39 protein-coding genes and 1 pseudogene (1 of these 40 cut by a window edge) are annotated in these 53047 nt (G+C 72.4%); 25 read left to right on the top strand and 15 right to left on the bottom strand.

The annotated features are described in order from the left end of the window. A pseudogene (locus LUM46_RS19710) lies at positions 1 to 288 on the top strand (ABC transporter ATP-binding protein); the annotation flags it as partial. A gap of 11 nt (positions 289 to 299) precedes the next feature. Next, positions 300 to 2888: an ABC transporter permease gene (locus tag LUM46_RS19705; RefSeq protein WP_274996268.1), complete on the top strand. Its 2589-nt coding sequence runs from the start codon at positions 300 to 302 to the stop codon at positions 2886 to 2888. Between the two features lie 260 nt (positions 2889 to 3148). Here LUM46_RS19705 and LUM46_RS19700 read toward each other — a convergent pair whose 3' ends face one another. Next, positions 3149 to 3856: a response regulator gene (locus tag LUM46_RS19700; RefSeq protein WP_274996267.1), complete on the bottom strand. Its 708-nt coding sequence runs from the start codon at positions 3854 to 3856 to the stop codon at positions 3149 to 3151. Then, the gene (locus LUM46_RS19695; RefSeq protein WP_274996265.1) at positions 3853 to 5451 is read right to left on the bottom strand and encodes a sensor histidine kinase; all 1599 of its coding nucleotides are present in this window, start codon (positions 5449 to 5451) and stop codon (positions 3853 to 3855) included. The genes LUM46_RS19700 and LUM46_RS19695 overlap by 4 nt, the downstream gene beginning before the upstream one ends. A 152-nt stretch (positions 5452 to 5603) precedes the next feature. On the opposite strand from LUM46_RS19695, the gene LUM46_RS19690 reads away from it, so the two are divergent. From LUM46_RS19690 to purE, 4 genes are all read left to right on the top strand, one after another. Next, positions 5604 to 6287 (top strand): response regulator transcription factor, encoded by a 684-nt coding sequence (locus tag LUM46_RS19690; protein ID WP_026366105.1) that lies wholly within the window; start codon positions 5604 to 5606, stop codon positions 6285 to 6287. 4 nt (positions 6288 to 6291) lie between these two features. Continuing rightward, a complete protein-coding gene (locus LUM46_RS19685) occupies positions 6292 to 7647 on the top strand; it encodes a sensor histidine kinase (RefSeq protein ID WP_274996263.1) in 1356 nt (451 codons plus the stop codon). 137 nt (positions 7648 to 7784) lie between these two features. Next, positions 7785 to 8945, top strand: a complete 1161-nt coding sequence (locus LUM46_RS19680) for a 5-(carboxyamino)imidazole ribonucleotide synthase (RefSeq protein ID WP_274996287.1) — start codon at positions 7785 to 7787, stop codon at positions 8943 to 8945. Continuing rightward, positions 8942 to 9451, top strand: a complete 510-nt coding sequence (purE, locus tag LUM46_RS19675; RefSeq protein ID WP_274996261.1) for a 5-(carboxyamino)imidazole ribonucleotide mutase — start codon at positions 8942 to 8944, stop codon at positions 9449 to 9451. The genes LUM46_RS19680 and purE overlap by 4 nt, the downstream gene beginning before the upstream one ends. 67 nt (positions 9452 to 9518) lie before the next feature. Here purE and LUM46_RS19670 read toward each other — a convergent pair whose 3' ends face one another. From LUM46_RS19670 to LUM46_RS19660, 3 genes are all read right to left on the bottom strand, one after another. Further along, positions 9519 to 10706 carry an LCP family protein gene (locus LUM46_RS19670; RefSeq protein WP_274996259.1) on the bottom strand — a complete coding sequence of 396 codons (1188 nt, stop codon included), beginning with the start codon at positions 10704 to 10706 and terminating at the stop codon, positions 9519 to 9521. A 380-nt stretch (positions 10707 to 11086) separates the two neighbouring features. Continuing rightward, a complete protein-coding gene (locus LUM46_RS19665; RefSeq protein ID WP_274996258.1) occupies positions 11087 to 12403 on the bottom strand; it encodes an LCP family protein in 1317 nt (438 codons plus the stop codon). A gap of 204 nt (positions 12404 to 12607) precedes the next feature. Continuing rightward, positions 12608 to 13354 (bottom strand): TIGR03089 family protein, encoded by a 747-nt coding sequence (locus LUM46_RS19660; protein WP_274996256.1) that lies wholly within the window; start codon positions 13352 to 13354, stop codon positions 12608 to 12610. A gap of 360 nt (positions 13355 to 13714) precedes the next feature. Here LUM46_RS19660 and LUM46_RS19655 point away from each other — a divergent pair, with 360 nt between their 5' ends. From LUM46_RS19655 to LUM46_RS19645, 3 genes are all read left to right on the top strand, one after another. After that, the gene (locus tag LUM46_RS19655) at positions 13715 to 14059 is read left to right on the top strand and encodes a WhiB family transcriptional regulator (protein ID WP_274996285.1); all 345 of its coding nucleotides are present in this window, start codon (positions 13715 to 13717) and stop codon (positions 14057 to 14059) included. A gap of 68 nt (positions 14060 to 14127) precedes the next feature. Further along, complete coding sequence (locus LUM46_RS19650; protein WP_274996254.1) at positions 14128 to 17568, top strand: glycosyltransferase; 3441 nt, start codon at positions 14128 to 14130, stop codon at positions 17566 to 17568. Beyond that, complete coding sequence (locus LUM46_RS19645; protein ID WP_274996252.1) at positions 17565 to 19169, top strand: DUF5719 family protein; 1605 nt, start codon at positions 17565 to 17567, stop codon at positions 19167 to 19169. Before LUM46_RS19650 ends, LUM46_RS19645 begins: the two co-directional genes overlap by 4 nt. Positions 19170 to 19212: 43 nt before the next feature. Here the strand turns inward: LUM46_RS19645 and LUM46_RS26650 are convergent, their stop codons facing one another. Then, positions 19213 to 19842: a metallopeptidase family protein gene (locus LUM46_RS26650; RefSeq protein WP_310243080.1), complete on the bottom strand. Its 630-nt coding sequence runs from the start codon at positions 19840 to 19842 to the stop codon at positions 19213 to 19215. Between the two features lie 122 nt (positions 19843 to 19964). Here LUM46_RS26650 and LUM46_RS19635 point away from each other — a divergent pair, with 122 nt between their 5' ends. Continuing rightward, positions 19965 to 21629 carry a DUF2142 domain-containing protein gene (locus tag LUM46_RS19635; RefSeq protein WP_274996251.1) on the top strand — a complete coding sequence of 555 codons (1665 nt, stop codon included), beginning with the start codon at positions 19965 to 19967 and terminating at the stop codon, positions 21627 to 21629. A gap of 1333 nt (positions 21630 to 22962) precedes the next feature. On the opposite strand, the gene LUM46_RS19630 is transcribed toward LUM46_RS19635, so the two are convergent. After that, positions 22963 to 24594, bottom strand: a complete 1632-nt coding sequence (locus tag LUM46_RS19630) for a glycosyltransferase family 39 protein (RefSeq protein ID WP_274996250.1) — start codon at positions 24592 to 24594, stop codon at positions 22963 to 22965. A gap of 231 nt (positions 24595 to 24825) precedes the next feature. Between LUM46_RS19630 and LUM46_RS19625 the strand changes: the two genes are divergently transcribed. Genes LUM46_RS19625 through LUM46_RS19610 form a run of 4 tightly spaced genes read left to right on the top strand, consistent with a single transcriptional unit; the run spans position 24826 to position 28396 of the window. After that, the gene (locus LUM46_RS19625; RefSeq protein WP_374726966.1) at positions 24826 to 25851 is read left to right on the top strand and encodes a glycosyltransferase family 2 protein; all 1026 of its coding nucleotides are present in this window, start codon (positions 24826 to 24828) and stop codon (positions 25849 to 25851) included. After that, positions 25848 to 26948, top strand: coding sequence for a glycosyltransferase (locus LUM46_RS19620; protein WP_274996248.1), 1101 nt, complete (start codon positions 25848 to 25850; stop codon positions 26946 to 26948). Before LUM46_RS19625 ends, LUM46_RS19620 begins: the two co-directional genes overlap by 4 nt. Continuing rightward, positions 26945 to 27982: a lysylphosphatidylglycerol synthase domain-containing protein gene (locus LUM46_RS19615; protein ID WP_274996247.1), complete on the top strand. Its 1038-nt coding sequence runs from the start codon at positions 26945 to 26947 to the stop codon at positions 27980 to 27982. Before LUM46_RS19620 ends, LUM46_RS19615 begins: the two co-directional genes overlap by 4 nt. Positions 27983 to 28033: 51 nt before the next feature. Further along, positions 28034 to 28396, top strand: a complete 363-nt coding sequence (locus tag LUM46_RS19610) for a DUF3499 domain-containing protein (RefSeq protein WP_274996245.1) — start codon at positions 28034 to 28036, stop codon at positions 28394 to 28396. A gap of 95 nt (positions 28397 to 28491) precedes the next feature. Here LUM46_RS19610 and manA read toward each other — a convergent pair whose 3' ends face one another. Next, positions 28492 to 29730, bottom strand: a complete 1239-nt coding sequence (gene manA, locus LUM46_RS19605) for a mannose-6-phosphate isomerase, class I (protein WP_274996242.1) — start codon at positions 29728 to 29730, stop codon at positions 28492 to 28494. Between the two features lie 109 nt (positions 29731 to 29839). On the opposite strand from manA, the gene LUM46_RS19600 reads away from it, so the two are divergent. Further along, positions 29840 to 31309, top strand: coding sequence for a phosphomannomutase/phosphoglucomutase (locus LUM46_RS19600; protein WP_274996241.1), 1470 nt, complete (start codon positions 29840 to 29842; stop codon positions 31307 to 31309). Further along, on the top strand, positions 31306 to 31521 hold the full coding sequence (locus LUM46_RS19595) for a Trm112 family protein (RefSeq protein WP_274996239.1): 216 nt from the start codon (positions 31306 to 31308) through the stop codon (positions 31519 to 31521). The genes LUM46_RS19600 and LUM46_RS19595 overlap by 4 nt, the downstream gene beginning before the upstream one ends. Before the next feature lie 10 nt (positions 31522 to 31531). Here LUM46_RS19595 and LUM46_RS19590 read toward each other — a convergent pair whose 3' ends face one another. Then, positions 31532 to 32890 (bottom strand): SpoIID/LytB domain-containing protein, encoded by a 1359-nt coding sequence (locus LUM46_RS19590; RefSeq protein ID WP_274996238.1) that lies wholly within the window; start codon positions 32888 to 32890, stop codon positions 31532 to 31534. A 127-nt stretch (positions 32891 to 33017) separates the two neighbouring features. Between LUM46_RS19590 and LUM46_RS19585 the strand changes: the two genes are divergently transcribed. The 3 genes from LUM46_RS19585 (at position 33018) to LUM46_RS19575 (ending at position 37405) form a co-directional block, all read left to right on the top strand. After that, a complete protein-coding gene (locus tag LUM46_RS19585) occupies positions 33018 to 34943 on the top strand; it encodes an N-acetylmuramoyl-L-alanine amidase (protein ID WP_274996237.1) in 1926 nt (641 codons plus the stop codon). 83 nt (positions 34944 to 35026) lie between these two features. Beyond that, on the top strand, positions 35027 to 35962 hold the full coding sequence (locus LUM46_RS19580; protein ID WP_274996236.1) for a hypothetical protein: 936 nt from the start codon (positions 35027 to 35029) through the stop codon (positions 35960 to 35962). 108 nt (positions 35963 to 36070) lie between these two features. Further along, positions 36071 to 37405, top strand: a complete 1335-nt coding sequence (locus LUM46_RS19575; protein WP_274996234.1) for a polysaccharide pyruvyl transferase family protein — start codon at positions 36071 to 36073, stop codon at positions 37403 to 37405. A gap of 108 nt (positions 37406 to 37513) precedes the next feature. On the opposite strand, the gene LUM46_RS19570 is transcribed toward LUM46_RS19575, so the two are convergent. Beyond that, entirely contained in the window at positions 37514 to 39424 is a 1911-nt protein-coding gene (locus tag LUM46_RS19570) for a glycosyltransferase (protein WP_274996233.1), read from the bottom strand. Between the two features lie 64 nt (positions 39425 to 39488). Next, complete coding sequence (locus LUM46_RS19565; RefSeq protein ID WP_274996232.1) at positions 39489 to 41621, bottom strand: polysaccharide pyruvyl transferase family protein; 2133 nt, start codon at positions 41619 to 41621, stop codon at positions 39489 to 39491. Positions 41622 to 41850: 229 nt separating this feature from the next. Here LUM46_RS19565 and LUM46_RS19560 point away from each other — a divergent pair, with 229 nt between their 5' ends. The 3 genes from LUM46_RS19560 to LUM46_RS19550 all read left to right on the top strand — a co-directional run bounded on the left by LUM46_RS19560 (position 41851) and on the right by LUM46_RS19550 (position 45304). Continuing rightward, complete coding sequence (locus LUM46_RS19560; RefSeq protein WP_274996231.1) at positions 41851 to 43095, top strand: acylneuraminate cytidylyltransferase; 1245 nt, start codon at positions 41851 to 41853, stop codon at positions 43093 to 43095. Positions 43096 to 43152: 57 nt separating this feature from the next. Further along, positions 43153 to 44046, top strand: coding sequence for an N-acetylneuraminate synthase family protein (locus LUM46_RS19555; RefSeq protein WP_274996230.1), 894 nt, complete (start codon positions 43153 to 43155; stop codon positions 44044 to 44046). 241 nt (positions 44047 to 44287) lie between these two features. Next, positions 44288 to 45304 carry a glycosyltransferase family 2 protein gene (locus tag LUM46_RS19550; RefSeq protein ID WP_274996229.1) on the top strand — a complete coding sequence of 339 codons (1017 nt, stop codon included), beginning with the start codon at positions 44288 to 44290 and terminating at the stop codon, positions 45302 to 45304. A gap of 103 nt (positions 45305 to 45407) precedes the next feature. On the opposite strand, the gene LUM46_RS19545 is transcribed toward LUM46_RS19550, so the two are convergent. Both LUM46_RS19545 and LUM46_RS19540 read right to left on the bottom strand, forming a co-directional pair. Further along, positions 45408 to 46631 (bottom strand): DUF6716 putative glycosyltransferase, encoded by a 1224-nt coding sequence (locus LUM46_RS19545; protein ID WP_274996228.1) that lies wholly within the window; start codon positions 46629 to 46631, stop codon positions 45408 to 45410. Next, positions 46628 to 47701 (bottom strand): hypothetical protein, encoded by a 1074-nt coding sequence (locus tag LUM46_RS19540; protein ID WP_274996227.1) that lies wholly within the window; start codon positions 47699 to 47701, stop codon positions 46628 to 46630. Before LUM46_RS19540 ends, LUM46_RS19545 begins: the two co-directional genes overlap by 4 nt. Positions 47702 to 47867: 166 nt before the next feature. Here LUM46_RS19540 and LUM46_RS19535 point away from each other — a divergent pair, with 166 nt between their 5' ends. Then, on the top strand, positions 47868 to 48866 hold the full coding sequence (locus LUM46_RS19535; protein ID WP_274996226.1) for an ABC transporter permease: 999 nt from the start codon (positions 47868 to 47870) through the stop codon (positions 48864 to 48866). Continuing rightward, positions 48859 to 49842 (top strand): ABC transporter ATP-binding protein, encoded by a 984-nt coding sequence (locus LUM46_RS19530; RefSeq protein WP_274996225.1) that lies wholly within the window; start codon positions 48859 to 48861, stop codon positions 49840 to 49842. The genes LUM46_RS19535 and LUM46_RS19530 overlap by 8 nt, the downstream gene beginning before the upstream one ends. A gap of 39 nt (positions 49843 to 49881) precedes the next feature. On the opposite strand, the gene cysC is transcribed toward LUM46_RS19530, so the two are convergent. Beyond that, a complete protein-coding gene (cysC, locus tag LUM46_RS19525; RefSeq protein WP_274996223.1) occupies positions 49882 to 51162 on the bottom strand; it encodes an adenylyl-sulfate kinase in 1281 nt (426 codons plus the stop codon). Next, positions 51159 to 52190 (bottom strand): sulfite exporter TauE/SafE family protein, encoded by a 1032-nt coding sequence (locus LUM46_RS19520; RefSeq protein ID WP_274996222.1) that lies wholly within the window; start codon positions 52188 to 52190, stop codon positions 51159 to 51161. Before LUM46_RS19520 ends, cysC begins: the two co-directional genes overlap by 4 nt. A 255-nt stretch (positions 52191 to 52445) precedes the next feature. Here LUM46_RS19520 and LUM46_RS19515 point away from each other — a divergent pair, with 255 nt between their 5' ends. Then, positions 52446 to 53047, top strand: the 5' portion of a protein-coding gene (locus LUM46_RS19515) for a 3'(2'),5'-bisphosphate nucleotidase CysQ (protein WP_274996219.1). Its footprint extends 280 nt past the window's final position; the window shows 602 of its 882 coding nt (coding positions 1–602); it begins with the start codon at positions 52446 to 52448; the stop codon falls past the right edge of the window.

Here is a 53047-nt window from a genome sequence, read left to right as displayed (position 1 = left end):
GTGGTGTTTGCGGACGAGCCGACGGGGAACCTGGACTCGCGTTCGGGTGCGGAGGTGTTGTCGTTCCTGCGTCGTTCGGTGCGGGAGCTGGGTCGTACGATCATCATGGTCACGCATGACCCGTCTGCTGCGGCGTATGCGGATCGTGTGGTGCTGATCGCTGATGGCCGGATCGCGGGTGATATCAGTGACCCGACGCCGGAGTCCGCGATGGCTGGTCTCGATGCTCTGCGCACCCTCGAGCCCGACGTCGCCACGGGCAGCGCGACCAGCGGGGCGGGCGCCTGATGGCCAGCTCCATGCCCGCTGCCCGCCTCACCCTGGGGCAGATGCGCCGCAGCGCGGGCCGGCTGGCGTCGGCGGGTATCGCCATCGCCATCGGCACCGCCTTCGTGGCCGCCACGCTGCTCGCCGGCAACCTCATCACCCGGACGACGTACGCCCAGGTCTCGGCGGGGCTCGCCAGCTCTGACCTGGTGGTCTTCGACGACGCCGCGTCGCTGACCCAGGCCGACGTCGAGGCCGCCCGCGGAGTCGAGGGCGTTGCCGCCGCCGATGCCCAGGGGACCACCTACACAGAGCTCAACCACGCCGGAAGGTCGATCTTCCAGATCGTCGTCGGCGGGGCGTCCGACGCGCGGCTCACACCGCTGGAGCTGTCCGACGGCGAATGGCCGGCGACCGGCGACGAGATCGCGCTGCCCGAGGACGTCGCCACACGTCTCGGCATCGGCCTCGGTGACGACGTCTCGTCCTCCCGCTGGGTCATGGACAGCGAGCCGACGAAGCTCGAGGACGGCTCGGAGACCTACGAGGGCGAGGAGGTCATCGACAAGCTGACGGTGGTCGGCCTCGTGCAGGACCCGTTCGACGCCTACAGCGCGATGGGCGGTGCCGCCGTCGTGAGCGCGCCCACGTTCACACAGTGGCGCACCGACGAGGCGGGGCCCGAGACGTCGGACATCGGCACGATCGTCGTCGCGCTCGACGACACCGCCGCTGCCGACGCGGTGCGCACCGCGCTCGCGGACGCCGTACCCGCCGCCACGGAAGTCACCACCACCGAGGAGCATGCCGAGCAGGTGGTGGCCACCATGTCCGGGGGCCAGGACGTGATCTTCCTCGTCTTCGTCATGGCCTTCGCCGCCGTGGCGCTCGTCGTGGCAGGCCTCGTCATCGCGAACACCTTCCAGGTGCTCGTGGCGCAGCGCTCCCGCACCCTTGCCCTGCTGCGCTGCGTCGGTGCGGACACCGGCCAGCTCTACCGCAGCGTCCTCCTGGAAGCGGCGATCCTCGGCATCCTCGCGTCTCTCGCCGGTATCGTCCTGGGCACCGCGCTGGTGCAGGGCGGCCTCATGGTCGCCCCGGCCTTCGATCTCGGTGTGCCGCTGCCCGAGAGCATCACCCTGAGCGCGCCCGTGTTCATCGCGCCGCTCGCCGTCGGCATCCTCGTCACGCTCGTCGCCGCCCTCGCCCCGGCGCGTGCCGCCTCCCGTGTGGCGCCCCTGGCCGCCCTCCGACCGACCGACGCACCGACCCTGCGCAAGGGTGCCGGCAGGTTCCGTGCGGTCCTCGCGACGCTCATGACCGTCGGTGGCTTCGCCTCGATGGCCCTGGGTGTCTCGCAGGGCACGCAGGGAGCCCTCGAGGTCGGCCTCCTGGCCGCCGTCGGTGGTGGGTCCATCTCGCTGATCGGCGTGATCATCGGCTCGGTGTTCTGGCTGCCGAAGGTCGCCGCCGGCATCGGCAGGCTCGTGGGCGCGGCCGGACCGTCGGCCCGGCTCGCGGCGGCGAACACGCTCCGCAACCCTCGCCGGACCGCCGCCACCTCCACCGCGCTGCTCATCGGCGTCACCCTCGTCGGCATGATGACGACGGGCGCCGCCAGCGCCCGCATCACCCTGGACAACGAGCTCGACGCCCAGTTCCCCGTCGACGTCGACGTCGCGACCACCACCTACGACGGCGACCAGATGGCCGCCATGCCGGGTGCGGTCAACGCCGCCGTCGACAGCGTCGAGGGGCTGCGGTCGACGGCCGCGGTCACCGAGGCGTGGCTGACCACGACCGACGAGGACATCGCGGTCACGGCGGTCGCCGTGGCCCCGGACCAGCTGCGCGACGTGGTGAACACCCCGCAGGACTTCGATGCGCTGCGGCCCGGGACGCTCGTCGTCCCGGAGGCGGTCGCCGAGAACTACGGGTTCGAGGGCGTCGACGAGGTCGCGCTGACCGGCCCCGGCGGTGAGACGACTCTCGACGTCGTCACGGTGGACGCCCAGTACGCGTACGCGTTCCTCGTGCCGCAGGACCTCGCGACGATCTACCCCGACCTGGAGCCCAACCGGGTCTGGGCGAGCGTCGCCGAGGGACAGGACGTGGCCGACACGCTCGCCGCCGTGCAGGACGAGGTGTCCACCACCGAGGAGGTGGTGGAGGTGACCGGCGCGGTGGTCCAGCGGCAGAGCTACCAGCAGGTGATCGACGTGGCCCTCGGGATCGTGGTGGGTCTGCTCGCCGTCGCCGTGGTGATCGCCCTGATCGGCGTGGCCAACACCCTGTCGCTGTCCGTCATCGAGCGCACCCGGGAGAACGCCATGCTGCGGGCGATCGGGCTCTCGAAGGGACAGCTGCGGACCATGCTCGCCATCGAGGGGATGCTCATCGCCGGTGTCGGCGCCGTGCTCGGCATCGTGCTGGGCCTCCTGTACGGCTGGGCCGGTGCCACCACGGCACTGTCCTCCATCGGCAACGTGCCGCTCGTGGTCCCGTGGGCCGACATCGCGGTGGTGCTCGGCGTGGCCCTCGTGGCCGGCCTGGTCGCCTCGGTCGTGCCGGCGCGGGCCGCCGTCCGCACCCGACCCGTGGCGGCGCTCGCGGCCGAGTAGCTCGACGGAGGTAGCTCGACGGAGGTAGCTCGACAGCAGTACCGGTCAGCACGCGGCAGCCTGCACAGCGACTCGGAGGAGATCTCGTGGACACCACCGCGCACGTCCCGACGAGTCCGCAGGGCTCCGCGTGCTGACCGCCCCCACGGCCCGGCTGGCCCTGGGCCAGATGCGGCGCAGCGCCCGCCGGCTCGCCGCAGCGGGCATCGCGATCGTCGTCAGCACCGCGCTCGCGGCGGTCTGACCCGGCCCGCGCGAGGTCAGGAGCCGGGACGGACCAGGCCGGTCTCGTACGCGGTGACGACGGCCTGCACCCGGTCGCGGGCGTCGAGCTTGGACAGGATGCGCCCCACGTGTGTCTTGACCGTGGCCTCGGCCACGAACAGGTCCCCGGCGATCTCCGTGTTGGACCGGCCCCGTGCCATGAGCACGAGCACCTCGCGCTCGCGGCTGGTCAGCCCGGCGAGCGCCTCCTGGGGGCCGGCCGCCTCGTCGGGCGGCAGCGCCGTGACCAGCCGCTCCATGAGCCGGCGCGTGGAGGACGGGGCGATCACCGCGTCGCCCTGGTGCACGGTGCGGATCGCCGTCAGCAGCTCCTCCGGCTGAGCGTCCTTGAGCAGGAAGCCGCTGGCCCCGGCCCGGATCGCGTCGAGCACGTACTCGTCCAGGTCGAACGTCGTCAGCACGACGACGCGGGGGTCGCCCGCCGCCGCGGCGCCGCCGTCGGACAGGAGCGCACGGGTGGCGGAGAGGCCGTCCATCCCGGGCATGCGCACGTCCATCAGCACGACGTCGGACGCCGTGACGGCCAGCCGGCGCAGTGCGTCGCGACCGTCGTCGGCCTCGACCACCACCTCCAGGTCCGGCTGGGAGTCGATCACCATGCGCAGGCCCGCGCGGACGAGCGGCTGGTCGTCGACGAGCGCGACGCGCACCGGTCCGTGGGTTCCGCCGGGGGCGTAGGTCATCGTGCTCCTCGTGTGTCGTTCTGGTCGGCGTGGTTCGTGGGGCCGGTGTGGCCGGCACGCGGCCCGGGCGACGCGCCGGGACCGCCAGAGCCGGCGATGTGCTTCGGCTCGTCGTCGCGCAGGTCGTACGGCGCCGCGTCCGGGACGGCGTCGGGCATCGTGTCTGACACCGCGGCCGGCATCGTGTCGGGGGACGTGTTCGAGACGACGGTCGACGCCCGCGGGATGGGCACGACGAACCGCACGGAGAATCCGCCGCCCCTGCGTGGCCCGGCGGTGAGCGTCCCGCCGAACATCTCGGCCCGCTCGCGCATCCCGAGCAGACCGTACCCGGCGGTGGGCACGGGGTCGTCCGGGCCGGAGGAATCGTCGGCGGCCAGGCCGCGGCCGTCGTCCTCCACCCGCAGCTCCACCTCGCCCTCGCCCCAGCGCAGCAGGACGGTGACGGCGGGCCGCGGTCCCGCGTGCTTGCGCACGTTGGTGAGCGCCTCCTGGCACACCCGGTACAGGGTGAGTCCCACGCCGGGGGGCAGACGCCGCTCGACGCCGACCCGGGCCCACGAGACCCGCAGGCCGTCGGCGCGTGCCTGCTCGACCAGGCTGCTGATGTCGCCGGTGTCGGGCTGGGGCCGCAAGGGCGCCGCGCCGCCCGACGGCGGCGCGGTGGCCGGCCGGGTGGCTCCCGTGCCGCCGGCGCCGGCCACCAGGCCGCCACGATTCGCGCCGGACGGTGCCCGGGTCGCCGTCGTGCCCCGGCGGGGGGCGGCGTCCGGCGCCACCAGGCCCAGCGGCGTGGTGGCGCTGGGCTGGTCCTCCCGCAGCACCCCGAGCAGGCGTCGCATGTCGGCCAGCGCCGCGCGGCCGGTCTCGGCGATGGTGCCGAGGGTTCGCTCGGCGGCCGCCAGGTCGGAGGCCGCGGCATACCGGCCGCCGTCGGCCTGGGCGATGACCACCGACAGGGAGTGGGCGACGATGTCGTGCATCTCGCGTGCGATGCGCGACCGCTCGGCGGCGGTCGCGATCTGCGCCTGCTGGTCGCGCTCGATCTCGAGGCGCTCGGCACGCTCACGCATGGCCACGAGCATCGTGCGTCGGGACCGGCGTACGAGGCCGAACGCGAACGAGCAGGCCAACAAGGTCATGACCAGCACGACCATGCCGATGGTCGGGGCAGGATCGGCTGCGTAGGACGCGTCGATCCGGAACCACATCAGCGCGCCCAGGGTGAGCGGGCCGACCACGGCCATCCCGCACGCCATCAGGTAGGCCCAGCGGGGCCCGTAGACCGTGATGCAGTACATCGATACCAGCACGGCCAGGTTGGCGGGCAGCAGCAGGGAGACGCTGAAGCCGATCATCTGCACCATGCACGCCACGAAGACGGCGATGCACGAGGAGACCGGGCGGGTGCGGCACCAGGCGAGCGGTGCGACCACCGCGGCCGAGATCAGGGCGGCCTCGATGGAGGTGAGGTAGTAAGGGCCCGCGTCCCCCGCGGTCACCACCACGATCAGGGTGCACAGCACCGTCAGAGCGAGGTCCATGAGGAACCGATACCGCTCGGACCACCGTGCCCACCGCTCGTACCAACCCATGCAGGTCAGAGTAGGTTGAACCCTTGTGAGGGCGCGTCATACCGTGGTAGCACTTGCGCCATGGCCAGCTCTACCGAAAGGATTCGGTAGAGCGGTCGTCCCGCGTGTGCCCGGGTAGCGCCAGAGCGTCGGTTATGCCCTACGATGGCGAAATGACTCACGTACTCCTAGCCGAGGACGACCCGGCCATTGCCGAGCCGTTGGCACGAGCGCTCTCCCGTGAGGGATACGACGTCGTCGTGCAAGGAACCGGCAAAGGTGCGATCGAGAGCTCGACCGGTGCGGACATCGTCGTTCTGGACCTGGGCCTTCCGGACATGGACGGGCTCGATGTCGCGCGCGAGATCAGGGCCAATGGCCTCACCGTGCCCGTGCTGGTGCTGACCGCCCGTGCCGACGAGGTAGACCTCGTCGTGGGCCTTGACGCCGGCGCCGACGACTACGTCACCAAGCCCTTCCGCCTGGCAGAGCTGCTCGCGCGGGTGCGGGCGCTGCTGCGCCGTTCGCACGGCGAGACCGGCGAGGAGGAGGAGCTGCACGCGCAGGACGTGCGGGTCGACGTCTCTGCTCACCGTGCCTTCCAGGGCGACCGCGAGCTGCACCTGACCACCAAAGAGTTCGACCTGCTGCGCGTCCTCGTGCAGAACGCCGGCTCCGTGGTCGTCCGGGACACGCTGATGCGTGACGTCTGGGGCTCGGACCCGGTCGGCTCGACCAAGACCCTCGACATGCACGTCTCCTGGCTGCGCCGCAAGCTCGGCGACGACGCCAACGCACCGCGCTACGTCTCCACCGTGCGTGGTCTCGGATTCCGCTTCGAGATCGGGGCGAGCTAGCCAGATGCGCGCCCGCGTGCTGCAGGCGACGATCGCCGCGGTTGCGGTCGCCGTCCTGCTCCTGGGCATCCCGCTCGCGATCTTCGGTGCCCGGTACATCTACGGCCAGGAAGTCCAGCGAGTAGAGACCCGGGCGCAGGACCTCCTGGCCTCCTCCGTCAACTCGTACGAGCGCAACCGTTCCGCCGCCGAGGCCGGCTTCGTCGACCAGTCGGTGCTGGACCGGGCGGTGCAACCGCAGGACACGGACATCGTCGCCTACGTGACGGTGAACCAGCCCAACGGGGAGCAGCTGACCTCGGGCGAACCGGTCACCGGCGCGACGATCGAACGAGGCTTGATCTCCGAGTCACAGCCGGTCGTGGGTGTGCTGGTCTCCGTCTCGGCCTGGCCGGCGTACATCAAGGCGATCAACGTCGTGGTGCTCGTCGTGTTCGGCAGCGTGGGCGCGTTCGCCGCGGGCGCCGTCACGGCGGCCTGGCAGGCCAACCGGCTGGCACAACCCTTCGTGTACCTCGCGGCGTCGGCCGAACAGCTGGGCGCGGGACAGGTGCGTCCACGGCTGGACCCGTCCGGGGTGGAGGAGATCGACCTGGTCGCGGCCGAGCTGGCCCGCAGCTCGGACCGGCTGGCGGCGCGGCTGGCCGTGGAGAGACAGTTCACGTCCGACGCCTCGCACCAGCTCCGGACCCCGCTCACGGCACTGACGATGCGCCTGGAGGAGATCACGCTCACCTCCAGCGAACCGGACGTGCAGGAGGAGGCCCGGATCTCGCTCGAGCAGGTGGAGCGTCTGGTCGGCGTCGTCGACGACCTGCTGTCCCGGTCGCGGCGCGCCCAGGGCGGCACCACCGAGTCCGTCGACGTCGCCGTCGTCTTCCTCCAGCAGGAGGAGGAGTGGCGGGAGTCCTTCGAGCGAGCGGGCCGGCACCTGAACGTCGAGGACTCGGGCGGCGCCCGCGTCCTGGCCACCCCGGGCGCCCTCGCGCAGGTGCTGTCCACCCTCCTGGAGAACTCGCTCAAGCACGGTGACGGCACCACCACCCTGCGGATCCGTGAGGGTCAGCGCGGTGCCATGGCCATCGAGGTCATGGACGAGGGGGCGGGTGTGCCCGAGGACATGCAGGGCAAGATCTTCGACCGCGGTGTCACGTCGGGCGCGGGGACGGGCCTCGGGCTCGCCCTGGCCAAGGATCTCGTGGCGGCCGACGGCGGAAACCTCCAGCTCACCCAGCGCACCCCGCCGGTGTTCTCCGTGTTCCTCTCGGGCGTGCCCAAGACGCTCGACCCGCACCAGGTGCTGCCGGTGGGGTCGAAGATCTCCAGCTTCGGCCAGAAGAAGGGCCGCGGCCGCCGGTAGGCTTCACCGACGTGAGCGCAACACTCGATTCCCTTCCGGCCGACCGGCCTTCGTCCTCTGGTGAGCCGTCCGGCGCCGCCGCGTCCCCCGCGGGACCGCCTGTCGTGGCGGTGGTCGGGGGAGGCCAGCTGGCCCGCATGATGTCGCCGGCCGCCGGCGGGCTGGGCATCCGGCTGCGCGTCCTGGTGGAGGACCCGGCCTCGTCGGCGGCGCAGGTCGTGACCGACACGCCCGTGGGCGCGGCGTCCGACGAGGCAGCGATCCGCTCGCTCATCGCGCCCGACGCCGGCCGACCCGCCTCCGTGCTGACGTTCGAGCACGAGCACGTGCCGAACGACCTGCTCACGGACCTCATCGAGCACGGGACGCCGGTGCGGCCCGGCCCGCACGCGCTGGTCCAGGCGCAGGACAAGATCGTCATGCGTCAACGGCTCACGGAGCTGGACGTGCCGTGCCCGCGATGGGCGCCGCTGCCCACATCGTCGCCCGGGGCGGGGCGCGCCGTCCTGGCCGCCTTCCTCGACGAGGTGGGTGGCAGCGCCGTCGTGAAGACCTCCCGCGGTGGCTACGACGGCAAGGGTGTCCGCGTGGTCTCGTCCCCGGACGACGTCGCCGACTGGTTCGCCGCGGTGGCCGACGGCGGTCCGCAGCTCCTCGTCGAGGAGAAGGTGCCGTTCACACGGGAGCTGGCCGCGCTGGTGGCCCGGCGCCCGTCGGGCGAGGTGCGGGCCTGGCCCGTCGTGGAGTCGGTGCAGCGGGACGGCGTGTGCTCGGAGGTGGTCGCGCCCGCGCCCGGCCTGTCCGCGGAGCTCGACGCCCGGGCGCGCGAGATCGCGACGGCGGTCGCCGAAGGGCTCGACGTCACCGGCGTGCTGGCCATCGAGATGTTCGAGGTCGCGGGGCCGGGCGGGGCGCCGACGGTGCTGGTCAACGAGCTCGCGATGCGCCCGCACAACAGCGGTCACTGGACCATCGACGGAGCCGTGACCAGCCAGTTCGAGCAGCACCTGCGCGCGGTCCTGGACCTGCCGCTGGGCGCTACCGAGCCGACTGCCACCTGGACCGTCATGGCGAACGTGCTGGGCTCCACGCTGGACGAGCTCACGGACGCGCTCCCGGACGTGCTCGCGGCCTTCCCGGAGGCGCGCGTGAACTTGTACGGCAAGGACGTCCGGCCCGGCCGGAAGCTGGGCCACGTGAACGTGAGCGGCGACGACCTGGACGAGGTCCGGCGTCGGGCGATCGCGGCGGCGGCGCTGCTGCGGGGCGACACCATCGAGGAAGAGGTGAACGGATGAGCAGCAACCCGCAGGTCGGCATCGTGATGGGGTCGGACTCCGACTGGCCCGTCATGCAGGCGGCGGCCGAGGCACTGGGCGAGTTCGACGTACCGGTCGAGGTCGACGTCGTCTCCGCGCACCGCATGCCCACCGAGATGATCGACTACGGCCGGCAGGCCGCGGGCCGCGGCCTGCGCGTGATCATCGCAGGCGCGGGGGGCGCCGCGCACCTGCCCGGCATGCTGGCGTCGGTGACGCCGCTGCCCGTGATCGGGGTGCCGGTGCCGCTGAAGTACCTGGACGGCATGGACTCGCTGCTGTCGATCGTGCAGATGCCGGCGGGCGTGCCCGTGGCGACGGTGTCGATCGGCGGGGCACGGAACGCGGGCCTGCTCGCGGCGCGGATCCTCGCGTCGGGTGCGGGCGATGACGCCGCGGCCCTGCGGGCGCGCATGGAGGCATTCCAGACGGAGCTGAGCGAGGTCGCGCACGCGAAGGGCGCGAAGCTCCGCGCCCAGCTCTGACCAGTATCCGCCGAGGTAGCCATTCGCCAGATGACTACCTCGGCGGAGGGGCGGGGCTGGGGGCTGGTCAGGAGCCCGGCATGCCGCCAACCTTTTCGCCGGGCTCGTACTCGCCGTCGCGGATCTTGGCCCAGAACTCGGGGGTCTGGTTGTCGTCGAGCTGGACCGCCGAGGCGCCGGACGGGGTCCGGTAGTTGATCGTGGCGATCGGCGGGGTGCCGGTCACACCGTCGTCGCCGTTCGCGGTCCGGAACGCGAGGCCCATCATCGCGACATCGATGATGCCGGAGTCGGTGTCGGTCACGAGCGCTGACAGGCCGGCGTCGGCGAGCCCGACCTGGGTGGCCGGGTTGAGCAGGACGGCGGGGTCCGCGACCTTCTTGCCGATCTGCGCGATGACCTGCTGCTGGCGCTGGGCTCGGCCGATGTCGCCCGTCGGGTCGGCATACCGCATCCGCGAGAACGCGAGGGCCGTCTTGCCGTCCGCGACGTGGCAGCCCTTGGTCCACTTGAGCTTCGACTTCACGTCGTGCACGTCGTAGTCCAGGCACAGCCGCACACCGCCGACGGCGTCCACGACACCCGAGACGCCACCGAAGCCGACCTCGACGTAGTGGTCGACGGTCAGCCCGCTGAGCTGCTCCACGGTCTGGACCAGCAGCGGCGCACCGCCGTAGGTGTAGGCGGCGTTGACCTTGTTGCCGCCCTGGCCCGGGATCTCCGCGTAGGTGTCGCGCGGGATCGAGATCAGCGCCACCGGCCCCGACCGCGGCTTGTGCAGCAGCATGATCGTGTCGGTGCGGGCGCCGCTCGTGGAGTCGTCGATACCGCCGCTGCCGCGGGCGTCGGAGCCCGCGAGCAGGTAGGTGGTGCCCGGGGTGTTCGACGCCTCGGACAGCGCCTCGACGTGCTGGATCTTGCCGTTGGCCCAGATCAGCAGGCCGACCGGCCAAGCGATGACAGCGAGCAGCACCAGAACCGCGATCACGCCGGCCACGCGACCCTTGCGGATCCGGATGTTGCCGCCGCCGCTGCGACCGCCGGAGGCGAGGGCACGCGGCGGTGTGCCGCCGCCTCGTCCGCCGCCGGCCGGGGGGCGCGGTGCCGTGCGTACCGGCGACGGGCGCGCGGGGCCGGCGCTCGCCCGGACCGGCCGGCCCGGAGGGATGGCCTGCGGCGGCTGCCCTCCGGCCGGCGGCGCCGAGCGCGGCGGGATGGAGCGTGGTGCCCCGCCGGACTCGTTGCGCGCCGGCATCCCCGACCTCCGTGGCGGAATGGGCGGGGGATTGTTGCGCTGGCCGGACACCGGTACCTCCCGAGAAGACTGTCTGCGTATGCGTGGTTCGCTGCGGGCTCCGTCGGAGCCTTCCGGCCGTCCGATGCGGTGGGCGCCGCCGACACCGGGGACCCCGACGCCGGGTGTCTCCGCGCCGGTGAGCCCGCCCTGCTCCGTGCTCGACGCCACGCCGGGCAGAGTACGCGGTCTTTCACCGGTGTCACCCACCGGGATGGCGTCGTCGGCGCCGGGACGCCCGCTCACGCCCTGGGGCGTGAAGCTGGGTGGTATCCGGACGCGCGTGACGTCGTCGTCGGCCTCGGGTGCCGAGCGGTTCGACGTTCTGGGATCTGACATGGCTAGCCGCAGACCTTGGTGGTGTCGGCGCCGGTGAAGGCTTCTTCACCGGCCTGCTTGAGCTCGGTCGACTCGGGCGTGGGGTCCGGAGGGTTCTCCTTGCCGTCCTCGGTCCCCGTCTCCGTGCCCGCGTCTCCCGTCCCTGCGCTGCTCTCCGCGCTCTCGTCGTCGCTGGGCGCGGAGGGCGAGGCGTCGGTCGACGGGGCGTCCGGGTCGAAGTCGACAGGCCTGTCCCGCTTGAGGTTGTCCCACAGCTGTACGGCCTCGTCGGTCCAGAGCACGTTCGCCGTCTGGACCGGGTCGTACACGTTGGGGACAGTCATGAAGGTGATCGTGTCAGGCCGCACGTGACGCATCGAGTAAGCCAACCCGGCGAGTCCGTCGATGCTGGCCAGCTCTCGGTTCATGGTGAGCGAGTCGGTCACCGCATCGAGGAACTTGAGCGTTTTGGCGGGGTTCGTCAGGACATCCTGGCTCAGCACCTTGCGGGCGAGCGAGGCCATGACCTCCTGCTGCCTGCCGATGCGGCCCAGGTCGGACCCGTCGCCCAGCCCGTCGCCCTTGCGGGCCCGTGCGTAGTCGAGGGCCTTGACGCCCCGGAGCGTGTGGGTACCGGCGTCGAGCGCCAGATTGTTCGCTTCCTTGGAGTAGATCGGCTCCTCGACGCAGACCTCGACGCCGCCCACTGCGTCGATCATCGACGAGAACCCGGCGAAGTCGACGACGATGAAGCCGTTCATGAAGACGCCGGTGAGCTCCTCGATCGCCTTGATCGTGCACAGCGCGCCCGACGCGACGTCGCCGCCGTACCGCACGCCCTGCGAGAAGGCGGCGTTGAACTTGCTGCTGTAGAGCGCGGGCGTCGTGGCGCCGTCCTCGGTCGTGCAGCTCGGGATGTCCACCGTCGAGTCACGGGGGATCGAGATCATCTCGACCCGCGACCGGTCGCCCGAGATGTGCATGATCACCGTGGTGTCGGACCGGGCGCCGGGGTCGTCGCCGCCCGCCAGGTCCGCGTTGTCCCCGCCGCGCGAGTCGCTGCCCATGATCACGATGTTCAGCGGGGTGCCCGCGTTCGGGTCCTCCGGCAGCACCACCTCGGGACGGTCGGGGCCGAGGACCGTCATCTCGGCGGTGTCGATGTTTCCCGTCAGCCGGGTCACGGCCGTCACCCCGCCCGCCGTCACGAGCGACAGCACCCCGACCAGTACCATCCCGACCACTCGGGAGGTGCCGCTCAGCGTGTTCAGCGTCCGGGCATGGGACGGCCCTGTGGCTGGGGTCGTCGCACCGGGGGTGCTGAAGTCAGGGGACGTCACGGCCTCAGAGCATAGGGGCTGCCTGCTGGACGGCGGCGTACCCCCCGGGGTCGGACCGTAGAGGGTTCGTGGAGAAGGCCGAAGGCCGTGTGCGGCCACGTGCAGAACGGCTTGCGACCGGGCATTTCGGCACCGGGAAGGCGCCTGGATCGTGCGTTCGGCATGCGTTCGGGGAAGGTGTGCGCAAGCCGTCGGCCTCGTTGCCTACCCGCGGCTCCGCCGAGCCTGCTCGGTGCTCAGGAGGCGCGTCAGGCGCGCCTCGTCCTGCTCCAGCTCCACGGCGGTCGCCGGCGAGGTGAGGACCACCGAGCCGCCGCCCGCCCAGACCCCGAGCAGGCCCCGCAGCACCTCCGCCACGGCCCCGCGCCCGTCCACCAGGACACGCGCGCCGTCGCCGGGCTCGGGAACCAGGCCCTTGTGCTGGACGGCGCCCGTAGCCGTTACCAGGGCCTCCTGGCCGGGATCCACCTCGGGCACCCAGCCGATGGCGTCGCCGTAGGTCATCACCGCGGAGGCCGCGTCGATGGCTCCCGAGGGCAGGTCGCCGTCGTACCGGCGGGCGAGCGCGGGCAGCGAGACGACGACGAGGTCGGCGCCGCCACCGGCCCAGCGGTCCGGGGTGTCGGTGACGACGACGTCCGGGTGTGCCGCGTCGGCGTCGGGCAGCAGCACCGTCGCGCCTGCTCGCCAGGCGGCCAGGGCCCACACGGCGGTGCGCCAGTGGACGGGCAGGTCGACGACGACGCGCGTGCCGGGGGCGGCGTCGAACTCCTCGACGAGCAGGTTGACGGTCTTGCTCACCCAGTTGGCGAGGACGGCGCCGGAGAGCTCGACGCGCTCGCCGTCGTCCCCGTACCAGGTGAGGCGGGGGCGGCCGCCGTCGGCGGCGAGGCGGGCGAGGAGAGAAGCGACGTCGGGCACGGGGCCGTCGCTGCGGGGCGCGATCTGCATGCCGCCAGCCTAGGAGGTGCGACCGAGCGCCCGCGGCCCGGCCGGCACATCTCGGACCTTCGGCATGGCGACTCGCCGGGTGTTTCGGCAGAGGAAAAGCGGGACTGTGAGTGAGACGTGCGCCACGACCTGCGGAAGGACTCGTGAATTACCCGTGGAATCCGTGGGCGTTAGCACATTTCCGCTTGACGACTCCAGGCGACACGCGTGTAATTCCATGTATGCAGTTTTCGTAGCGCATACGCAACGGGGCCTGGAAGCTGCAGGCCTGGCCAGTCAGGATGGATCGGCACGTTGAGTTGATCGGCATGGTCGGCCGGCAAGGCCCCCGAGCACGGACACGGCATGGAGGGGCACGTCATGTGGAACATTCTGGAATCGGACGTGGAGTTCCCGACTGACGCGGAAAGCGCGGTGGCGCCAGCGGTCGCACCGGTCCTGCCGCTTTTCGGCGAGCTGTACGAGCTGACGGAGCCGGACGAGTCCTTGCTCGGCTGGCAGGAGCGCGCCTTGTGCGCCCAGACGGACCCCGAGGCCTTCTTCCCGGAGAAGGGCGGGTCCACCCGCGAGGCCAAGAAGGTCTGTTCCGGCTGCGAGGTCCGGGCCGAGTGCCTGGACTACGCGCTGGAGAACGACGAGCGCTTCGGTATCTGGGGCGGTCTCTCGGAGCGCGAGCGGCGCAAGCTGAAGCGCCGCGCCGTCTGAGAGTCTGACCGTTCGACCGGCGCGTCTGCGGCGTGTCGGCGCAGACGCGCCGCATGATGTGAAGCGAGATGAGCGCTCCACGTACCGACAGCCTGTCGGCCCCCAGCCCGGACCGAGGTCCCCACGAGGACCCGGTCGGTCCTGTCTGGGCCAAGGTCCCGGCCCAGACCGCTGTCCCCGCACCCGTGGCCGTCACCGTGACGGCAGTCGTCGTGACGCGCGGCAGCAGCCCCTACCTCGCCGCGACGCTCGCAGCGCTACGGAACCAGTCCCGCACTCCGGACGACGTGGTCGTCGTGGACGTCGACACCGCCCCCGCGACGTCCGGCCACCAGGACCTGCAGCTCGGCGGCGCGCGCTACGTGGCCGGTGCGGGAGCCCGCACCTTCGGCGACGCGATCGCGGCGGCCCTCGACGCGACCGGCGCCCCCGAGCACGGCTGGCTCTGGCTCCTGCACGACGACTCGTCCCCCGCGCCGGGCGCCCTGGCGGCCCTGACCCGTTCGGTGGAGCACTCGAACGCGGTGGCAGTGGCGGGCTGCAAGCAGCGGCGCTGGGAGACCGGGCCGGACGGCGCGCCCCTCGACCCGGACCTGTCCGACCGGGGAGTGCTCGTCGAGGTGGGGCACACCGTCTCGCCGCTCGGCCGGCGGATGACCGGTATCGACGACACGGAGATCGACCAGGGACAGCACGACGCGCGCGAGGACGTGCTGGCCGTCGGCCTCGCCGGCGCACTGGTGCGTGCCTCGGTCTGGCGCGAGGTCGGCGGCACCGACCCGGCCTACGGCCAGTTCGGCGACTCCACCGACTTCTGCCTGCGGGTACGGCTCGCCGGCCATCGGGTCGTCGTCGTGCCCGACGCCGTCGTGCGGCACGCGCAGGTCGCCCTGCGCGCCCCCGGCTCGCCCGGCGCACGGCGTCGCAGCCAGCTCTACCTGCGGCTGACGTCCGTGGCGCCGTGGATCCTGCCGTTCGCGATGCTCGGGATGGTGCTGTGGGCACCGTTCGCCGCGAGCTACCGGCTCGCGATGAAGCAGCCCGACCAGGCGCGCGACGAGCTGGTCGCGCCGCTGTGGGCGGTGTTCCGGCTGGGGCCGCTCCTGCGTGCCCGTCACCGGATCGCGCGCACGTCGACGGTGCCCCGCAGCGTGCTGCGGCCGCTGCTGGGCACGTGGCGCGAGGTGGCCGCCGAACGACGTGACAAGCGGCTCGCCCGCGGCGAGGCCCACCGGGTCGACGCCGCGCCGTCCGAGCTGGAGCAGGCCGAGCTGCACGCCCTGGCCGTCCGGCGCCGGACGGCGCTCGCGGTGGTCCTGCTCTCCGCCGCCGGCCTGGCGGCGGCGCTGTTCGGCCCCGCGCTGGGCGCGCTCGCGTCCGGCGGCCGTCTGGTCGGTGGCGCGCTGCTCCCGGCAGGCGGCACGACGGCGACGACGTGGTCGGCGGCGACGTCCGGCTGGGTGCGCGACGGGCTCGGCACGGCTGCCCCGGCGGACCCGCTGCTGTTCGTGCTGACCGGTCTCTCGGCGCTGGTGGGCGGCTCCCTGCAGCACGCCGTGGACGCCGTGCTCCTGCTGGCCCTCCCGGTGGCGGCGGTCGGTGCGTGGGCCGCGGCCGGCGCGGTGACCCGCTCGGTGTGGATGCGCGTGCTGGCGGCGTTCGCGTGGACCGTCGCCCCGGCGTTCCTCGGGGCGCTCGACGCCGGCCTGCTCGGCGGCGTGCTGGCGCACACCGTGCTGCCCTGGACCGCCGTCGCGCTGGTCCGTGCGGTGGGCGCCCAGGCTGTCGACCGGCTCGGCCCGCCCGACGGCGCCGCCGCCGAGCGGGCAGGTGCCTCCGCCCGCGCCTCCCGGACAAGTGCCGGCTCGCTGGGTGCCGCGGGTGCTGCCGGGCTGCTGCTCGCCTGCGTGGTGGCCGGTGCGCCGGCGCTGCTCCCTGCGGCCGTCCTGGTGCTGGCCGGGGCCATGGTCGTGGCCCCGCGCCGACGCGTGTACCTCGCCCTCGCGCTCGCCCCGGCCCTCGTGGTCGGCGCTCCGCTCTGGTGGACGGCGCTGCGCCACGGCAACAGCAGGCTCCTGACCGCCGAGCCGCTCGCCGGGTCGGGCGTCCCCGGGCCGGGTTCCGCCTCGGGCCTCGAGCTGCTGCTCGGCCTGCCCGCGGTCCCCGCTCCCTGGCTCGACGTACCGGGCGACGGGCTCGTACCGGTCACCGCCCGCGCGATCGTGACGGCAGGCCCGTGGGCCCTGGGAGCGCTGGTGCTCGCGCTCGCCGTGGTGGGGCTCGTGGCGGCTCTGCTGGGCATCGGCCGCAGGCGGGTGGCGGACTCGGCGCAGCACGTCGCGGCGACGTCGCTGGTGGGCTGGCTGGTCGCGGCGGCGGGGCTCGCCGTGGCGATCGTGGCCCAGGACGACGGCCGGTGGTCCGGCCCTGGTCTGTCGCTGCTCCTCCTCGGCCTGGGCACCGCCGCCCTCGCGGGCGTCCACGCGCTCGCCGGCAGCGGCACCTCGCTCCAGGGCTTCCTCGGCTCGGCGCGCACGGTCGCCGTCGTCGGGCTGGTCGTGGTCGCCCTCCTGCTTCCCGTGGTGCAGGCGGCGGCGTGGCTCACGAGTTCCGGCAGCGTCGCGGACGCGGGACGGTCCGGGATGCTGCACGTGACGGCGGACCCGGTGGTCCCCGCCGTCGGGCAGCAGATGCAGGCGCCGCCGCGGCAGGCGCGTGTGCTCGAGGTGGGTTTCGCCGGCGACGAGGAGGGCACCGTGGAGTACGCGCTCCTGCGGGCCGACGGCTCGCAGCTCGCCGACGTCTCGGCGGTCGCCAGGGCGACGTCGGGCGACCGCGCTGCCGATGACGGACCGGCGGCCGCGCTGGACGCCGCGGTCGCGGCGCTGGTCTCCGGCGCCACGGACGGGGTGCCGCAGGAGCTGGCCGGTCTCGGGATCGGTGCGGTGCAGGTGCGGTCCGACGGCGGAGCGGGTGGGGCGACCGGGACGGAGGCTCTACCCGCCGTACCCGCCGTACCCGCCGTACCCGCCGTACCCGCCGTACCCGCCGTACCCGCCGTCGCCGACCTCGTGGCGACGCTCGACATGGTGCCCGGCATGAGCCGGGTCACCGAGGGGCAGGCCGTCTCGGTGTGGCGTGTCGCCCCCGTGGACGAGCCCGCACCCGGCTGGGCCCGTATCGAGGAGGACGGCGCCACGCGGCAGGTGCTGCCGTCGGGGGGCACGGCGCTCCGGGCGGACGTGGCCGCCGGCGGCGCGGACCGCACCGTCGTGCTGGCGGAGGCGGCGGGCCCGGGCTGGCACGCGACGCTCGACGGGCGGCGGCTGGAGCCGGTCGCCGTCGAGGATCCGGCGGGCCTCCAGGCCTTCGCGCTCGGGCCCGACGCCGGACAGCTCGTGGTGCGTTACGAGGCGCCCCACCGCACGGCCTGGCTGGTGCTCACGACGTTCACGCTGGTGGTCTTCGCCCTGCTGGCTCTGCCGGTAGGACGCAGGAGGATTCGATGAAGCGCAAGAAGCTCGTGGTCCCGCCCGCCGCACGGCGGGCGGCCGCCGCGGTGGGGGGCCTGCTCTGCGCGGTGGCGGTCGCCGCCCTCACCGTCACGGACGGCGCGGGACACGTCGCGACGGCGACGGCGGACGACGCGCGCGCCGTCCCCGTGGCCGCCGCCGAGGGCGGGCTGGTCTGCCCCGTCCCTGCGGAGCTGGCGCAGCCGGACGTCGGCGACGACGAGTTCAGCGCAGCGCCGGTCGAGACCACCACGTCGCTGACCGCTGCCGTCCTCGACGGCGCGGACGGCACCGAGCCGTCGGTCACCACCCTCGACGGGGAGCGGTCCGGCGAGCTCACCGGCCCGCTGGTGACCGGCGACGTCGCCGCGGTGCGCGAGGGCGAGCTCACCGGGGCGCGCTCGGTACGCGTGACGCCGGGTGGTGCCACCTACGCCACGGCGACCGTCGCGTCCGTGACCACCGCCGGCGACCTGCGCGGCATGGTCGCGGGGCCGTGCGCGGTGCCGTCCGTCGAGCACTGGCTGGTCGGCGGCAGCACCTCGGTGGGCTCGAGCGGCCGCCTGGTGCTGCAGAACCCCGGCCGGACGCCGGCCACCGTCTCGCTCGAGGCCTGGGGTGCGTCCGGCCCCGTGGTCCTGGGCAGCCAGTCGCTCGTGGTCGTGCCGCCGGGCGAGCAGGTCGTCACCATGCTCGAGGCCATCGCGCCCGACCAGAGCCGTCTCGCGCTGCACGTCACCGCGGAGGGCGGCCGGGTGGGCGCGTACGTGCAGCACCACCGCATCGAGGGCCTGGTCCCCGCGGGCGCCGACCTCGTCGTGGGTGGCGGCGCGCCGTCGTCCACGACGGCGGTCGCGGGCGTGGTCAGCACCGGCGAGCCGGTCGACGACCCGCACGCACCGCGGCTCGACCTGCTGACGCCGGGGGCCGCGGCCGGCACGGCGACCCTCGCGGTGCTCGGGCCCGACGGGCCGGTCCGGCTGCGTGGGGGCGAGGAGATGTCCCTCGAACCGGGCCAGGTCACGACGCTGCCGCTGGGTGGGCTGCCCGAGGGGAGCTACACGGTCGTGGTGGACGCGGACGTGCCGGTCGTCGCGGGCGCCGCCGTGGACCGGAAGGGCGCAGCCGCCGACGACGCGGTGTTCGACGAGGACCCGTACGACCGGGCGTGGCTGGCCGGCCAGGCGGTGCCCGCCACGGGCTCCGTGGCCGACGGCGCGGTCGCCGTCCCGCAGCATGCCGCCTACGAGGTGACCCTGAGCGGGGTGCCGGACGAGCGCGACCTGGAGCGGATCGACGACGCGGAGGGCAGCACCGAGGTGGCGCTGCGCGGCGTCGGGCCGGACGGCGAGGAAGCCTGGACCCGCACGGTGGAGGTGCCCGCCGGCGAGACCGTCGAGCTGGACCGCGCGGAGTTGGCGGAGCTCGGCGAGACCGTCGCGGTGGTCGCGGAGCAGCCTGCCGATCAGCCTGGGATCGTCTGGTCGGTGCGCATCGCCGAGGCCGACGACGAGAGCCTCTTCTCGGTGCTGGCGCCCACGGCGCCGCTCGCCGCGGGCGGGGACGTGCGCGTGCGCCGGGTCGACGCGGCCGGCTGAACCGGGAGCCCGGGCAGCCCGGGCGGCATCGGCGGGGTGGGCGTCAGGACCGGTCGCCGAAGTGGGGGTCGATCTCCTCCGGGGTCCGCGCCAGCATGTGCGCCACCTGCTCCACGACGACGTCGCGCACCAGGTCGGCGAGGTCCTCCCGGTCGAACGCCCGCACCTCGACGGGCCGGCGGTAGACCACCACGCGCCCGGGCCGGCCGGCCTCCGCGGGGAAGAACCGGCCGAGCAGCACCCCGCCGTCCTCCCACGGGGCCGGATCGGACGGCGGCACGTCCTCCACGGCGAACTCGGTGCCACGCAGCTGCGCGGCCCAGGTCCGGTCGAGGTCCTCGACGACGTCGAGCACGAGGTCGTCGAACCGCTGCGCCCGGGTGCGGTGCGCCGGAGTCCCCGGCGGGAACATCGGGCCGCGCAGCCCGCGGCCGCGACGGTCCCTGCGCCGGGGCCGGACCGCCTCGCCGGAGGCGTCGCCCGGTTGCCCGCCGGAGCTGCCGGGGCGGCTCGCGGCGAGGCGGAGCAGGTCGGCCTGGGAGGCCTTGGGGATACCGGTCGGGCCGACGGGACCGCCGGGGGTGCCGGAGCTGGGGCTGCCGGCCGAGCTGCCGGCCGGTCCGGCGTTGCGGTCCGACCGCCGGTTCCGGCCGCGAGGAGAGAACGGAGGCACCTACCGACGATACGTCCGATCGGGGCCCAGCTCCGTCACCGCCACGACCGCTCCTCGACGGGGGACCGCTTTCTGGAACCGGACCGGGCGCCGCGCCCGGCATGCACCCCTATCCTGGTGCCGTGCGCGACGATCCCGCCGAGGCGGCGTACCGCCGGGCGCTTGCCCTGATCACCGCTCTCGTCACGCTGACCGGTGTGCTCTGGGCGGTGCTGACCCCGGCATTCCGGGCTCCTGACGAGCCACAGCACGTCAACAGCGTGCTGCGCCTCGCGTACGGCGGCGGTTGGCCCGCCGCGGGTGAGGCGCTCGTCGGCCCGGCGGTCGACGCGGCACGCGACCAGGCGGCCCTGGCGACGGACGTCCCCGGCCGGCACCTCGACCGGGAGGGCATCCCCGCGTTCGTCACGGTGCCGCCGACCCGCGACGCCGAGCGGGGCACGGTCACCCGCGAGGACGCGCTGGCGGACGTCGTCCCGCCGGGTACCAGCACCCGGGGTCTGGACCCCGAGGTCGTCGACCAGATGACGCAGCACCCGCCCCTGTACTACGCGCTGGCGGCGGGCGTCCTGCACGTCACGGGCACCGCCGAGGCCCGGTGGGACGTCCAGCTCCTGGCCCTGCGGCTGTTCGACGTCGGGCTGCTGCTGCCTCTGCCGCTGCTGACCGCCGCTGCCGTGCGCCGGCTGTCCGGGTCGCGCGCCGCGGCGCTGGTGGCGGCGTCGTTCACGCTGTTCGTGCCGCAGGCGGGGCACATCCTGGGCAGCGTCACCAACGACGCGCTCGTCACGCTCAGCGGGGCGGCGACCGGCTACCTGTGCGTCCGGGTGCTCACCGGCGACCTCCGGCTGCGTACGGCGGCCGGCCTCGGCGTGGTGGTCGGCGTCGGACTGCTGACCAAGGTCATGGCGGCGTTCGCGCTGCCCGTGGTGGCCGCCGCCTACCTGCTGGCGTCCGGGCCGCGTGCCCGGCGCGTGGCGGGCACGCTGGTCGCGGGCGGGACGGCGTTCGCGGTGGGCGGCTGGTGGTGGCTGCGCAACCTGCTGGTGCTGGGCACCGTCCAGCCGGTCGGGATCCCGGACCGGTTCGTCGAGTCGGAGCCGGAGGGCCTCTGGTACTTCCTGCGGACGGTGGTGACCAGCCTGACCCGGTCGTTCTTCGGCAACTTCGGCTGGCTGGAGGTCCGGCTGCCCGACGCCGTCTTCTGGACCGCCGCCGTCGTCGTCGCCGTCCTGTGCGGCCTGGCCGTGGTCCGGGGTCCCGCGCGGCGGGCCACCGCCGTGCTCCTGCTGCAGCCGGCGGCGCTGTGGTGCGGGGTCCTGGTCAACGCCTGGCCCGACTACTCTGCCCACGGGTGGATCTCGGCGGTGCAGGGCCGGTACCTGTTCGCCGGGCTCCTGGCGCTCGGCACCGGGACGGCGCTCGGCATGCACGCCCTGCTCGGCGGGCGGCTGCACCGCGCGGTGCCGTGGGTGACCGGCGCGGCGGCGCTCGCCGCGGCGAGCGGCCTGGCCTACGGGTTCTGGGGTTTCTACCAGGGGCCGAGCGAGTCGGTGTCCGACGCCGCCGCCCGCTGGGCCGGGTGGAGCCCGCTGACCGGCGTTCAGCTCGTGCTGGTCGTCTCCGTGGTGCTGGTCGTGGGGGTCGCCGCCGTCGTGGGGGCGGCCCGGTTCGCCCGCGCGACCCCGACCTCCCGGACGGCGCCCAGCGCGAGCACCGCCGAGCAGACGACGGCCGCCGCTGCCACCCCGCCCGCCACGGCGGCGAGCAGCGGCGGCTCGGAGTAGTAGCCCGGTTCGGGCGGTGTGACCAGCTCGACCGTCAGCCAGACCCCGAGGTCGAGCACGGTGAGCGCGGTCCAGGCGGGAACGAGCAGCCGAGGCCGTACGGCCAGGCCCGCCGCTATCGCCAGGCACAACGGCAGGGAGACCACCAGCAGATAGCGTGGGTAGACGCCGCCGCTGCTGGAGGCGTACACGACCTGCACGGACACCGCGACGAGCACCGCGACGACCGGCAGCGCACGCAGGAGCAGCGCGTCGGCCACCGGCGACGTCGGCTCGACCGACCAAGGTCTCCTGCGCAGCGCGATCACCAGCGGTGTCCAGACGAGCAGCACCCCGGTGAGCACCAGTGTCGTGACCGTGAGCGGCGTGTTCGGTGGCAGCCGTCCGGCCCACCAGAAGAGGTCGGGCAGCCGGATCCAGGTCTCCGGGTCGGCCAGCACCGCCCACACGGGCCGGACCTGCCGGTTCTGGTTCTCCAGCGCCCAGTCGAAGTGCGACCCCGTGATCGTGCCGGTCAGCTGCAGGTTGCGCAGGTAGAACCAGCCGCTGGTGGCCAGCACCGCACCCGGCCCGGCCACGGCCAGCGCCACGACGTGCGCCCACCGGCCGCGGCCCTGCGCGGCCCGGACCGCACCGGCGGCCAGCGCGACGCCCGCGACCACCGCCGCGATGAGCGCGGCGGACAGCCGGGTGAGCGCGCACGCCGCGGCGACGAGGGAGAGCAGCGCGATCAGCCGGGTGTCGAGCCCGCGGCGCACCACCGTCGCCGCGAGCCCGAACAGGACGGTGACGCCGGTGGCGGCCAGCAGGTCGTTGTAGGCGTTGCCACCCACGTGCGCGGCGGCCGGCATGGCGCCGGCGAGGAACGCGGCGAGCACGGGCAGCGTGCTGCCCGGCCGGGTCAGACGCCGGGCGCTCCACCGCACGGCGAGCACGAAGACGCCGCTGAGCAGCACGTTCACACCGCGCGCGGCATAGACCGCTGCCACGGGGTGCCCGGCGTCGGCGAGCGGGCCCACGAGCGGGGCGATCAGCAGGTAGTACAGCGGCGGATGCTGGGCCGTCCACTGCACCGGGGCGAGCCAGGCGCCGTCGGGCCGCAGCTCGAGGCCGTCCTCGAAGACCGGCAGCTCGCCGTGCCAGACCTGGTACGCGTAGTCGACGTGCGGTGGTTCGTCGCCGGTCGCGTACGGGGCGTCCGCGAGGGTGACCATCAGGGCGAGGAGCATCCCGGTGAGCACCGCGCAGCCGAGCGCCAGGTGTTCGGCCCGGCCGCGGCCCAGCTGCCGGGACCACGACCGGACGCGGGTGGCGGTCCGCACGAGCGCGCGGATCATGCGGCGGCCAGGGGCTCGGCGCCGACCCCGGCGGGGCGCCCGGAGCGCCGCTCACCGACGGCGCTCCGCGTGAGCGTGACCGCGACGGCGACGGCGAGCGCCGCACCCGCGCCCAGCACCGCGAGCGGCACGGCGCTCGGGAACGCGTACCAGTGGCCGACGGCGGCCAGGGCGCGGACGAGCGCCCCCGGTCCGGCGTCGTGCGGCATCCAGTACAGGTGCCAGACGTCGTGCTGGTACGCCAGGTGCATGCCGCAGGCGAGCACCAGCAGGGCCGCAGGCACCAGCCGGCGTCGGCGCGGGCATAGCACTGCCGCGCCGGCGAGCGCGAGGACCATCAGCCCGGCCAGGCCGGTGTACAGGTACCGGCCCTGCTGCGCGGCACCGAGGTCGTGGAACGCCGCGAACTGCTCCCACGAGCCGCGGGCGACGATCCCGGCGAGGGCGGGCACCGGGAACAGCAGCACGAGCGCGTCGAGCCGAGGTACCGGCCGGCGCACCAGCGTGGTGACCAGGCCGGCCAGGACCAGGGCGAGCGCCACGCGGGCCATCCACCACGAGGCGTCGTGCTCACGGGTGGCCGCGTGGTCCTGCACGAAGAAGAGCGTGACCATGCGTTCGGAGAACCGGCCGAGCCAGACGAGACCGCCGTCGGCCCAGCCGTGGACCGGGGTGAGGTCGGGTGGCGTGGCGTGCGTGCCGTGCGGCTGGAGCATGCCGTGCACCACGACGTTGCGCACCCACCAGAAGATGCCGGGAAGAGCGAGGGTGGCGACCACCAGCAGCGCCGCGGCCGCGGTCCGGAGGCGCTCGCGGTGCCGGTAGCCGGCGACGGCGTAGGCCAGCAGGATCCACGGGGGGAACATCAGCGCGAAGCCCTTGGTCAGCAGGGCGAGCATCGTGACGAGCCCCAGCAGGACGGCGGTGCGGCGGCTCAGGTCACCGGTGAGGACCCGGGCCACCAGCAGCGTGGCGCACGCACCGAGGATCACGAGCAGGTTGTCGTTGTTGACCGCCGACTCCAGGTGCGTCAGCTCGGGGATCGCGAGCGGGACCAGCGCGGCGGCGACGGGGAGCGGCTCGGGGAGCCGCAGGCGCCGCGCGGCGGCGAACAGCAGCAGGGGGAGCGGCAGGGCGAGCAACGCGTTCCACCAGCGCAGGAGCAGCCACACCTGGTCCAGCGGCGCGTCCTGCCAGTCGGGCACCAGACCCACGACGCCCGCGCCGAGCAGGTAGTACAGCGGCGGGTGCTGCACCAGCTGGTTGAACACCGGCGCGACGCTGCCGTCGGGTGCCTCGGCCGTCAGCGTCGCGGTGCCGCCGGCGTCCAGGTACGAGAGCCGCTCGCCGCGCGGGGGAACGTCCTGGCGGTCGGCCAGGTGCTGCGGCCCGTCGAGGCTGTCGGCCTCGACGAAGCCGCCCGCCGTCACGCCCTGCGTCACGTACGTGGTGCCCGGCCCGGGCCACGGCCAGGCGTCGCCCTGCCGCACCTGGAGGATCAGGTCCACGTGCTGGCGTTCGTCGGGTGAACGGAGATGGGGGAAGACGGCGGTCTGGCCGAGCATCACCGCCAGGTGCAGGAGCACGATCAGCCACACGACGACCGGAACCGCGCGAGGTCGGGTCACGCGAGCAGAGTAGCCATGCCGAACCGGACTATGCGGGCGCCCCGGTCACAGGCGGATAACAGTCGCTACATGGCACGCAATGTTCATGTCTCGGCCACCTTTCGTGCTTACGGTGGTGACGCCACTACCGCTTGTCGCAATTGCGTGCCGAAAGCCTGCTACCGAAAGCACAGGGCCATGAAGCTGTTCGTGCAGATTCCCTGCTTGAACGAGGAAGAAACGCTTCCTCTGGTGCTTGCCACGATTCCCCGCAGCATTCCGGGCATCGACGAGATAGAGATCCTGGTCGTCGACGACGGGTCCACGGACGGCACCGTCGAGGTGGCGCGCCGCCTCGGCGTGCGGCACTTCGTCCACCACACCCGCAACATGGGGCTGGCCAGGTCGTTCCGTGACGGCGTCGACTACGCGCTCCGGCACGGGGCGGACATCGTGGTGAACACCGACGGCGACAACCAGTACCCGCAGGAACGGATCGGCGATCTGGTGATGCCCGTGGTGCTGGGTGACGCCGACATAGTGATCGCCGACCGGCAGACCGGCACCATCGAGCATTTCTCCCCGCTGAAGAAGGCGCTGCAGAAGATAGGCAGCAATGTTGTCAACTTCGCCGCGGGGACCGACCTGCCCGACGCGGCCAGCGGCTTTCGTGCGTATTCACGGGGTGCGTTGATGCGGCTCAACGTCGTCACGCAGTTCAGCTATTGCATGGAGACGATCATCCAGGCCGGCCACAAGCGCCTGCGGATCCAGAGCCTGCCCGTCACCACCAACCCGAAGACCCGGGAGTCGCGGCTCTTCACGAGCATGGCGCAGCACATCGTCAAGTCGGGCCAGGCGATCAGCCGGTCCTACGTGATGTACAAGCCGCACGCCGTGTTCATCACGCTCGGCCTGGCCTTCACGGTGGGCGCCGTGGTCCCGTTCGGCAGGTACGCGGTGCTCCTCGCCACCGGCACCGCCGGGCAGCACCTGCAGTCCATCGTGCTCGGGGCGACCTCCCTCGTGGGGGCGCTGCTGAGCTTCGCCCTGCTCGTCCTCGCCGACCTCCAGCGCACCAACCGGGTGCTCCTCGAGGAGACGCTGGAGCGCCTCAAGGACGTCCAGTACGGCACGACGGCGGCTCCGGCCGGATCCGTGGCAGCGGAGAACCGGAGGTCGTCCGGCGGGAACGAGCCAGGCCCCGCCGACCGGCCCGGGCCTCGGGCACAGGGCCGGTCGACGGGTTCCGCGGACCTCCCGGCGGCCGTGTCGTGATCGCTTTCGGTACCTACGACGCGGCACGTCACCCGCGCGTCGCCGTCCTGATCGCCGGGCTGCGCGCCCACGGGATCAAGGTCACCGAGCTGAACCGGCCCCTCGGCTTCTCCACCGCCGAACGGGTGCGTCTGCTCCAGCAGCCCTGGCGCCTGCCCGTCCTCGTCCTCCGGCTGCTGCGGTGCTGGGCGGGCCTGGTCGGCGACTCCGTGCGGCAGCGGCGGGCGGAAGGGCGGCCCGGTGCCGTGCTCGTCGGCTACCTGGGGCACTTCGACGTGGTCCTCGCCCGGTTGCTGTACCCGCGCTCGGTGGTCGTGCTCGACCATCTCGTCTTCGCCGGCGACACCGCCACCGACCGTGGGGCGGCCGGCCTGCGGGTGCGGTTGCTGACGGGGCTGGACCGGCTGGCCGTGGCGTGCGCCGACCTGGTCGTGACCGATACCGAGGAGCACCGGCAGATGCTCCCCGTGCCGGACAAGGGTGTGGTGGTGCTGGTCGGCGCGCCGGACGCCTGGCGAGTGCCGGGCTCCTCGTCGGTCGCGACCGGCGAGGCACCCGCGCTGTCCGTGGTCTTCTTCGGGCTGTACACCCCGCTGCAGGGCGCGCCGGTCATCGCCGAGGCGGTGCGTGACGCCGTCACCGCGGGCGCCGCGCTGCGCGTGACGATGGTCGGGGCAGGCCAGGAGCTGCCTCGGGCGCGCGAGATTCTGGCGGGGACGCCAGGGGTCACCTGGCACGACTGGGTGGAGCCCGATCTGCTGCCCGGTCTGGTCGCGGACCACCAGGTCTGCCTCGGCATCTTCAGCGACACCCCGAAGGGCCTGCGGGTCGTGCCCAACAAGGTCTACCAGGGGCTCGCGGCGGGCTGCGTGGTGGTCACGTCGGACACACCGCCGCAGCGCCGGGCCGTGGGGGAGAACGTCGAGCTGGTCCCTGCGGCCGACTCCCGGGCGCTGGCGGACGCGCTCGTCACGCTCTGCGAACCCGCGGAGCTGGCCGCCGCGCGGGTGCGCGCCGCGCGCGGGCGGGACCGGATCCGGCCACAGGTCGTCGCCGAGCCGCTGGTCGCCGCGCTGCACCGCCGGGGTGCGCTGTGACGGCGAGTCGCGCGGGCACGACGCCGGCGCCCGTCGGCCGCCCGGCCGGCCGGCCGGCCGGGCGCTCGGTGGTCCGCTCGGCGGCCCGGGGCGCGCTCGCCGTCCTGCGGTCGCCGTGGGTGCGGTGGGGTTTCCTGGCCGTCGCCCTGGGCCTGGCCGTCTGGTACGTACTGGACAACCGGGAGCCCTTGGCCCGGGCGGCGCGGGACCTGTCAGCGACCGAGACGGCCCTGGTCGTGCTCCTCGGCGCGCTGTACGTGTGGTGCACGCTGCTGGCCTGGCGCGCGGTCCTCGCGGACCTGGGCTCGCCCCTGTCGTTGCGGAGCGCCGTGGCGGTGTTCGGTATCAGCCAGCTCGGCAAGTACGTGCCCGGCGGCGTGTGGAACGTCGTGGCCGCCGCGGAGGTCGGAGCGGGACACCGCGTGCCGCGCGGCAGATCGGCGGCGTCGATGCTGGTGGCCGTCGCCGTGTCGGTGGCATCCGGCGCGGCGGTGGGCGCGGTGGCGCTGCCCTTCGTGTCCGCCGGCGCGCTGGGCGCCTGGTCCTGGGTGGTGTGGGTGGCCCCCGTGGTCGTGGTGGTGCTCGTGCCGCCCGTGCTCAACCGGATGATCGGGTGGGTCCTCCGCCGCACCGGGCGCGGTACACCGGCGCACCCGATGACCTGGGGCGGTCTGGGCCGCGCGGTCTGCTGGTCGGTGGCCGGATGGCTCGTCGCGGGGCTGCAGCTCTGGGTGCTCTGCACCGGGCTGGGCCTGCCTCCCACCCTCCGGACCTTCGCCCTGGCTGCCGGCGGCTGGGCGCTCGCCTGGACCGCCGGGTTCCTGTTCGTGGTCGCGCCGGCCGGCGCGGGCGTGCGTGAGCTGGTGCTCGCCGCGGTCCTCGCGGGCGCCCTGCCGGCGCCCGCAGCGGCGCTCGCGGTGCTCGTCAGCCGGGTGGTCCTGACGGTGATCGACCTGGCGTTCGGGGGCGCCGGGCTGCTCCTGGCCCGCGGCGCGCGGCGCGACGGCACGGAACCCGCGCCGTTGCGCCCGTGACCACCCGGCGTGTTCGGCGCGTTGTGCCCGGTCAGGGCGTAGTGTCGGCGCGTGAGATCGGTGAGACAGTGTTCGCGCTCGGCCTGTACCAACGCGGCCGTAGCGACGCTCACGTATGTGTACGCGGACTCGACAGCGGTACTGGGTCCGCTTGCGCACCTGGCCGAGCCCCACAGCTACGACCTGTGCGCGGAGCACGCTGAGCGGCTGACCGCGCCGCGCGGGTGGGAGGTGGTCCGCCTCATGCCCGAGTTCGAGGACGCGGGGCCCAGCCCCGACGACCTGTCGGCCCTCGCCGACGCCGTGCGCGAAGCCGGGAAGGTGCGCCGGCCGGCCGAGCCGCCGACGGTCACGGAGACGGCGCGCCGCGGACACCTCCGTGTCCTGCGCGCCGACGACGACTCCACGGCCTGACCCACCGCCCAACCTGTTGAGTGCTGGGTATTTGCGCTCTCGAAACGGTTCGAGTGCACAAATACCCAGCACTCAACGGGTGGGGGCTGAGGTGGTTACGGGACCCAGGCGCAGACCGCGTGGCCCTCACCGGACAGGACCAGGTTGCCCGCGTCGTGCGGTACGAAGACCGACTCGCCCTGGACGAGGCGCTGCGGCCCGTCGTCCGAGCGGTCTGCGTCGAGCTTGAGGTCGCCGGCCAGGCACAGCAGGATCCGCGGACCGGTGGCGGGCAGGGTGACCGGCTCGGCGGGGTCGACGTCGGCGGTCGTGAGCGCGAACTCCGTGACCGGCACGCGGTAGGTGTGCACCTGCCCGCGACTGCCCGAGGTCGTCATCTCGGGGGCGGACGGCTGCTGCGGGGAGAACACGGTGCAGGCGACGAGGTTCTCCTCGTCCACGAGCTTGGTGGTGAGCCCGGCGCGCAGCACGTTGTCGGAGCTGGCCATGATCTCGATGCCCAGTCCGGACAGGTAGGCGTGCACGACGCCGGCGGGGGTGAACGCGGCCTCGCCCGGTTCGAGCGAGAACCGGTTGAGCATGAGGGAGGCGATGGCGCCCGGATCGCCGGGGTGCTGCTCGGCGAGGTCGACCACGGTGCGGTCGGCGCGCTCGAACGGCGAGCCGGCGGCCAGGCGGGCACGGACCGAGTCAAGAGTGATCTGGATGTCGTCGGCGCAGGCCTCGTCGGCGCGCGCGGAGAGCAGGTGGTTGAACGCGTCCCGCATGCCGTCGTGGCTGCGGTCACGCAGCAGCGCCGTGCGGACGCCGTCGACCAGGTCTCCCGCCAGACCGTCCAGCACGTCAAGGATGGTGCGCGGCGTGCGGAAGCCCGCGAGCCCTTCGAACTGCGACAGCGCGACGATCATCTCGGGCTTGTGCTGGTCGTCCTTGAAGGACCGCTTCGGCGACGACAGCGGCAGGCCCGCCTTGTTCTCGCGCGTGAAGCCCTCCCGCGCCTGCCGCGGCGACGGATGGACCTGGAGCGAGAGCGCCTTGCCCGCTGCCAGGATCTTCAGCAGGTAGGGGAGGCGCGGGCCGAACTGCTCCGCCACGCGGTGGCCGAGCGTCTGCACGGGGGCCTCGCGGACCAGGCGGTCGAGCGCGACGTCCTCGTCCTCGACCACGCTGACCGACGGCGCGCTGGTATGCGCCCCGAGCCACAGCTCGGCCTGGGGCCCGCCGTCGGGCTCGGCGCCGAGCAGGTTCGGGATCGCTTCGACGGATCCCCAGTCGTACCGCTGGATCGTGTTGGTCAGCGGCAGGGGCGCGTGAAACTGGGCTACGGCAAGCACCGCGCAAGGATAGCCCGCCGCGGGCGGGGACCGGCAGTACCGCAGAGACCGGCAGTACCGCGGAGACCGCGGAGACCGCGAAGGAGGGCGGCTCGCGTACGCTGTCGACGTGGCTCTCGACCTCAGCAGGATCATCAAGGCGTACGACGTCCGGGGACTGGTGCCCGAGGAGCTCTCGCCGGAGGTGGCGCGTGCGATCGGCACGGCGTTCGCCCGGGTGGTGGTGCTGCCGGAGGCTACGGGTGACACCCGCCCGGCCGCCGTCGTCGGACGCGACATGCGCGACTCGGGGCCCGGCCTCGTGGACGCCTTCGCCGCCGGGCTCACCGCCGAGGGAGTGGACGTGCTCCGGATCGGGCTGTGTTCCACGGACGGGCTGTACCACGCCTCGGGCGTGCTGGGCCTGCCGGGCGCCATGTTCACCGCGAGCCACAACCCGGCCGAGTACAACGGCATCAAGCTGTGCCGCACCGGCGCGCGGCCGGTGGGGGACGCGACGGGGCTCGCCGAGATCCGCGCGGTCGCGCAGGGTCTCCTCGACGGTTCGGCCGAGACCTCGACAGGCCTGGCCGGCGGGACCGTGACCGACAAGGAGATGCTGGGCGAGTACGCCGCGTTCCTGCGGGACCTCGTGGACCTTGCGGGCATCCGGCCGCTCAAGGTCGTCATCGACGCGGGCAACGGAATGGCGGGCCTGACGGTCCCGGCGGTACTGGGCACGGACGCAGGCCTGCCGCAGCTTCCGCTGGACCTGGTGCCGATGTACTTCGAGCTGGACGGCACGTTCCCCAACCACGAGGCGAACCCCCTGGAGCCGGCCAACCTGCTCGACCTGCAGACGGCGGTCGTCGCGAACGGCGCCGACATCGGGCTCGCGTTCGACGGCGACGCCGACCGCTGCTTCGTGGTCGACGAGAAGGGCGTGCCGGTGTCGCCGTCGGCGATCACGGCGCTGGTCGGCCTCCGGGAGGTCGAGAAGGAGAAGGCGGCCGGGCGCACGCCGACGATCATCCACAACCTGATCACGTCGCGAGCCGTGCCGGACCTGCTGTCGACCGCTGGGGCGCAGGTGGTCCGCACCCGCGTGGGGCACTCGTACATCAAGGCGGAGATGGCGTCGAACGACGCCGTGTTCGGCGGGGAGCACAGCGCCCACTACTACTTCAGGGACTTCTTCTTCGCCGACACCGGGATGCTGGCCGCGCTGCACGTGCTCGCGGCGCTCGGTACGCAGCCCCACCCGCTGTCCGAGGTCGCGGAGATGTACGAGCCGTACGTGTCCTCCGGCGAGATCAACTCGCGCGTCCCGGACGCCGCGGCGGCGACCACGCGGGTGCTGGACGCCTATCGCCTGGCGTACCCCGGGATCGACGTCGACACCCTGGACGGGGTGACGGTGTCGAACTGGGACGGTCACCCGCAGTGGTGGTTCAACCTGCGGGCGTCCAACACGGAGCCGCTGCTGCGGCTCAACGTGGAGGCGGCCGACCAGGACATCATGGAGAAGGTGCGCGACGACGTCCTGTCGCTCGTACGTGGGCAGGCCACCGGTTCGGCCGAGGGAGAAGAGACACCGTGAGTACTGACCAGACCGGCACCGACAAGATCGAGGCGCTGGAGCCGTGGGTGCGCGAGATCCTGCGGTGTCCCGTCACGGGCGCGACCCTGGTGGACGGCGTGGGGCCCGGCGGGGAGCCGGAGCTGCACTCGACCGATGCCGACCGGCCGCTCGCCTATCCGGTGCGCGACGGCATCCCGGTCCTCCTGGAGTCGGACTCCCGCCCGCTCTGACCCGGCGGCGTCAGTCCTCGACGATCTTCGTGAACCAGGACGACGGCACGCTGCCCGCGATCGTGTGGGACCCGACAAGGGCCCGGATCCGGTCGGCCGATCCCGAGATGCTGGCGGTGCGTCCGCTCGGTGACGTGGCGACGAGCCGCTTGGCCTGGCCGCTCGAGTACCGGTCGGCCACCCGGATGCTCGCCACCTGCCCCAGCCCGAACAGGTCCTGGGCCTTGGACTGCCCGATCCCGCGCCGCCAGACGGCGTTGCTGTTGCCCGGCGCCACCTTCGAGTAGGGGTCCGGCACGGACCGCTCGTACGGGATGGCCGACGACCACACGTCCTCGGAGTTCGCCGTCCGCCCGCCGCTCGACGAGTAGTAGTGGGTGGCGACCGTCGTGCCGGCGTAGGTCAGGACGCTCCCGGTGGTGAGCGCGGTCGTCGTGGAGTCGACCGCCGCACGCCAGTACGTGCTGTACGGGCCCGACGCATGCCTCCAGCCGGAGAACTGCTGGTCCCGCACGTCGTCCACCAGGTGGCACCGGCAGGTGCTCTTCCACTGCCCCGTCCTGGTCACGGCGTACGAGCGGGCGACGACGGCCTGGGCGCGCAGCGCCTGCTGACCGCCGGTCGAGCCCCAGGACGCGGGCATCTCGGCGAGGCCGTACAGGTACTCGGTGTTGAGCCGCAACCGGTTCACGATGTTCGCGACGCCCTCCGAGGCGCTGAGCAGGAGCCGTCCGTACCGGTAGGAGCCGTGCGCACCCGCGACGGTCACGGTCGCCGGGCTCGTGCCCTTCTTGTAGTACGGGGTGCCGGCCCAGTGCAGCACGAGCTTCTCGTGCCGGTGGAGCTCGCCGTCCGGCGTACGGACCAGGACGTCGCCGCGCGACGTCGACACGCTCAGCGTGCCCGCCGGGCCGAACGCGACGGTCCGCTCGCCCGCGCGCAGCCGCCAGCCGCCGCCACGCACCACGACCTTCGTGGCGCCCTGGTCGGCGTAGCCCGAGAACCCGTAGGGCTCCGGTCCGTAGACCTGGACGTCGATCAGGGCCTTCGTCGCCTTCCGCGCCGCGGCCGTGCCGGTGTAGTAGTGGCCCAGGATGCCGGTGGCCGACGAACCGCGCCGAGACATCTCGTACGCTCCGTACTGGGCCATCCCCACGCCGTGCCCGTAGCCGGAGCCCTGGACGACGAACCGGCTCGGCACGTCGGCGGCGGACGCCGTACCCGGTGTCGCGACGAGCGTCGCCGCGGCCAGGACAAGGGCCAGGAGCAGGCTGTGCCAGGGCCTCGTGCGGCGTCTCCCGCCGTGGCGCTCGCGCTCGCGCGCGGGATGAATCCGGGTAGTTCGGTCAGTGCCAGATCGGATGTGCATGGTGCTCTCGTCTCATTCCTTTTCACTGTGCACCACGAAAGCGGGAAGGGCACCTCGTGGAGGGGCCAGAAGTTGATCCATGCGCATCCTGGTGCGCGGCTCAGGGGCCGTGGCTACGGTCGAGAAGATGGGGCCCTTCGCGCGGCGCACGACCACGACGTTCCTGACTCTCGTCCTCGCGGTCGGCGGTGTCCTGCTGCCGGTGGTCGAGCTGCCCCTGCCGGAGGCCGCGGCCGTGCCACCGCAGCTCGACCAGGTGCGGCTCACGGGGATCGACGCCGCCGCCGGGCGCGACCCGAGCGCGCTGCGCGCCGCTCAAGGACATGCCGCGGAGCACCGAGAGGCTCGTACGACCGGCGACGGGGAGCCGCTTCACGGCCGACTTGCCGCGCTGAGCGCTCGGACCGAGACCCGGGAGTTCCTCGTCGCCGGTGTCACGTGGGTTGCCGGGTCGGACGCGGAGGTCACCGAGGTGGCTCTGCGTGTCCGCGAGGGCCAGGGCTGGGGCGCATGGCAGTCGGTCGGGGTGGACGGTGTCGGGGACGACGTCGGCGGACCCGCCGACCGGCGGGCCGGCACCGAGCCGTTCCTCTCCACCGGCGCCGACGCCGTGCAGGCCCGCGTACGGACCCGGAGCGGGCGGGTGCCGGCCGGCCTCCGGATCGACATGGTGGACCCGGGCGTGCGTGCCGCCGACGCCGACGCCGACGCCGGAGGGCCCGCGCGGCCGGCAGCCTCGGCGAGCGCGGCGACGGGCGACGAGATCCGCCCGTCGCTGGTGCCACGCAGCGGTTGGGGCGCCGACGAGTCGCGCGGGTCGTCGTGGCCGGAGCTGTCGGGCCGGCTGGACGCGATGTACGTGCACCACACGGCGGGTACCAACGCGTACTCCCGGAGCCAGTCGGCGGCGATCGTCCGCGGCATCCACGCGTATCACACCGGGGCGCGCGGGTGGCCGGACATCGGCTACCAGTTCCTCGTCGACCGGTTCGGCAAGGTCTTCGTGGGCCGCCGGGAGGCGGCCACCGACAACCCGATCGGCGCACAGGCGGGCGGGTTCAACACGGGCACCATCGGGATCTCGGCCATGGGCAGCTTCGGGACGGCGGGCCCCACCCGTTCGATGCTGCGCAGCATCGAACGGGTGCTCGCGTGGAAGGCGTACCGCTATCACGTCCCGGTGACCGGGACGGTCGGCCTGCCCAACGGGGGCAGCTCGGGTTCCGGCACCCGGAGCGACCCGGGCGACGTGGTGCGGGTGCCGCGCATCCTGGGGCATCGCACGACGAACGTGACCGCGTGCCCGGGGGAGCGGCTGGTCGAGCGTCTGCCCGCGATCCGGCGCGCGGTGCGAGCGATGAAGAACGCTGCGCTCGACCGCCACGGCACCGTCCGGTACACCACCGGCAAGATCACGGCGCACGCGGCGGGGGCGAACCAGTACCCGGTCCAGTGGCCCGCCCGTACGCGCTTCTCCTGGGCACCGGAGCCGGGAGCGGTGCGCTACCAGGTGCTGGAGCGGTACGCGGGACACCGGTCGCCCATGCCGAACGAGCGCTACTGGCGCCGCATCATCACGGTGTCCGGCACGTCCGCCAACCTGTACGCCGCCGAAGGGCTCTCGGTGCAGTACGCGGTACGGGCCGTGGACCGCGACGGCAGGCTCGGCCCGATCTCGCACCTCGTGCGCACCACCCGTCCGGTGCCGTTCACCGCGACGGCTCGCACCACCGGCACGTGGGCCCAGGTCGCCGACGACGCCTACTTCCGTGGCCGGGCATGGTCCACCATCCATGCCGACAGCCGGCTGGTGGTCACCTCCGTCGAGCGTCTGACACAGGTGCGGGTCATGGCCGCGACGGCGCCCGGCCGGGGCCGCCTGGCGGTCTACGTCGGGACCACGCGCGTGGCGGTGCTCGACACCGACGGCGCGAGCGCCGCGCGGCGCGTACTCACCGTTCGGCTCCCGGAGGCCAGGTCCGGACGGGTGACGCTACGGACGCTGGACGACGCGAGGGTACGGGTCAGCGCGGTCGCGTTCGTGCGCTGGTGAGGCGCTGCCGAGGCACTTCACGAGCCGGGTGAGGACCGCCTGTATCCTCGGGGGCGTTCATCAGTCCCGAAAGGTTGGTTTCCGTGAAGCACCTCGTCCTCCACGTCGGCGCCCACAAGACCGGTACGACGCTGGTGCAGAAGGCGCTGCGCTCGAATCGTGAGGCATTCGCGCGTCGCGGCTACGACGTCCTGATCCGCAACGAGTACGAGAACCTCACGGAGGGACGCCACTCCCGGTGGCGGCGCCAGGACGGTGCCCTGAGCAACGTGAACAAGGCGTTCGAGATGGTTCGCGACGCGGCGACCCAGGACAGCCTGGTCATCTCGCACGAGGACCTCCTGGCCTCGGTGCACTCCTTCCGGAGCGGACCGCTGTACGCGCCCGCCGACGACATCCTGCGGATCGCGCACGAGGTGCTGCAGCCGGAGCGCACCACCGTGCTGCTCTACGTACGGCGCCAGGACCGGTTCGTCGAGAGCTCCTACCTCCAGACCGTCCGCGTGGGATCGACGAAGTCCTTCGAGGAGTTCATGGAACCGGTGACCACCGACAACCTGCGCTGGGACAGCCTGGTCGAGAAGATCAAGGCTTCGGTCCCCGCAGGCTCCGAGGTCCGCGTGAACTACTTCGAGAGCATCAAGCAGCTGCGCTCGCGGCCGTTCGTGCGGGAGTTCTTCCAGCAGACCGGCGTGGGCGTCCAGCCCAAGTTCCCCTTCAACACCGAGGCCGTCAACCGGGGGTATTCTGACGCGGCGCTGAAGCTCGCGCTCGTCGGCAACGCCGAGCTCGAGGCGGAGGACCGGCGCAAGCTGCGACTGTTCCTCGATGCCAACTTCTCCAACGTGACGCACTCTTCGCCGCTGCTCCTGACCCCGGAGCAGCGCGAGGAGATGCTGACCGCGCTCGTGCCGTCCAACAAGGCGCTGCACGGTATGGTCACCGGCGGCCTCTCGAAGGACGCGGTGGACCTCGAGGTGAACAAGGGCGAGTCGCCCTATCTCCCCGGCGGGAAGTGAACCGACCCGCTCCACGACGTCCTGCCGTCCCCGACGGCGGGCTTGGCAGATCTGACCACAGTGATCAAGGATGGTGCCCGTGCACTACAAGAACCGGCGCGTGACACGATGAAGCGACTTCGACTGTTCCATTTCGACATCAAGACCTACGGCAACTACGGCGACACGCTGCTGTTCGAAGCAGTGCGCGAGCTGTTCGAAGGTTTCGCGGGCGGGGATGCCTTCGAGGTCGTCCAGAGCCGACAGTTGCGGGACCCCGTGACGCCGCGTCTCGTCGACTTCATCAACGAGAACGTCGATGCTGTCGTCATCGGCGGTGGTGGGCTCTTCCTGAGCGACACCAACCCGAACCAGCGGTCCGGCTGGCAGTGGAACATCTCGCTGGACCTGCTGCGTCGCATCGAGAAGCCGCTCATCATCTTCTCCGTGGGCAACAACCGGTTCATCGACCAGGCGGACTTCGCGGACCCGTTCCGCGAGCACGTGAACCTGACCCTCGAGAAGTCGGTCTTCTTCGGTCTGCGCAACCACGGCTCCGTGGAGACCATCAAGGAGTACATCAGCGCGCCGAACCGGGACCGGGTCAAGTACCAGCCCTGCCCGACGACGGTGTCGTCCTATCTCTACCCCGACCTGTACCAGGCCGAGATCCCGCACGAGCGCCGTATCGCGGCCGAGTCGATCGTGGGCAAGCGCCAGGCGCGCGCCGGGTTCGACGCGGGCAAGATCTACGCCGACCAGGTCGATGTCCTGGAGAAGCTCTCCGGGGAGGGCTGGCGGATCGAGAGCGTTCCGCACGCGCGTGCCGACATGGGCTTCCACGACCTTCTCACCGAGCGTGGGGTCGTGAGCAGCGAGCACGTCCTGTGGGGCTCTCGTGACGTGCTGTACAAGGGCATCGAGTACTTCGCGGATCTGCCGATCATCCTCGGGACACGCGGGCACGCGCAGATGGTTCCGTTCGGCATGGGCACCATCCCGCTGTCCCTGTACGTGCACCACAAGATCCGCTACTTCGCGACCGACATCGGCCACGCGGACTGGGCGATCGACCCGCGCAAGGACGGCTTCCAGGACACCCTGTACACGACGATCAACGAGGTCCACGAGCGTCAGCCGGAGCTGCGCAAGGAGCTTGCCGACGTCCGCCAGCGCTTCTTCGACACGTCGATGGGCAACCTCGCCGACATCTACAAGAGCCTCACGGGCGAGACGGTCACGCCGTCCTTCCGTGCGCTGACGCCGCCGGAGCGCCGTACCGCGGCCCGGGCGTACGACGCGTCCATGCGGTTCGACAAGATGGAGCAGGACAACGGCCGGCTCAAGCGCGAGCTCAACAAGGCCCGCAAGGACCTCGAGCTTGCCGCTGTTCCCCGCCAGTCGATGACCGCGGGCCTGCGTCGCCGGCTGCGGCCGCTGCGCAAGAAGCTCACGGGCAGCTGAGCCCTCCGCCGAGGTAGACAGCCGAGGTAGGGACAAGAGCTGGGGCGGTGCGAACCACATGGTTCGCACCGCCCCAGCTTTGTCCTGCCACGTCCTATGGCAGCGGCGTCAGGCGAGCCTGTTCTTGATCGAGCGCGCCTGTGCCAGCATCGCGTCCCGCATGACGCTCCGGCGCGGGTCGATCGCGTAGGCCTGCTTGAGCACGCGCGCGCAGTCGTCATGGCGGCCCAGGCGACGGTATGCCTTGGCGAGCTCGCGCAGCTCCGCCGACGTCGCCTCGCGCTGCGTCATGACGGCCTCGATGACACGCACGGCCTCACTGGCCTTGTTCGTCTTGTTCGCGAGCTGGGCCTGACGGAACGGGCTGTTGCTCCCCGCCTCCGGGGGCTTCCCGCCGGCCGCGGCGTGCCGCAGGTCGCGCACCAGCTCGTTCTTCTCCCAGTCGGCAAGGTGGTCGAGCCAGGCATAGTCGAGCTGGTCGTACCGCTCACCCTTCGACGTCGGCTCCCACGGCTTGCGCCCCACGTAGTGGAGGACCTTGACGTCCTCGTCGTTGAACACCTGCGGGTGGTGGGAGTAGATGCGCTTGGTGGTGTTGTACTCCAGGGGGAGCTTGCGCCAGTCCGAGAAGAACTCGTTGAGGAAGCCCTGGTCCCCGCCGTCGTACGACGTCGTGTGGTTGAGCTCGGACATCATCTTCTCGAACATTCCGTGCGACGGGTTCACGGCGAAGACGCCGGAGTTGAACACGGTGCCGTCGGGCAGGTCCAGACCCGCGTCGGGCACGGCGGCGAAGCCGTCGCCGTCGAACAGATCGTCCAGGTTGCCCTTGACGACCGTGTCACTGTCCAGGTAGACGAGCCGGTCGAAGAAGTCGAGCCGGAACACGTGCAGCTTCGTGTAGGTCATCGCGAAGCGGGCCTGGATCTTCCTGCCGCCCGAGTTCATCGGGTTGCGGATGCCGGGCACCTGGATGGTCCGGATGCCGCTGGCGGCCAGCGCCGCGCGGTCGGCGTCCGGTGTGACCAGCGCGATCAGCGGGACGTCCGAGTGCTTGCGCAGCGAGTTCGCCAGGGCGCGTGCGCCATGGTGGTACGCGCCGGAGACGACAGTGACGTACGCGCACTTGCGACCGTCGATCTCCTTCCACAGCGGACCGCCGACCTCGGGGATGACGACCGACGTGTCCTCGCCCACCTCGGCGAATGTGAGGTCCACCGTGTCCTTGGACGCGGCGAGGGTCGGTACCGCCTCCGGGGTGAGGTGCGGGCGGTCGGCGAGCTCGTCGGCCTGCGGCACGAACAGGTGCAGCGTGTCCGACTGGCTCACGGAGCGGATCGTCGCGTCCGGGAACTCGGTGAGGCACGAGCGCAGGAAGGAGAGGTCCGAGTCGAGCCCGTGCGCCGACTCGTAGCCCGGCGTGAGGTCCTTGTCCTTGAGCGCGGACTCCGCGGCCTGCGTGACCGTGTAGCCGTATCGGCTGTCCTTGGACTCGTACATGTCCACGCCGGCGAGGTAGATCTCGCGGAAACCGACGCCCAGGCCGAACGCCAGCGCCTGCATCCCCGTGGTGGGCAGGCCGGGCCGGCTCATGAAGGCGCGTGCGAGACGGGGGAACCGAGCCGGCACGGACCACGAGTCGAGCTCCTCGACACCGGGCATCGGCTCCAGTCCGTACCTGTCACCGTCGCGGTTCGCGGCGTGACGCATCGGACTGAGGATCCGGCGCACGTCATACCGGTTGGACCGCATCTCCTCCTGCAGCAGCTTTTCCAGCTTCTCGTTCGGGATGGCGCTGAAGTACGCGTCCACCCGGTCCCCGAAGTGGTAGTTGCTCTCCAGGAAGAACCAGTTCATGCGGAAGACGACCACGTCCGCCGGGATCCGGTGGTAGGGAGGCATGGCCGACGACGGCCCGTTGCCGACGATCAGCAGTGGCCGGTCGATCAGGTCGGCGAACGACGCGATCTCCGCGTCGCCGGGCTCACGGCCGAGCGGCACGCTCCGCATGGTGGGCATCGATTACTCCCTTTCGGTGTACTGAGACCGGTCGAGTCTAACGGCCGGGAACGGAGAGAGCGGATCAGACCTTGGCGACGTCCTCGGCTGCCGCCCGGACGTGCGGCAGCAGGATGAGCTGCCGTTCGGCGACGTCGGCCCGGTAGTCCTCCTCGCGGGCGAGCACGTCGAGGGTGCGCTCCGCGAGCCGGGCGCCGAGATCGGGGTCGGACACGTCGAAACCCCAGTCCGTGCGGTCGACGTCCTCCAGGAAGTACCGCATCTTGGGGTGCGACACGATGCTCAGCACCGGGGTGCCCAGGCCGAACGGGATCATCGTCGAGTGACCGCGCATGCCGATCACGAGCGAGGCCTGCCGGTAGACGGCGAGGGCGTCCGGCTGGTCCATGTTGTGCAGCTCGTCCACGGGCAGCGACAGGTCGTGCGCCGCCTCGAGGTCCTTCGCGAGCCGCAGGTCGCCGCGCGTGTGCGCGGCGATCCGGACCTCGGCCCCACCCCTGCTCGCCTTCTCCACGAGCTCCACGATGTGCTCCAGGAACTGCGCGTAGCCGCCGCCGAAGCGCCGCTCGCTGCGGTCGAAGGCGGCGTTGAGCAGCACCGTGCCGGAGCCGGTGCGTGCTGCCGGGAGATCCGGTCGGATGTGCTCGAGCACGGTGGTCGGGCACGGCACGAAGCGCACCTTGTCGTGCAGCTCGTCCGGCAGCATGGCGCGCACGCGCTCCATCGAGCCGGTGTTGCGCAGCCCCAGGAACTCGGCCTTGCTGGTGAAGGCGATCAGGCTGCGGCGGAAGAGGTCGCCCTTGAACTGCTGCCCCAGGAAGAGGTTGAAGCCCACGGCGAAGGCGAAGAGGGGAACACGCACCGCATCGAGCGAGGCCGGCGGCACGTTCCACTGCCAGCCGCTGTTCCCGTTGGGCGACGTGTCCGGGAGGAACAGGCCGCCGCCACCGACGACGAGCGCGCGCTGGGCGTTCGCGATCCGGACGAACTCGTCGTCGAACACCTGGTGCGCGTGGAAGGGGACCCACTCGGAGCGGCCGGCGGGCTCGCTGATCGCGTCCCGGACGGCGTCGGGCAGCACGATGTCGCCGAAGTTCTCCCCGCGGTCCACGTAGAACGCGACGTGGCCCATACCGCCTTGGGTCGCCTCGGCCTCCGGCGGCGTGATGGGGTTCTCGGTACGGGCGAGCACGGTCCGGACCGAGGAGCGCGGCATGTCGTGGCGGATCGCCCGGCGGGCCAGGGCGTGCGCGGACTCGTCGTCGTGGATGATCCAGGCGACCTGTGCGGCGCGTGCGGAGCCCACGCCCGCGCTGGCGATGCGGAAGGCACGGCGAGCGGCGCCGTAGCGGCTGAGCGCCGACAGCGAGGTGCCGAGGGCCAGGAGGTAGCGCTCGGTGACGACGCCGTAGTGCTCGAAGGTGGTCTGCAGCAGGTGGAGGGCGCCGGCGTGGTCGGCGTCGGTCGCGAGGTACTCGGCGTTCTCGACGGCGACGTCGAGCAGGTTCGGCCGGGCCTTCAGCGCCGTCAGCCGCCCGGCGTCGGCGAACTCGTCCAGGAGCTGGCCCAACGGCCCGTCGATGCCCCGGGTGAGGCATGCCACGAGGTACCGGCCCAGCGCGGCGTCGGCCGCCTTGCGATGCGTGATGGACGCCGATGCCGCGATGTCCCGCAGGTCGGTCAGATCCTCTGGGCCCTCCACCTCGAGCACCCGGGCCCGCAGGTCGAGCAGCTGCTGCAGCTCCTCGACCGCCCGACGCGCGTTGGTGTGCCGCCGCGCCACCGAGCCCGTGCCCTTGGACGCCTGGTAGAAGTGCTCCTCCGCGGCCTCCGGGTCACCGGTGAGCAGGGCGACGATGCCGGCGAGCCGCCCGGTCTCGGCGTCGGGTGCACCGGTGCGCAGCAGCTTCGTCAGCGTGGCGGCCCCGGCCAGGTCCTGCCGGTCGATCGCCGCCCGGGCGCCGTCGAGCGCCGCCGTGCGCACGGCCGGGACCTCGGTCCAGGCCACCTGCCCCTTCGCGAGCCTGCGCGTGGTGATCGGGTCGAGCTGGGGGCGGGCGCCCGTGACTCTCCGCAGCGCGTGCATGACCTCGGAGGTGCGGCGCGCGTTCGTTCGGCGCTTGGACCGAGAGACTGCACCGGGCACGCCACCGTCGGGGTTCGGGGAGTCCGCCTTGCGACCTTCGGTTCCGGGCACTCGAGCTGTCTCCGTTCTCGGCACGGCAACCCCGGCACTCAGGTGCCGCATGCCGTTTCGTGGGGATCGGTTCTGGGGGGCGCGGCGCTCGACCGCCGCGTGCTACGGCAGGATCCCACATCTGGGCCCGCTCCGGTTGCGTCGACGGCACCTCGTGAGGCACGCCGCTCGGTGCGGAAGCGCTACTGTGGTCGGCATATCCCTGCCGACCGACTCGAGAGTGCCACGTATGTCTGTACCCGGTGAAACCCCGTCCGCCGTCGTCATCATCCCGGCTCGGGGAGGTTCACAGGGCGTGCCCCTGAAGAATCTCGCTCGGGTGGACGGGATCACCCTGGTCGGGCGCGCGGTCCAGGCATCGCTCGCCGCGTCGTCGGTGGCCGAGGTCATCGTCTCGACCGATCACGACGAGATCGCCGCCGAGGCCCGGCTGCACGGAGCGCGCGTGGTGGCGCGCCCGGCGGAGATCGCGGGCAGCACGGCGTCCTCCGAGTCGGCCCTGCAGCACGTACTGGACCGGGTCGAGGCCGGCGACGGCGGTCTGCCGCCCCAGGAGATCCCGCCCGTGACCGTGCTGGTGCAGTGCACCTCGCCGTTCATCGACCCCGAGGACCTCGACACGGCCATCCGCCGGGTCGCCACGGGCGAGAAGGACGTGGTGGTGGCGGTCTCCGAGACGCACGACTTCCAGTGGCGCATCGACGACGGCGTCGCGAGCCCTGTGGGGCACACCACCGAGTACCGGCCGCGCCGCCAGGAGCGGGCGCCGCACTTCCGCGAGACCGGTGCCTTCTATGTGATGCGCACGCAAGGGTTTCGTGCAGGCAGCACGCGGTTCTTCGGCGACGTCGGTATCCAGCCGGTCGCCCCGGAGTGGGCCATCGAGATCGACGAGCCGCGTGACCTCTGGCTCGCCCGTCAGCTCGTGGACCAGGACGTCGACGCCACGCCCGGACCGCTGGACGTCGACGCGCTCGTCACCGACTTCGACGGCGTGCACACCGACGACCACGCCTCCGTGGACCAGCACGGTACCGAGCAGGTGCGCGTCAGCCGCGGGGACGGCATGGGCGTCTCGCTCCTGCGCCGCACCGGCCTGCCGATCCTCATCCTGTCGACAGAGACCAACAAGGTGGTCGCCTCTCGTGCCGACAAGCTGAAGGTGCAGGTCATGCACGGTGTCGAGAACAAGGCGGCTGCCCTGCGTGCGTGGATCGCGGAGCAGGACCTGGACCCGGCCCGGGTCGCGTACGTCGGCAACGACGTCAACGACCTGGCCGCCATGGCCGTGGTCGGCTGGCCGGTCGCGGTGGCCGACGCGCGCCCGGAAGTGCGGGCACAGGCCCGGCTCGTCCTGTCCCGCGAGGGCGGGAACGGTGCGGTTCGTGAGATCTGTGACCGTATACTCGCTGCGCGTCAGGGTGAAGCTGCCCCCAGTACGGCAGCCGTCCAGACCCCCGTCGTCACCGGTTAGTCCCGACGACACGTAACAGCACTACCCTGTGCTCGACCCTTTCGGAAGGACCTTCTTATGAGCGCGACGAACGCGCAGCCCGCGCCGGTCACCATCGGCGACCTGCAGGTCGGCGCCGACCAGCCCGTGTACGTGATCGGTGAGATCGGCATCAACCACAACGGTGACGTCGAGATCGCCAAGAAGCTGATCGACGTCGCGGTCGAGGCCGGGTGCCAGGCCGTGAAGTTCCAGAAGCGCACTCCGGAGATCAGCACTCCGAAGGACCAGCGCGACAAGATTCGTCAGACGCCGTGGGGCGAGATGACGTACCTCGAGTACAAGTACAAGGTTGAGTTCGAGGAGCCGGAGTACACGGAGATCGACGCGTACGCCAAGGACAAGGGCGTGCAGTGGTTCGCTTCCCCGTGGGACGCCCCCTCGGTCGACTTCCTCGAGAAGATGAACGTGCCGACCCACAAGGTGGCCTCCGCCTCGGTGACGGACCACGAGATGCTGCGTGCGCTCGCCGCCACGGGCAAGCCGATCATCCTCTCGACGGGCATGTCGACGCTGGAGCAGATCGACGCCGCCGTGGAGATCCTCGACACGAGCAAGCTCGTGATCCTGCACTCCACGTCGACCTACCCGCTTCCCCCCGAGGAGGCGAACCTGCGCACCATCACGACGCTGCAGGAGCGCTACGGCGTGCCCGTCGGCTACTCGGGCCACGAGACCGGCCTCCAGATCTCGATCGCGGCCGTGGCGCTGGGCGCCGTCGCCGTGGAGCGGCACATCACGCTGGACCGCGCCATGTGGGGCTCGGACCACGCTTCCTCGCTCGAGCCCAAGGGTCTCGAGAACCTGGTGCGCGACATCCGCATCCTCGAGAAGGCGCTCGGTGACGGCGAGAAGCGCGTGATGCCCGGCGAGTTCTCGCCGATGTCGCGCCTCCGTCGCGTCGACGCCTGAGCTGACACCGCGGAACCACACAGGTCCGGGCGCGTACACTGCCCGGGCCGTATGCACGACGTGGGCTCCGTCGCCTCGAGCGACGACCGGGCCCGCTGAACGTTGATGGTCGGAGGCGGGCGCCGCACGCGCGGCGCCCGCCTCCGATGTTCCCGGAGTCCGGACGGAGCCGGGACCGGGCCGCACCGGCCCGGCGATCGCGAGAGGGGGCCACGTGCCCGAGCGGGTTGAGGCGGCGAGCATGCCGTTGGTGACGGTGGTCGCCGTCATACGTGATGAGGAGCCGTACCTCGAGGCGATGGTGCGCTCGATCATGGAGCAGGACTACCCGCACCCGCTGCACATGGTGCTCGCGGTGGGACCCTCGCAGGACCGCACGCACGAGATCGCCGAGAAGCTCGCGGCCGAGACGGGCCGGGTCACCGTCGTGGACAACCCGACGGGCTCCAAGCCGCTCGGACTCAACGCAGGGCTGGCGCGGATGCCGGAGGGCCACTCGATCTTCGTCCGCGTGGACGGCCACACCGTCGCGGAGCCCACCTACGTGCGCCGTGCGGTGGAGGCCCTGCAGGCCGCCGGGGCCGACGGCGTGGGCGGGCGCATGATGCCCGTCGGTGACACCCCCGTGCAGAAGGCCGTGGCCCGAGCCATGAGCCACCCGGCAGGCCTCGGCGCCGCCTCGTTCCACACGGGTGGCAGCGCCGGCCCCGCCGAGACGGTCTACCTGGGCACGTTCCGCCGTGAGGCGCTGGAGCGGGTGGGCGGCTACTCGCCCGTGTACGTCCGGGCGCAGGACTGGGAGCTCTGCCTCCGGCTGCGGAACAGTGGCAGCCTCCTGTGGTTCGACCCGTCGCTCGTGGTCGAGTACAAGCCGCGCCGCACGCTGCGTGCTGTGGCGACCCAGTTCTGGCGGACCGGTATGTGGCGCCGTGAGGTGGTGCGCCGAAACCCGGGTACCGCGAGCCTGCGCTACCTCGCCCCGCCCACAGCTGTTCTCGTGCTCGCCGTGTCGGTGCTGGTCGCCGTCGTGGGTGGCGTCCTGGGATCGCTGCCGGTGACGCTGATCGGGATGATCCCCCCCGCCACCTATCTGCTGGGCGTGCTCGCCGCGTCGGCGCACGCGGCGTCGCGGCGTCCTCGGCTCGACCTGCGCGCAGCGCTCGCCCTGCCCGCGACGCTCGTGACGATGCACATGGCCTGGGGCGCGGGATTCCTCCGGGGCCTGACGGAGCGCGTCCGGGTCGACGACGGCGTCTGACCCCTGCGCCGCCGAGACAGAACCCTGCCGAGACAGCACCCTGGCGAGGTAGAACCGCAGGTGCGCTGCGGTTCTACCTCGCCAGGGTTCTCCTTCGGTGGGGTCAGGCCTTCTTGTCCAGGAAGAGCAGGCGAACCGGCCGCGTCGAGACCCGGATCGTGTCGTAGACGAACCTCGGCAGGTACATCTGCAGCGCCATCCGCAGGTAACGCGCCTTGAGCCACGGCTTGACCTCGGACAACGCGGTCAGCGTGCCCGACTCGCGGCGCGCCGCGAGGGTCTGGACGGTCGCCGGCAGCTCCGACTCGGTCGCGTGGAGGTAGTTGTCCTCGAGCCAGGCCGGGTCAGGCTCCGGGCCACCGGCGCGGAGCGCCTCCGCGGCGTCGGCGACGTGCATCACGCAGCCGCTGCCGGCGAACGGCGCGTTGAGCAGCTCCGGGCTGACGCCGAAGTCGTCGATGATGACGGTGGACAGGCCGAGAGCCAGCGACTCCATGGCGGCGGTCGAGCTGACCGTCATGAGCGCGGAGCCGGGCTGGAGCCACTCGGCCATGGGTCCGTCGACGAACCGCAGGGCGTCGCTGCGGTGCCCCAGGCGCGCGTGCTCGGTATCCCACAGCTCGTCGTACGGGAACGCCTCGTTGTGGGTCTGCCGCTCGCCCTTGCGGGCGCGGAGCTTGACGATGACCTCGAGCTCGTCCTCGGCGAGGTGCGCGAGACGGTCCAGGAGGGCGACGCGGTCGGGCCGGTTGTCCGGGACCTTGGCCTGGGCGGCGAAGACGACGCGCTTGACGGGCTGGGTGCCGAGGCTCGCCGACATGTGCTCGAGGAAGGGCAGGTGCGCCAGAGGAACCTCGGGCGCGACGCCGTGTGCGGCGAACGCCTCCCGGTAGGCATCGATCTCGAGGCGGCTGTGCACGACGAAGGCGTCGCACCAGCGGCGCCAGCCCGTGCCCTCCGGCGTCGCGGGCAGCGCCATGCCGGGTAGGCCGGTGATGAGTGCGGGACGGCGCTTGCCGGTTGCGCCGACGATGGCACGCGCGACGACCTCGGCGACCGGGCCGGTGGCGGCGATGAGCACCACGTCGGGGGTGTTCTCCCGGATCTGCGCGGCGAGCTCCCGGACGGGCAGGACGGCGGGACGGACCACGGATGATCCGGCGACGGCGGCGGCGATCTGACTGGTGGTCGGCGCGATCGGCGTCTTGACTATCACCGCCGAGCGGTCCAGGCCGGACTCGTCGGCCGGGCCGAGCCTGTCCAGCGTCGCGCATGCCCACTTCAGGTACGAGTCGCTGTCCGCGACCGCGAGCACGCGGATGGTCATTCGTTCGCCTCCGGGGAGTCATTTTCCGAAGCGTCCTCGACAGCGGCCCGGGCTTGCCGGGCGAGGTCGACGACGCTGGTCAAGTGTGCTCGGTGGTCGGCCGAGGCGCGCGGGGTCCACCAGTCGGCGGGCACGTCGAGCGCGGTGACGGGGACACCGAGCGGTGAAATGATAGTGGTCAGCAGGATGGTCGACGTCGACGGCAGGCTCAGCACGCGCTGGCCGGCCCGCAGGCCGCGCAGCCGGATCTCCACGGGTGCGCCCGGCGCGTCGACGACGACGCCGTCGATCGACGCCAGCGTGGCGAGCAGCTCCGGCGTCTGACGGCGGTGCGGGAGGTAGCGCAGCTCCCCCTCCTTCGCCAGCGACCGGATCCAGTCGACGTAGCGGTCCTGGTCGATCAGCCCGTCTGCGGCCATGGCGGAGCCGACGACGATGGTGGGTTCGGTCATCGCGGCGTCCGCGGGCTGTGCCGTGAGCCAGCCGAAGCGGTTGGGCCGCACCTCGAACCCCTGGGCCCGCAGTCCGGCGGCCAGGTCGGGGGCCAGCGGGAGCGCGGTGAAGATCGTGACGCGGCCGTCGGCGGCCAGGGACCGCAGGCGTCCGGCGGCCACGGCACCGAGCCGACGCCGGGGCGCGGGCGCCCGGCTGCCGATCCGGACCAGCGGGGCGCGCCGCACCAACAGGCGGCACAGCTCGAGGGTCGCCAGGCCGTCGTCGACCAGCACGATGCGCTCGGTGCGGCGCAGGGGAGCGGTGGCCTGGAAGAGGCCCGAGAAGGCATCGCCGACGAGCCAGACGGGCTCGCGGGCCGTCAGCGCACTGCGCCGGCCCGCGAGGTCGAACGTCAGTCCCTCGGGCAGGCGGAGCTCGCGGACGGCAGCCAGCGCGTCACCCAGTGCGGGGACGTCGTCGCGTACGTGCACATGGGTATCTGTGCCGCCGTATCCGGCGGCGTGCGCTTCCACGGTGCAGAGCAGCTGCAGCGGCGACTCGACCAGGGCGCCGGCGGCACGGGGGGACGTGGCGCGCGGGTCCGTGGCCCGAGAGGCGGGACGGGGGTGATGCACGCGGTGCAGTCTCTCACGTAAGGATCCTCACGTGTCCCACACGTCGTCCGAGGTCGTCAGCCTGTCAGCCATTCCCGACCACACTGCTAGGGTTCGTGACCCGCTAGGATCGAATGGCCGGATCGTCCCCGGCAGTGCCCCCGACCAGACAGGTATTTCACGCACCGTGAGCACACCTACTACCGACGCGGCCGCGCCGGCCAAGGCCCCGGCCAGCGGCGATGCCAAGAAGCCGCCGCCACCGCTCGTCCCTGGCACGACATCCGCCGAGCGGCTGGCGCTCGCCAAGAAGTACGGGCTGCGACCGCTGAACGTTCGTCCGCCGCTGGGTGAGTACATCCGTGACCTCACGCGCCGCTGGGCGTTCATCCGGGTCCTCGCCACGTCGACCGCGTACGCCAAGAACCAGAACAACTACCTGGGTCAGCTCTGGGCGGTGCTCAACCCGATCCTCAACGCGGCCGTCTACGTGCTGATCTTCGGCGTCCTGCTCGGCCTCAACCGGGGTGTGGACAACTCGATCGCGTTCATCGTGATCGGCGTCTTCATGTACCGGTTCGTCGAGGCCTCCGTGACCGGCGGCGCCAAGTCGATCAGCGGCAAGACCCAGCTCCTGCGCTCGCTCCACTTCCCCCGCGCGGTGCTACCGATGTCGACGGTGCTGTCGCTGCTCACCACGCTCATCCCCGCGATCGTGGTCATGTGCGCGATCACGCTGCTGAGCGGGTACCTGCCCGGCTACGAGATGATCCGTGTCTCGTGGTGGTGGCTGCTGCTGCCCGCCGCGGTCGCACTGATGTGGATCTTCAACATGGGCCTGGCGTTCTTCATGGCGCGGTTCGTGGCCAGCACACCGGACATCGAGAACGTGGTGCCCTTCGTCATGCGGGTGGTGATGTACGCGTCGGGCGTGATCTTCCCGGTGCTCACCTTTGTCGACCGGCTGCAGATCTCCGAGACGGGGAAGGCGATCGTGGGCGGCATCCTCGAGTACCAGCCTGTCGCCGTGTATCTCTACCTGGTGCGCTCGGTGCTGATGCAGGAGGAGGACATGTTCCCGCACAGCGGCCTGATGTGGGCGCTCGGCGGGGCTTGGGCAGTGCTGTTCTTCGTGATCGGGTTCATCGTCTTCTGGCGCGGCGAAGAGAGGTACGGACGTGACTGAGGCCGACGAGCACATGGACTTCGACCTCGAGGTCGAGCCGGAGGACGAGGGGGAGGAGGCGCTCGAGACAGAGCTGGGCGACCCCTGCCTCGTGGTGGACGACCTGCACGTCGTCTACCGCGTCATCGGCGGCCGGGCCAAGAAGGAGGCCGAGAGGAAGGGCGCCGAGATCCGCGAGGTCGAGGTCAAGGTGCCGTTCCACAAGAGGCTGCTCCGCGCCGGACGTCAGCACGTCGGCGCCGTGAGCGAGGTCCACGCGGTGCGCGGTGTCTCGTTCACCGTGCGGCACGGTGAGTCCGTCGGCATCGTCGGCGTCAACGGTTCCGGCAAGAGCACCATGCTCCGGGCGATCGCGGGCCTCATGCCCCCGAAGTCCGGCAGTGTGCACGTGTCGGGCGAGCCCTCGCTGCTCGGTGTCAACGCGGCGCTCATGCCGATGCTGACGGGCGAGCGCAACATCATGATCGGCGGGCTCGCGCTCGGGCTCACGCCCAAGCAGGTCGAGGAGCGGTTCGACGAGGTGGTGGAGTTCGCCGGGATCGGCGACTTCGTCTACATGCCGATGAAGACCTACTCGTCCGGTATGGGCGCGCGCCTGCGGTTCGCGATCTCGTCGTCCGCCTCGCCGGACATCCTGATGATCGACGAGGCTCTCGCCACCGGCGACGCCGCCTTCAAGGAGCGCAGCAAGGCGCGCATCGAGCAGGTCCGCGAGAACGCGGGCACGGTGTTCCTCGTGAGCCACTCGATCTCGACGATCGAGGCGATGTGCACGCGCGTGCTGTGGATGCACCAGGGCCAGCTGGTGATGGACGGCCCCGTCCACGAGGTCGCCGACGCGTACAAGAAGTTCGTGCGCGCGCAGCGTCCCGGCATGGGTCCGGCCCGCCGCCGGGCGCTGCAGCGCAAGCGTGCCGCGGAAGAGGCGGCGAAGAAGAAGGCCGAGGCGGCGGAGCGCGCGAAGGCCGACGTCTAGTCGGAGAAGGCGACCTGAGCCCGCGCGTGACGCGCGGGCTCAGGTCCGGCTCGGCGGACCGGCGAGCAGGGTCATCAGGTGCCGGCGGACCGTCTCCACGGCGTCCGGGACCGGGACGTCGGAGGTGTCGATGACCAGCTCTGCGTCGTCGGGCTCCTCGTAGGGCGAGGAGATGCCGGTGAACTCGGCGATCTCACCGGCCCTCGCCCGGGCGTAGAAACCCTTGCGGTCCCGGGCCTCGCACACCGCCAGGGGAGTGCTGACGTGTACCAGCACGAAGTGCGCGCCGGCGTCCTCGGCCAGGGCCCGTACGCCCGCCCGGCCCGCCGCGAACGGTGCGATCGGTGCGGCGACGGCGATGCCGCCGTGCTTGGCCACGAGCGCCGCCACATACCCGATGCGCTGCACGTTGATCTCGCGGGAGTCGCGGTCGAACCCGAGCCCTTTCGACAGGTGCTGCCGCACCTCGTCGCCGTCGAGCAGCGTGGTCTCCAGGCCGTCGTCGTCCAGCTCGGCGGCCAGGGCTCGCGCCACGGTCGACTTGCCCGAGCCGGACAGACCCGTGAAGAACACGACCGCGCCCCGGCGCCGGGCACCGCTCGCGGCGCGGTTCACCTCGGCCGCGGAGGCGGGCGGGTACAACGCTCGCACCGCCTCCTCCCGCACGCGGGGGAGGGCTGCCACACCCTCTGCGGTCGCCGGTGAGCGGTGGGCCACGAGCATCTCGACGCGCCCGGCGCCGTAGGCAGCAGCCGTCTCGTCGAGCGTGGCTCCGCCGCGTCCGGACCACGGCACGACGGCAGTGGTCACCTGCGCGCCGGCATCCTCCGCCACGGTGGCGGCCAGGCTTCGAGCAGCTCGCACCAGACCAGGGGCGCCCACGGCGCCGGGCTCGGGAGCACGGCGCGCGACCGGCACGAGCACCAGCACGGCGCCGGCGCCGGCGGCCAGCGCTACCGCGACCTCGACCTCCTCGCGGGTCGGGACCTCGGTGACCAGCAGCCCCATCGCACCCTGGCCGTCCCCGGGTGCGTCCCGGAGGGCCGCCCGTACCTCACGGGCCGGGCGGCGGACGGCGGCGTCCCACTGGGGACCGATCGCCGTCGCCATCGGCTTGAGCGGCTCGAGAACCACCGAACGGTCGCCGGTCCGGGCCGTGAGGCGGGCCAGCGGGGTGTTCTCGGCGTCGGTCAGGACGACGTCCGCCGGAGCGTCCGGCAGAGCAGCGGCCAGTGCGGACGCCGGGAGCGCGTCGCCCAGGGCCAGCTCGAGGACGTCGAGCTCGTCGTCGGACAGGACGTGGGAGGGAGCGTCGGTCATCGGTGCGGGCTCGATTCTGCCGGGTCGCCGGCCGGGTCGTCTGGGGTGGGGCGTGGGGTGCCGTCGGTGGGCTTCCCCGGTACGAGGTCGGTCGGGTCCGGGTCCGGGTCCGAGTCCGGGGTCGTGTCCGTGGGCGGGGCGGGCACCGCGAACCGGCGCTTGACCCACAGCCACACGAGGTTCCCGACGACCAGTGCGGCACCGGCGGCCCCGAGGACGACGGGCAGGCTCGCACCGAGCAGCTTGAGCCCGGACGCGAGCAGCAGGATGGCCAGCGCACGTCGGATGATGCCGCCCGGCGCCCGCGACGACACGTGCGCGCCGAACCAGGCGCCCGGGATCGCCCCGATGAGCAAGGACGCCGTCAGGCCGAGCGAGAAGTCGCCGTAGAGGAGGTGGCCCAGCGAGGCGGCCGCGACGAGCGGCACCGCCTGGACCAGGTCGGTGCCCACGAGCTGGGACGCTTTCAGCGCGGGGTAGAGCAGCAGGAGCACGACGATGACGATCGAGCCGGCGCCGACCGACGTCATGCCGACCAGGAGCCCGGCCACGGCGCCGAGGATCGCGGTGGGCACGGGACGCACCACGAGCTCCGGGGCGGACGGCCGGGTGGGCCCCTCGCCGAGCGCCGAGCGGTTGCGGACCATCTGCAGCACGGCGCGGACCACGAGACCACAGGACGCCAGGAGGAGCGCCACGCCGAGCACCATCTTGATCGCGGTGTCCAGGGAGTCGCCGAACGGCAGCACCTGGATGAGCAGGGCGCCCGAGAACGCGGCGGGCACCGACCCCACGCAGAGCCACAGCACGAGCCTGAGGTTCACCGTCCTGCGCCGCAGGTGCACTATCGCGCCGGCCGGCTTCATGAACAGGCTCGCGACGACGTCGCTGGAGACCGCCACCAGGGGGTCCACACGGAAGACGAAGATGAGCATGGGGGTCATGAGCGCGCCGCCGCCCATACCGGTCAGGCCCACGATGAAGCCGACGAGGAGGCCGCCCACGATCAGTGCCGGATCGACGCTCATGGGTGACCTCCCGGGTGCTCGCGGTCGCCACGGGACCTTATTCCGACAATTTCGGTCGGTTTTATGTCCATGGGTGTTCCCGGATCGTGGATCAGCATGGCGCTGACCCCCTGGCGGTGGATCGCATGGACGAATGGTAGCCTCGGCGCGTTCGCCGGAGACTACTCGGCTGCCGCCTGGGACGGGTCGTACTCCAGTCCCGGGCAGAGCGCCGGGAGACCGATCGACCTGAAGATTCCGCAGACCTGGAGATCGATGAACGCGCCCTCCCCCACGCTTCCTCAGGCGTCGCTCGACGACGACGCCCTCGCCCACGCACTGGCCTCGGGAGCGGCAGAGGTGCTCGTGGCGCTCCGTGCCGAGGTCGATGCCGCAGGAGGTTCCTTCGTCGCCGCGGAGCTCAAGGACGCGGGGGACGCCGCGGCTCAGGCCTGGCTGGCGGCGGCACTGGCCGCCGCCCGCCCCGGTGACGCCGTGCTCTCGGAGGAGGCCTCGGACGACGAGTCCCGTACGCGTGCCGACAGGGTGTGGATCATCGACCCGCTCGACGGCACCCGTGAGTTCGCCGAGCGGTACGCCGAGGGTCCGCAGGCGGGTCGGTGGCGGGACGACTTCGCCGTGCACGTTGCGCTCTGGGAGCGCGGCAAGGAGCTCACCGTCGGAGCGGTCGCCCTGCCGGCCCGCACCGAGGTCCTGACCACGGCGCACGGCGTCGTGCCGGACGACGAGAGCGAGGCCGTCCTGTCCGGGAGCCGACCGCTGCGCATCGCGGCGAGCCGGAGCCGCCCGCCGGAGTTCGTCGCGGCCCTGGCGGAGCGCGGCGACGTCGAGCTCGTGCCGATGGGCTCCGCGGGCGT

The organism is Promicromonospora iranensis (assembly GCF_028994805.1).
Classification (GTDB): Bacteria; Actinomycetota; Actinomycetes; order Actinomycetales; family Cellulomonadaceae; genus Promicromonospora; species Promicromonospora iranensis.
Note: the sequence above shows the minus strand (reverse complement) of the source record. Positions and strands in the feature narration are given on the sequence as shown.

What these genes read in the sequence shown, in the direction of transcription:
- LUM46_RS19705 (WP_274996268.1), top strand. Translation starts at nt 300, where the DNA reads ATGCCCGCTGCCCGCCTCACCCTGGGGCAGATGCGCCGCAGCGCGGGC.
- LUM46_RS19700 (WP_274996267.1), bottom strand. Translation starts at nt 3,856, where the DNA reads ATGACCTACGCCCCCGGCGGAACCCACGGACCGGTGCGCGTCGCGCTC.
- LUM46_RS19695 (WP_274996265.1), bottom strand. Translation starts at nt 5,451, where the DNA reads ATGGGTTGGTACGAGCGGTGGGCACGGTGGTCCGAGCGGTATCGGTTC.
- LUM46_RS19690 (WP_026366105.1), top strand. Translation starts at nt 5,604, where the DNA reads ATGACTCACGTACTCCTAGCCGAGGACGACCCGGCCATTGCCGAGCCG.
- LUM46_RS19685 (WP_274996263.1), top strand. Translation starts at nt 6,292, where the DNA reads ATGCGCGCCCGCGTGCTGCAGGCGACGATCGCCGCGGTTGCGGTCGCC.
- LUM46_RS19680 (WP_274996287.1), top strand. Translation starts at nt 7,785, where the DNA reads ATGATGTCGCCGGCCGCCGGCGGGCTGGGCATCCGGCTGCGCGTCCTG.
- purE (WP_274996261.1), top strand. Translation starts at nt 8,942, where the DNA reads ATGAGCAGCAACCCGCAGGTCGGCATCGTGATGGGGTCGGACTCCGAC.
- LUM46_RS19670 (WP_274996259.1), bottom strand. Translation starts at nt 10,706, where the DNA reads ATGCCGGCGCGCAACGAGTCCGGCGGGGCACCACGCTCCATCCCGCCG.
- LUM46_RS19660 (WP_274996256.1), bottom strand. Translation starts at nt 13,354, where the DNA reads ATGCAGATCGCGCCCCGCAGCGACGGCCCCGTGCCCGACGTCGCTTCT.
- LUM46_RS19655 (WP_274996285.1), top strand. Translation starts at nt 13,715, where the DNA reads ATGTGGAACATTCTGGAATCGGACGTGGAGTTCCCGACTGACGCGGAA.
- LUM46_RS19650 (WP_274996254.1), top strand. Translation starts at nt 14,128, where the DNA reads ATGAGCGCTCCACGTACCGACAGCCTGTCGGCCCCCAGCCCGGACCGA.
- LUM46_RS19645 (WP_274996252.1), top strand. Translation starts at nt 17,565, where the DNA reads ATGAAGCGCAAGAAGCTCGTGGTCCCGCCCGCCGCACGGCGGGCGGCC.
- LUM46_RS19590 (WP_274996238.1), bottom strand. Translation starts at nt 32,890, where the DNA reads ATGCACATCCGATCTGGCACTGACCGAACTACCCGGATTCATCCCGCG.
- LUM46_RS19585 (WP_274996237.1), top strand. Translation starts at nt 33,018, where the DNA reads ATGGGGCCCTTCGCGCGGCGCACGACCACGACGTTCCTGACTCTCGTC.
- LUM46_RS19575 (WP_274996234.1), top strand. Translation starts at nt 36,071, where the DNA reads ATGAAGCGACTTCGACTGTTCCATTTCGACATCAAGACCTACGGCAAC.
- LUM46_RS19570 (WP_274996233.1), bottom strand. Translation starts at nt 39,424, where the DNA reads ATGCCCACCATGCGGAGCGTGCCGCTCGGCCGTGAGCCCGGCGACGCG.
- LUM46_RS19560 (WP_274996231.1), top strand. Translation starts at nt 41,851, where the DNA reads ATGTCTGTACCCGGTGAAACCCCGTCCGCCGTCGTCATCATCCCGGCT.
- LUM46_RS19555 (WP_274996230.1), top strand. Translation starts at nt 43,153, where the DNA reads ATGAGCGCGACGAACGCGCAGCCCGCGCCGGTCACCATCGGCGACCTG.
- LUM46_RS19550 (WP_274996229.1), top strand. Translation starts at nt 44,288, where the DNA reads ATGCCGTTGGTGACGGTGGTCGCCGTCATACGTGATGAGGAGCCGTAC.
- LUM46_RS19545 (WP_274996228.1), bottom strand. Translation starts at nt 46,631, where the DNA reads ATGACCATCCGCGTGCTCGCGGTCGCGGACAGCGACTCGTACCTGAAG.
- cysC (WP_274996223.1), bottom strand. Translation starts at nt 51,162, where the DNA reads ATGACCGACGCTCCCTCCCACGTCCTGTCCGACGACGAGCTCGACGTC.
- LUM46_RS19520 (WP_274996222.1), bottom strand. Translation starts at nt 52,190, where the DNA reads ATGAGCGTCGATCCGGCACTGATCGTGGGCGGCCTCCTCGTCGGCTTC.